General features: G+C 40.5%; 50 protein-coding genes and 3 pseudogenes (2 of these 53 cut by a window edge). 34 read left to right on the forward strand and 19 right to left on the reverse strand.

Annotated elements, in window-relative coordinates; all coding sequences use genetic code 11:
- The 6 genes and pseudogenes from CRT24_RS17160 to CRT24_RS17185 form a co-directional block, all read left to right on the forward strand.
- Positions 1–283, forward strand: partial view of a TolC family protein gene (locus tag CRT24_RS17160; protein WP_002993217.1) — the final stretch only. It extends 1184 nt beyond the left edge of the window; 283 of the gene's 1467 nt are visible here — the last part of the coding sequence; its start codon lies off the left edge, out of view; its stop codon occupies positions 281–283.
- A 25-nt stretch (positions 284–308) separates the two neighbouring features.
- On the forward strand, positions 309–1892 hold the full coding sequence (locus CRT24_RS17165; protein ID WP_002993218.1) for an efflux RND transporter periplasmic adaptor subunit: 1584 nt from the start codon (positions 309–311) through the stop codon (positions 1890–1892).
- A gap of 23 nt (positions 1893–1915) precedes the next feature.
- Complete coding sequence (locus tag CRT24_RS17170) at positions 1916–2389, forward strand: heme-binding domain-containing protein (RefSeq protein WP_002993219.1); 474 nt, start codon at positions 1916–1918, stop codon at positions 2387–2389.
- A 72-nt stretch (positions 2390–2461) separates the two neighbouring features.
- On the forward strand, positions 2462–3403 hold the full coding sequence (locus CRT24_RS17175; protein WP_099372369.1) for a thymidine phosphorylase: 942 nt from the start codon (positions 2462–2464) through the stop codon (positions 3401–3403).
- 151 nt (positions 3404–3554) lie between these two features.
- Positions 3555–4382 carry an RteC domain-containing protein gene (locus CRT24_RS17180; RefSeq protein ID WP_099372370.1) on the forward strand — a complete coding sequence of 276 codons (828 nt, stop codon included), beginning with the start codon at positions 3555–3557 and terminating at the stop codon, positions 4380–4382.
- An 88-nt stretch (positions 4383–4470) separates the two neighbouring features.
- Positions 4471–5587 (forward strand): annotated as a pseudogene (locus CRT24_RS17185) (IS256 family transposase).
- A gap of 204 nt (positions 5588–5791) precedes the next feature.
- On the opposite strand, the gene CRT24_RS21335 reads toward CRT24_RS17185, so the two are convergent.
- From CRT24_RS21335 to CRT24_RS17215, 5 genes are all read right to left on the reverse strand, one after another.
- Positions 5792–6127, reverse strand: a complete 336-nt coding sequence (locus CRT24_RS21335; RefSeq protein WP_002993225.1) for a four-helix bundle copper-binding protein — start codon at positions 6125–6127, stop codon at positions 5792–5794.
- Positions 6128–6155: 28 nt separating this feature from the next.
- On the reverse strand, positions 6156–6776 hold the full coding sequence (locus CRT24_RS17200; RefSeq protein ID WP_099372371.1) for a DUF305 domain-containing protein: 621 nt from the start codon (positions 6774–6776) through the stop codon (positions 6156–6158).
- A gap of 284 nt (positions 6777–7060) precedes the next feature.
- Entirely contained in the window at positions 7061–12493 is a 5433-nt protein-coding gene (locus CRT24_RS17205) for an N-6 DNA methylase (RefSeq protein ID WP_099372372.1), read from the reverse strand.
- On the reverse strand, positions 12480–12917 hold the full coding sequence (locus CRT24_RS17210) for a DUF1896 domain-containing protein (RefSeq protein ID WP_002993229.1): 438 nt from the start codon (positions 12915–12917) through the stop codon (positions 12480–12482). Before CRT24_RS17210 ends, CRT24_RS17205 begins: the two co-directional genes overlap by 14 nt.
- Positions 12918–13030: 113 nt before the next feature.
- Positions 13031–13360 (reverse strand): hypothetical protein, encoded by a 330-nt coding sequence (locus CRT24_RS17215; protein ID WP_002993231.1) that lies wholly within the window; start codon positions 13358–13360, stop codon positions 13031–13033.
- Positions 13361–13529: 169 nt separating this feature from the next.
- Here CRT24_RS17215 and CRT24_RS17220 point away from each other — a divergent pair, with 169 nt between their 5' ends.
- From CRT24_RS17220 to arsB, 4 genes are all read left to right on the forward strand, one after another.
- A complete protein-coding gene (locus CRT24_RS17220; RefSeq protein ID WP_099372373.1) occupies positions 13530–13859 on the forward strand; it encodes a helix-turn-helix transcriptional regulator in 330 nt (109 codons plus the stop codon).
- A gap of 75 nt (positions 13860–13934) precedes the next feature.
- The gene (locus CRT24_RS17225) at positions 13935–14399 is read left to right on the forward strand and encodes a DUF6428 family protein (RefSeq protein WP_002993236.1); all 465 of its coding nucleotides are present in this window, start codon (positions 13935–13937) and stop codon (positions 14397–14399) included.
- 19 nt (positions 14400–14418) lie between these two features.
- Positions 14419–15033 (forward strand): hypothetical protein, encoded by a 615-nt coding sequence (locus tag CRT24_RS17230; RefSeq protein WP_002993237.1) that lies wholly within the window; start codon positions 14419–14421, stop codon positions 15031–15033.
- Positions 15034–15036: 3 nt separating this feature from the next.
- Positions 15037–16065: an ACR3 family arsenite efflux transporter gene (gene arsB, locus CRT24_RS17235; RefSeq protein WP_002993239.1), complete on the forward strand. Its 1029-nt coding sequence runs from the start codon at positions 15037–15039 to the stop codon at positions 16063–16065.
- Positions 16066–16138: 73 nt separating this feature from the next.
- On the opposite strand, the pseudogene CRT24_RS17240 reads toward arsB, so the two are convergent.
- Positions 16139–16423, reverse strand: a pseudogene (locus CRT24_RS17240) (ORF6N domain-containing protein); the annotation flags it as partial.
- A 19-nt stretch (positions 16424–16442) separates the two neighbouring features.
- On the opposite strand from CRT24_RS17240, the gene CRT24_RS17245 reads away from it, so the two are divergent.
- The 17 genes from CRT24_RS17245 to CRT24_RS17330 all read left to right on the forward strand — a co-directional run bounded on the left by CRT24_RS17245 (position 16443) and on the right by CRT24_RS17330 (position 33644).
- Positions 16443–17021, forward strand: a complete 579-nt coding sequence (locus tag CRT24_RS17245) for an efflux RND transporter permease subunit (RefSeq protein WP_002993243.1) — start codon at positions 16443–16445, stop codon at positions 17019–17021.
- On the forward strand, positions 17018–18202 hold the full coding sequence (locus tag CRT24_RS17250; RefSeq protein ID WP_002993245.1) for a TolC family protein: 1185 nt from the start codon (positions 17018–17020) through the stop codon (positions 18200–18202). The genes CRT24_RS17245 and CRT24_RS17250 overlap by 4 nt, the downstream gene beginning before the upstream one ends.
- A 262-nt stretch (positions 18203–18464) precedes the next feature.
- Entirely contained in the window at positions 18465–19028 is a 564-nt protein-coding gene (locus CRT24_RS17255) for an AraC family transcriptional regulator (RefSeq protein ID WP_002993247.1), read from the forward strand.
- Between the two features lie 375 nt (positions 19029–19403).
- Positions 19404–20501, forward strand: a complete 1098-nt coding sequence (locus tag CRT24_RS17265) for a TonB-dependent receptor (RefSeq protein WP_094258254.1) — start codon at positions 19404–19406, stop codon at positions 20499–20501.
- A gap of 35 nt (positions 20502–20536) precedes the next feature.
- Positions 20537–21100 carry a hypothetical protein gene (locus CRT24_RS17270; RefSeq protein ID WP_002993254.1) on the forward strand — a complete coding sequence of 188 codons (564 nt, stop codon included), beginning with the start codon at positions 20537–20539 and terminating at the stop codon, positions 21098–21100.
- A 264-nt stretch (positions 21101–21364) separates the two neighbouring features.
- Positions 21365–23776 carry a heavy metal translocating P-type ATPase gene (locus CRT24_RS17275; RefSeq protein WP_002993255.1) on the forward strand — a complete coding sequence of 804 codons (2412 nt, stop codon included), beginning with the start codon at positions 21365–21367 and terminating at the stop codon, positions 23774–23776.
- Between the two features lie 99 nt (positions 23777–23875).
- The gene (locus tag CRT24_RS17280; RefSeq protein WP_002993257.1) at positions 23876–24097 is read left to right on the forward strand and encodes a heavy-metal-associated domain-containing protein; all 222 of its coding nucleotides are present in this window, start codon (positions 23876–23878) and stop codon (positions 24095–24097) included.
- A gap of 261 nt (positions 24098–24358) precedes the next feature.
- Positions 24359–24538 carry a hypothetical protein gene (locus CRT24_RS17285; protein WP_002993259.1) on the forward strand — a complete coding sequence of 60 codons (180 nt, stop codon included), beginning with the start codon at positions 24359–24361 and terminating at the stop codon, positions 24536–24538.
- A gap of 384 nt (positions 24539–24922) precedes the next feature.
- Positions 24923–25687, forward strand: a complete 765-nt coding sequence (locus CRT24_RS17290) for a DUF3347 domain-containing protein (RefSeq protein WP_245153195.1) — start codon at positions 24923–24925, stop codon at positions 25685–25687.
- 14 nt (positions 25688–25701) lie between these two features.
- Positions 25702–26007, forward strand: coding sequence for a hypothetical protein (locus CRT24_RS17295; protein ID WP_002993263.1), 306 nt, complete (start codon positions 25702–25704; stop codon positions 26005–26007).
- Between the two features lie 18 nt (positions 26008–26025).
- Entirely contained in the window at positions 26026–28146 is a 2121-nt protein-coding gene (locus tag CRT24_RS17300; RefSeq protein ID WP_002993264.1) for a heavy metal translocating P-type ATPase, read from the forward strand.
- 6 nt (positions 28147–28152) lie between these two features.
- On the forward strand, positions 28153–28818 hold the full coding sequence (locus tag CRT24_RS17305; RefSeq protein ID WP_002993266.1) for a DUF3347 domain-containing protein: 666 nt from the start codon (positions 28153–28155) through the stop codon (positions 28816–28818).
- Positions 28819–28829: 11 nt separating this feature from the next.
- Positions 28830–29354, forward strand: a complete 525-nt coding sequence (locus tag CRT24_RS17310; RefSeq protein WP_002993268.1) for a DUF305 domain-containing protein — start codon at positions 28830–28832, stop codon at positions 29352–29354.
- A gap of 26 nt (positions 29355–29380) precedes the next feature.
- Positions 29381–29800, forward strand: coding sequence for a hypothetical protein (locus tag CRT24_RS17315; protein ID WP_002993270.1), 420 nt, complete (start codon positions 29381–29383; stop codon positions 29798–29800).
- 122 nt (positions 29801–29922) lie between these two features.
- Positions 29923–30288, forward strand: a complete 366-nt coding sequence (locus tag CRT24_RS17320) for a heme-binding domain-containing protein (protein ID WP_232046378.1) — start codon at positions 29923–29925, stop codon at positions 30286–30288.
- A 13-nt stretch (positions 30289–30301) separates the two neighbouring features.
- The gene (locus CRT24_RS17325; protein ID WP_037459500.1) at positions 30302–32575 is read left to right on the forward strand and encodes a multicopper oxidase family protein; all 2274 of its coding nucleotides are present in this window, start codon (positions 30302–30304) and stop codon (positions 32573–32575) included.
- A 235-nt stretch (positions 32576–32810) separates the two neighbouring features.
- The gene (locus CRT24_RS17330; protein WP_037459503.1) at positions 32811–33644 is read left to right on the forward strand and encodes an RteC domain-containing protein; all 834 of its coding nucleotides are present in this window, start codon (positions 32811–32813) and stop codon (positions 33642–33644) included.
- Between the two features lie 118 nt (positions 33645–33762).
- Here CRT24_RS17330 and CRT24_RS17335 read toward each other — a convergent pair whose 3' ends face one another.
- Positions 33763–34179, reverse strand: a complete 417-nt coding sequence (locus tag CRT24_RS17335) for a helix-turn-helix domain-containing protein (RefSeq protein WP_002993276.1) — start codon at positions 34177–34179, stop codon at positions 33763–33765.
- A 7-nt stretch (positions 34180–34186) separates the two neighbouring features.
- Positions 34187–34597 (reverse strand): helix-turn-helix domain-containing protein, encoded by a 411-nt coding sequence (locus CRT24_RS17340; RefSeq protein WP_002993277.1) that lies wholly within the window; start codon positions 34595–34597, stop codon positions 34187–34189.
- Between the two features lie 308 nt (positions 34598–34905).
- Here CRT24_RS17340 and CRT24_RS17345 point away from each other — a divergent pair, with 308 nt between their 5' ends.
- From CRT24_RS17345 to CRT24_RS17355, 3 genes are read left to right on the forward strand one after another with little or no spacing between them, the layout of a single operon-like run.
- The gene (locus tag CRT24_RS17345) at positions 34906–36234 is read left to right on the forward strand and encodes a TlpA disulfide reductase family protein (protein ID WP_099372374.1); all 1329 of its coding nucleotides are present in this window, start codon (positions 34906–34908) and stop codon (positions 36232–36234) included.
- Between the two features lie 13 nt (positions 36235–36247).
- The gene (locus tag CRT24_RS17350; RefSeq protein ID WP_257214077.1) at positions 36248–39442 is read left to right on the forward strand and encodes a SusC/RagA family TonB-linked outer membrane protein; all 3195 of its coding nucleotides are present in this window, start codon (positions 36248–36250) and stop codon (positions 39440–39442) included.
- A 12-nt stretch (positions 39443–39454) separates the two neighbouring features.
- Positions 39455–40804 (forward strand): RagB/SusD family nutrient uptake outer membrane protein, encoded by a 1350-nt coding sequence (locus tag CRT24_RS17355; RefSeq protein WP_094280395.1) that lies wholly within the window; start codon positions 39455–39457, stop codon positions 40802–40804.
- A 30-nt stretch (positions 40805–40834) separates the two neighbouring features.
- Here the strand turns inward: CRT24_RS17355 and CRT24_RS17360 are convergent, their stop codons facing one another.
- The 10 genes and pseudogenes from CRT24_RS17360 to CRT24_RS17405 form a co-directional block, all read right to left on the reverse strand.
- The gene (locus tag CRT24_RS17360) at positions 40835–41149 is read right to left on the reverse strand and encodes a hypothetical protein (protein ID WP_002993282.1); all 315 of its coding nucleotides are present in this window, start codon (positions 41147–41149) and stop codon (positions 40835–40837) included.
- Positions 41150–41283: 134 nt separating this feature from the next.
- Entirely contained in the window at positions 41284–41583 is a 300-nt protein-coding gene (locus CRT24_RS17365; protein ID WP_232279797.1) for a peptide ABC transporter substrate-binding protein, read from the reverse strand.
- Between the two features lie 19 nt (positions 41584–41602).
- On the reverse strand, positions 41603–42130 hold the full coding sequence (locus CRT24_RS17370) for a MauE/DoxX family redox-associated membrane protein (protein ID WP_002993285.1): 528 nt from the start codon (positions 42128–42130) through the stop codon (positions 41603–41605).
- Positions 42131–42274: 144 nt separating this feature from the next.
- Positions 42275–42964 carry a helix-turn-helix domain-containing protein gene (locus CRT24_RS17375; RefSeq protein ID WP_257214078.1) on the reverse strand — a complete coding sequence of 230 codons (690 nt, stop codon included), beginning with the start codon at positions 42962–42964 and terminating at the stop codon, positions 42275–42277.
- A 590-nt stretch (positions 42965–43554) separates the two neighbouring features.
- Positions 43555–44448, reverse strand: coding sequence for an ORF6N domain-containing protein (locus CRT24_RS17380; RefSeq protein WP_002993291.1), 894 nt, complete (start codon positions 44446–44448; stop codon positions 43555–43557).
- A pseudogene (locus CRT24_RS17385) lies at positions 44445–46528 on the reverse strand (DNA topoisomerase 3). The gene CRT24_RS17380 and the pseudogene CRT24_RS17385 overlap by 4 nt, the downstream one beginning before the upstream one ends.
- Positions 46529–46530: 2 nt before the next feature.
- Entirely contained in the window at positions 46531–47997 is a 1467-nt protein-coding gene (locus CRT24_RS17390) for a DUF3945 domain-containing protein (RefSeq protein WP_099372377.1), read from the reverse strand.
- A 100-nt stretch (positions 47998–48097) separates the two neighbouring features.
- Positions 48098–48379, reverse strand: coding sequence for a helix-turn-helix domain-containing protein (locus CRT24_RS17395; RefSeq protein ID WP_002993296.1), 282 nt, complete (start codon positions 48377–48379; stop codon positions 48098–48100).
- Positions 48380–48641: 262 nt separating this feature from the next.
- The gene (locus CRT24_RS17400; protein WP_002993297.1) at positions 48642–49487 is read right to left on the reverse strand and encodes an RteC domain-containing protein; all 846 of its coding nucleotides are present in this window, start codon (positions 49485–49487) and stop codon (positions 48642–48644) included.
- A 785-nt stretch (positions 49488–50272) separates the two neighbouring features.
- The gene (locus tag CRT24_RS17405) at positions 50273–50656 is read right to left on the reverse strand and encodes a hypothetical protein (RefSeq protein ID WP_099372378.1); all 384 of its coding nucleotides are present in this window, start codon (positions 50654–50656) and stop codon (positions 50273–50275) included.
- A 389-nt stretch (positions 50657–51045) separates the two neighbouring features.
- Here CRT24_RS17405 and CRT24_RS17410 point away from each other — a divergent pair, with 389 nt between their 5' ends.
- On the forward strand, positions 51046–51495 hold the full coding sequence (locus CRT24_RS17410; RefSeq protein WP_099372379.1) for a hypothetical protein: 450 nt from the start codon (positions 51046–51048) through the stop codon (positions 51493–51495).
- A 7-nt stretch (positions 51496–51502) separates the two neighbouring features.
- On the opposite strand, the gene CRT24_RS17415 is transcribed toward CRT24_RS17410, so the two are convergent.
- A complete protein-coding gene (locus tag CRT24_RS17415) occupies positions 51503–53878 on the reverse strand; it encodes an outer membrane beta-barrel family protein (protein WP_257214081.1) in 2376 nt (791 codons plus the stop codon).
- Between the two features lie 107 nt (positions 53879–53985).
- On the opposite strand from CRT24_RS17415, the gene CRT24_RS17420 reads away from it, so the two are divergent.
- The 3 genes from CRT24_RS17420 to CRT24_RS17430 form a co-directional block, all read left to right on the forward strand.
- Entirely contained in the window at positions 53986–55332 is a 1347-nt protein-coding gene (locus tag CRT24_RS17420) for a HAMP domain-containing sensor histidine kinase (protein WP_180269165.1), read from the forward strand.
- A complete protein-coding gene (locus CRT24_RS17425; RefSeq protein ID WP_099372382.1) occupies positions 55322–56005 on the forward strand; it encodes a response regulator transcription factor in 684 nt (227 codons plus the stop codon). The genes CRT24_RS17420 and CRT24_RS17425 overlap by 11 nt, the downstream gene beginning before the upstream one ends.
- Positions 56006–56174: 169 nt before the next feature.
- Positions 56175–57671, forward strand: the 5' portion of a protein-coding gene (locus CRT24_RS17430) for a DUF4838 domain-containing protein (RefSeq protein WP_218962659.1). It continues 591 nt past the right edge of the window; the window shows 1497 of its 2088 coding nt (coding positions 1–1497); the start codon lies at positions 56175–56177; the stop codon falls past the right edge of the window.

Below are 57671 nucleotides of genomic sequence, written 5' to 3' on the forward strand. Positions count from 1 at the left end.
CTTTAAAAACACCTTCAACACTTTGAAAAGCGAGTTTTACAGTCTCAAAAGCCAACTGGATGATGCTCAGCGTGCCATCGAGCTGTACGAAAAACAAACTACGCTCGCCCAAACGACATATAACCTGATCGTAAAAGAGTTCGTTACAGGCAAAAGTGACTTGACCAACGTTATTCAGGTGCAGCGGCAATTATTGGATTATCAGCTTAGGAAAGCTGAGGCCCTTGCCAACTATAATACGATGGTTGTGTCAATAAAAAAATTATTAGCAGACCATAAATAATGCAATTATTTTGAAATTCTTAGCAATGAATAAACTGAAAAATATTTTTAGAAATAAGGCGGTAACTTACGGGGTTATATTATTGTCCGGACTACTGCTTGGCTGGGCGATATTTGGCGGGAATTCGTCCCATGATCACAGCCATGACCTTGAAATGGAAGTGACCGAGGACGGGGAAACAGTATGGACTTGCTCCATGCACCCCCAGATCAGAATGGATAAACCGGGGAAATGCCCGATATGTGCAATGGATCTCATTCCCTTGAAATCATCCGGGGGAGGTGATGATGTAATTGACGATGACGCCATCCAGATGTCAGAAGAAGCCATAGCATTGGCGAATATCCAGACTTCGATTGTCGGCCACCAAGACGCTGTTAAAGATGTCCAACTGTATGGGACTATTCAGGTGGACGAACGTTTACAACAATCCCAAACATCGCATGTCAATGGCCGTATTGAAAATCTTTACGTAACCTTTACTGGCGAGTCGGTAAGAGAAGGACAACTGATAGCCAAAATCTATTCGCCTGATTTATTGACGGCGCAGCAAGAATTGCTCGAAGCTGCAAAATTGCAGGATATGCAGCCCCTCCTATTGGATGCCGCGAAAGAGAAGCTGAGTTTATGGAAGGTGTCAGAGGATCAGATAAGCAAAATATTGACATCCAACGAAGTTTCACCCTACGTCAATATATATGCGAATACAAGTGGTGTTGTCATAGCAAAAAATGTAAACCCGGGCGATTATATCGGCCAAGGGAGCGTCTTGTACACCATTTCAAACCTTTCCAAGTTATGGGCGGTTTTTGATGCGTATGAAACAGATCTGCCATTTCTAAAGGTGGGAGATCAGCTGGAATATACATTACGGAGTTTGCCCGGAAAAGTCTATAATGGGCGGATTGCCTTTATTAACCCTATCCTTGATGCCAATTCAAGAACGGCAAAAATCAGGGTCGAAGCCGATAACCGGGATCGCAATCTCAAACCTGAAATGTATGCAACAGCAAGGATCACTGCTCCTTTAAAGGGCTACAACGATGAGTTGGTCATTCCCAAGTCGGCGGTTTTATGGACAGGGAAGCGCTCCATAGTTTACGTAAAACAGCCAAATACATCCACGCCTGCTTTTAAACTTCGGGAGATCGTCTTGGGCCCCTCATTGGGCGACCAATATGTTGTTATGTCGGGGCTGGAAAATGGCGAGGAAATCGTGACCAAGGGAGCTTTCACCGTTGATGCAAGTGCCCAGCTGGAAGGTAAAATCAGTATGATGAATAACGATGGCGCAGCATCGGCTGCCGGACATCAGCATGGCGATGCTCAAACCAATGTCAATAAGACCCATGATATGTTGAAAGTATCAGGAAATTGTGAAATGTGCAAAAGCCGGATTGAGAAAGCGGCCAAAAGTGTCAAGGGGGTGATTTCCGCAAACTGGGATGTTAATGCCAAAGTTATCCATTTGGATTTCGATTCAAAAGTAACCTCAAAAAGTGCCATAAGCAAAGCTATTGCTAATGTTGGTCACGATACAGAGCTGGACAAGGCTCCCAAGGCGGTTTATGACGACTTACCGAGTTGCTGTCTCTATGACCGGGGATAATGTTACTTGATTAATATTAGATCATGAAAAAAAACGGAAAACGAACGAAAGCATACAAAGTAATTTTAACAGTTCTGTTAAGTGTGTTTGTGTTAATGCAATTTATAACCCCCCAAAGGAACCTATCCCCGGTTCCTGCGGGCCAGGTTTTTGTTGATTCATTTAAGGTCGATGCAAAAGTTAATGCAATCCTGTCGGTATCATGCTATGACTGCCATAGCAATAATACCCAATACCCTTGGTACACTAATGTTCAGCCTTTGGGTTGGTTCATGGCAGATCATATAACCGAAGGAAAAGAGAAATTGAACTTTGATGATTTGCCAAATTACAGCCCGAGAAGGATAAACTCAAAGTTTAGCCAGATTATTGAGCAAATCGAGAAAGGTAAAATGCCGTTGAGTTCATATACGTGGATGCATGGGGGTGCTCGTCTAAGCATGGAAGATAAGAAGCTGTTAGTTGAATACTTTAACTCGTTGATGGATAATGAATAAGTTTAGAGTGTTAATAGTACAGACGGTTCCTTCGGAAATAGACTCAAAACGTAAATTTTAATAACAGGAAAAGTGGAAAACCAATCTAATATCTTAAAATACAAACATCTCGGAATCTACACTCAAAACGAGAATGTAGTATATATGCATGAAAACTGCCACGTTTGTGCTTCAGAAGGCTTTGAGGCACTTACCCGAATTAGAATATCCACTGCAACGGACTCAATCGTAGCAAGTCTTAATGTAATTTCATCCAATCTTCTATTGACTGATGAAATTGGGTTATCGGACGCCGCAGCAAAAAAACTGAATGTTTCCCCAAATGAAACTTTGTATGTTTCACATTTGGAACCTATTAAATCTTTAAGCCACGTACGGGCAAAAATCTACAATCAGAAACTGGATTACTTGGCGTACAATGAAATCATTACGGATATAGTTCAGGGCAATTATTCCAATATCGACCTCACAGCATTTATCACCGCCTGTGCCGGAAATAGAATGGATCTTGATGAAATCACCTATCTTACAAAAGCCATGATTGCTTCTGGTATGCAATTGCACTGGAACAAGGAGATTGTTGTTGATAAGCATTGCATCGGAGGGTTACCAGGCAATAGAACAACACCGTTGGTAGTTGCCATTGTTACTGCCTTTGGCCTTACAATGCCCAAAACGTCTTCCCGTGCCATTACCTCGCCTGCCAGTACTGCAGATACCATGGAAGTATTTACCAATGTAACGCTTTCCCCTGAAAAAATAAAAGAAGTGGTTCATAAGGAAGGGGGGTGTATCGTTTGGGGTGGAACAGCCCAGTTAAGCCCGGCAGATGATCTGCTGATAAAAATCGAAAAAGCCCTCGATATAGATAGCGAGGGACAGCTAATTGCTTCGGTACTCTCAAAAAAAGCAGCGGCGGGTTCCACGCACGTTGTTATAGATATTCCTGTAGGTGAAACTGCAAAAATGAGAAGTACAAAAATGGCACAGACAAAGAGTATATGGGTGGTCTAAAATACATTTTGACCAGAAACATTGCCGCTACTACCCATTATGACAGCGATATGGGCTGGGGGTTCGGATTGAATTTGTCCTATTAAGTTTGACTTTCTATGAGGTCGGATTTAGAATCCGACCTCTTTTGATGAATTAAAAATGTTACTTAATGAGCAATTATTACGAGGAAATAATAAAGAAACTAGAAGATGAAATAAAAGAGGTGTCTCTTGAACTGGATGGTTCCATAGCTTTGTATGAAGTTATTATCGAGTTGATATTATCGAGACTTTCCGAAATAAAGGAATATACACTAAAAAATGGCTTTGATAGTATAAATGAAGAGATCCACTTTTTCAAATATCAAAAACCAGTCATTGTTTCAAAACTCATTTACTATAACGCTATCTATAAAATAGAGACAAAAAAACCTAATGATATAAAAGCTATTAGGAAATACATTAATGGTGAGCTAAGGAAACTCAAACGGTATTTTGAGAGTAACCTTGAATTCTATAAATATTACCGAACAGGCAGTTCATTTGTAGATGAAAAGTTATTTGTTCGGGGCAAACACGATATAAAGTTAAGTTTGGACACGGTTTATTTTGAAACCGACCACCGGTTTTCTACATCCCACGATTATAAGGCGGCAAAAATAATTGCCAATGACCTGATTCAAGTTTATCTTGAAGACCAACTTCACAACATAATCTATAAAGATAAATCAATAGACCTACCAACATTAAGTTGGACGGGAATCAAAGCGGCTTTAACGGAATTGATTTACGGACTGCATTCTCAAGCCGTCTTCAATAATGGGAATACAGATATTATAACCATAGTCAGATTTTTTGAAAACAGTTTTAATGTTGATTTGGGCGATTTTTACCATACATTTTTGGAACTCAAAGCAAGAAAGCTGAACCGAACGAAATTCCTTGACAGCTTACGTGATGCTTTGATTAAAAAAATGGAAGAACAGGACGAAATATAAAATCAAAAGACGATTTTGTCGATCAGAGACTGTAAAATAAACTGTGTCAAGGATAATAAACAGAAGTATTATTTTTGACATAGTAATTATGAGTATTAAGGAAAGCGATTTTGATTTTGAGTCCATGAAGGACCTGGCCCTAGAACAGTTACGTAGTGGTGAATCACTTTATGGCAAGAACGGAGCTTTTGCTCCTTTAATGAAAAAGTTTTTAGAAGCAGCGCTAGAAGCTGAGATTGAGAGCCATCTGGATGAAGCTGAACGCTCTTGTGGTAATCGTCGTAACGGCAAGTCCAGCAAGCAGATTCGCACCTCAGATGGCACTATCGAGATCGATACTCCGCGTGACCGTCGGTCTAACTTCGAACCCCAGCTTATTAAGAAACGTGAGACGATTTTAGCTTTCTTCGATTACCGATAAGATCATTCCCCAGGTCAAGGAGTGGCAATCAAGAAGTCTAGACTCGCTTTATACGATTGTTTGGATGGACGCCATGCACTACAAAGTAAAAGAAGACCATCGGTTTGTTTCGCGGGCAGTATACAATATTCTTGGCATTGATCGAAATGGACATAAGCATCTGATAGGGATGTATGTTTCGGAGAATGAGGGAGCTAACTTTTGGTTGAGCGTATTGACTGATTTACAAAATCGAGGCGTAGAGGATATCTTAATTGCTTGTATCGATAATTTAAAAGGGTTTTCCGAAGCGATACAGAGTGTTTTTCCCGACACCGAAGTACAGACCTGTGTAGTACATCAAATCCGAAACAGCCTAAAGTATGTAGCCAGTAAGGATCAAAAGGAGTTCATGAACGATCTAAAACCCGTATATAGGGCCGATACGTTGGATCTAGCCGAGCTTCGGATGGATGAACTTCAGGATAAATGGGGTGAAAAGTATCCTGTGGTCATTGAATCCTGGCGACGCAACTGGGATCGTCTGACCACCTATTTCCGATACGATAAATCCATCCGAAAGTTGATATACACGACTAACACGATCGAAGGATTTCATCGCCAAGTGCGTAAGGTCACCAAAACTAAAGGTGCATTCACCTCCGATATAGCGTTATTGAAATTGATTTATTTAGCACATAACAACATTAAGAAGAAATGGACGATGCCACTAGCCAATTGGGGAACAACAGCACAGAAATTAGCAATTTGGTTTCCGGGAAGAATGGTGTTAGATTTGCAATAAGAAAAATGGTTGAATTACCGCCCCGCGGGGCGGTAATTCAACCATTGACACAGTTTATTTTACACTCCCGTCGATCATTATTCGGCGAAGGAGCCAGTCCATTTTCCTCTTTCCCTAACTATCGTTTACAAATGGAAACGGTCCTGAAATTCTTTACCCAGTTTGAATTCATTGGAGGTTTTTAGACTTCTACCAATAATGAGATTATACCGCCGTTGCCATTTGCTCACAAGCTTCTGCGCATTTGTAGCAAGCATCCGCACACTCTTTGCAATGTTGCATATCATGCTTAGCACATTCATCTCCACACGCTCTACAAATCTCCGCACATAGCTTGCAAAGGTGACGGCTATATTGGCTTCCCAAACTCATGAGTTCGGCTGCGGCTCTACATATGGCTGCACATTCCAGATCAAGCTGGATACATCGAGCCATCATTTTTACATTGTCCTCTTGCAAGCAAGAAGCTGCACAATGGTTACAAGCTACAGCACAGGCGTAGCATTCGTCAATACATTTTTGAAATTGTTGATGTGACATAATTTTATTGTTTAAAGTGAGAAATTATTTATCTATTCTTATTAGCTAATAACCAGGTTTGAATCTCCGAGATTTCCTGATCCTGTTTTTCAATAATATTTTTTGCCATTGTCTGCATAGCACTTTCGTGTCCGTAAATAAGTTCCAATTTTGCGTTTCCAATTGCATTTTGATGATGCTGAATCATCAACATGGCAAAATCGTGATCCGTGTCTCCATTAATGATTTGGAGATCTGTCACTCTGCCTGAGCGTTCCATATTTTTCATCTGCTCTGTAACAAATTCGGGAACATTTAGATGCGGTACGTGACCATTGAGAAATGTGGTTAATTCTTGAATCTCAGCATTCTGGTCTTTAATTATTTTCTGGGCCATCTCCCTCATTTGCGCATCATCGCCGGATTGCAGTTCCTTATTTGCCATGTCGATCGCTCCCTGATGATGCATTCGCATCATCAGAGCAAAAGCATTATCAGGGTCGGGGGGCATTTGCATGGCCATCATCTCATCCATCATGTTGTGCATGATAGTCATCATTTCATTGTCATCGTGATTCTGGATTTTGATTTTGTTGATATCGTCCTTATCGCACGCTTGGATAAATAACAGTATTCCTGCTATTGCCATTATTTTTATCGCTAATTTCATAGATGTATATTATTATTATCAATTTCCTTTTCTCTTTTAATAATGAAATGTTAAAGACTTTTTTTGATAGAACACATAGACAGAACAACATACAATTCAATTTGTTTGATTTTTTGGATTCAAAACGAGCTACAGATAAGATATGTGGGTGTAAGATTATTTCTGTAATGTAGTGGTTTATGCTACTATTTATTCATCAATTTTGAAATGAATCACAGTCCAGAAATAAATTGAACGAACCTGAGATGTTGTGATTAGGAAAATGTATGAATGGGTAAATGTTTTTACAATACTCCCCGTGACATATAAATACTTTTTGTCGGTACTACGCTTTCCATAGCCTTTGGATTTTCTTGCTGCTTTTCGACTTGTTCTGTAGAATTTTCTATTGGTTCCGGAGTGTTAGATAACTGTATTTTCCGCTCAATTGCCGCCAACTCCGTTTTGAGTTCGCTAAGTCGGTTTTCTTTTGTCCACGTACCATTGATTACTTCCTTAAGTATTGGAATGTTTTTTTGGAAATCTGCCATATTCTCCTGTTCTTTTCTGATATAGGTGGGCAGCTTTTCCAATGCTTTAATAAAATTTAGTGAAGCTGTTTCGGGATCTTTTGCCATTACACCATTGTTGAATGTATATTTGATAGTACCCTCACCTTGAATAAAAAAACGGTTTACACGAATATCCACCCCCTCTTTTTGTGACATTTCCGTTTTTACCAAAAGTTGAAAGCCATACAGATTACCGATTTCTTCATAATCCCCACCCGTTCGGGATTTGTCGGCAAGCTGATTGAGCTTTGCACCGATTTGTTTTATATCCGCATTGGGCGACAAAACGTCTAATTTAATAAGGTTGGCAACGGAACCGTCAGTGTTTTTTTGGATACGTCCCTGCAAATTATTCCAATCAAGGCTCATACGGTCATAGCGGGATTGGGCTTTTCCAAGTTCTGCCTCATAATCTTCCAGTTTGTACTTGGCACTTGATTTTGAACGATTGAACGATTGCCTTTCGCTTTCCAATCCGGCAATCTGTTTCTCTATTTTAGCTTTGTCCAAAAGGTCGGTATTGCCCATAAGGATAGCTACATATTCCGAGAAATTCATACCCGACTTTTCATCCATACCACCTTCGTCAATCGTCCGTTTACCAAGATTGTTGGATTTTAATTGGTCAATAAATAGCTGTTTGTTGTGCAGCAGGTTGAACTTATAACTATCCAGCGATTTTTCAACGGCATAGATGATTACATCCACTTTATTGTCGTTAAAATGCTTGGCAATCTCATTGCCTTTGCGGATAGCCCTACCGTCCCTTTGCGCAAGGTCGGACGGTCGCCACGGCGTATCTAAATGGTGTACGGCAACGGCTCTTTTCTGTGCGTTCACACCTGTACCGAGCATACTCGTAGAACCGAAAAGGACACGGATTTTGCCCTCGTTCATTCCTTTGATTAGCTCTTTTCGTTGCTTGTCATTCTTCGCTTCCTGTATAAAGCGGATTTCGTGTGCAGGTATGTCGTGGTCTTCCACGAGCTTACGTTTGATTTCGGAGTAGATATTCCACTGATTTGGCTTGTATGTTCCCAAATCCGAGAAGATGAACTGCGTGCCTTTCTGTGCATTGAATTTATTGTAATATTTAGCAATATTATCTGCACAATGGGAAGCTTTGTTATCGGCGTGGTCTTGGTAATGGGGGCTTACCATTCGCATATCCAAAGACATCTTTCGAGCGTAGTCCGTAGCGATAAGCATTTTTGCTTTTTCTTCTTTTTTAGATAGCGGTTTTCTGCCAAGTAATTCCCCTTTGCCTGATTTGGCAAACTCCATCAGCTTTTCAATAAACTTCTCCTGGTCTGGAGTTGGAGGTATGTTGTAAAATATCTCGTTCTTTTCGGGACGGTCTATTCCAATCATTTCGGCGGTACGGTAATCCGTGATTTCGGAGTAGAATTGAGCGAGTTCCGGCACTTTGATAAAGTAGCGGAAACGCTCTTTTGCCACGATATTATTGGCGACCGAAAACTCATAATCGGTTGTTTTCTTTGCGTAGATTGCCGCCCACGCATCAAACGAGTTAATGCCCTGTTTTGCCAAAGCCCTTGGTCGCAGGTATTTGAACAACAGGTACAATTCGGTCAGTGAATTGCTGATAGTCGTACCCGAAAGGAAAGTTGCCCCCATATCCGCATCGGTACGTTCCTGTATAGTCCGTATAGCAAACAAAAGATTCAGTGCCTTTAGGCTTCCCTGTTGATTGCCCAATCCTGCAACCCTTGAATGCCTTGTGTTGAAAATCAGGTTTTTGAATTGGTGGCTTTCGTCTACAAATAAATGGTCGATACCCATCATCTTGAAGTCCACAATATCATCTTTGCGGTTTTCAATGTCGTGTTGCAGGGTTTTCAGCTTGACTTCGAGGTTTTCTTTCTGTTTCTCTGCTCCGGCGAGCATACCCCGGGTTACTTCATCGCCCTGACTTCGCAAAACGTCAAGATTTTCCTCCACACTGTCCAGTTCGGATTGCAGGATTTCCTTTTGTATTTCGGGCGATTGGGGTATCATTCCGAACTGGTCGTGGGTCAATATCACACAATCCCACTCGTTGTTCTTAATATCTCCGAAAATCCGCAGTCGTTTTTGGGGCGTAAAATCATCAATGCCCGGATAGAGTATTTTAGCGTGCGGATAGGCGGTGCGGTAGGCTTCGGCAATTTCAGGTATATTCGCTTTCAACCCGATAATCATCGGTTTGTGAGCCAGTCCCAAACGCTTCATTTCCTGTGCACCCGTGCACATTATCAACGTCTTTCCGGCACCTACTTCATGGTCGCAGATAGCACCGTTATTGAGCTTTATTATCCAGACAGCATCCTTTTGGCTTGAATACAGGTCTTCAATACCCAATGCTTTTCGGTCCAATTCCGGAAACACCTGATGGGAACCGTCGTAGTGCGGTCGGACAAAACAGTTAAAGGTGTCGTTGTATTGGTCAGTCATCCTTATCTTGAACTCATCGTTTTGGGCGTGGAGCCAATCGTTAAAGGAGGTTCGGATTTCGTCAATCTTGGTATTCGCCATTTGTATGGCTTCCATATCCCGTACCTTGACATTCTTTCCGTCAACCTGTACCGTTTTGGAAATATCGGGTGTGGTATTGACAAGGGCGTGCTTGAGCAGGGCAATCCCGTCATACGTCCGGCTTTGGGCTTTGACCGCATATTTATCCCATATATGGACATTTTTCTGTTTGCAGGTGACGGAAAAATCATCGGCACTGTCCGAATAGTGGATTTTCACATCTGCGTCGAACAGATGCGATGCAAATCGGGCGTAGATGCCAGTGGGTATCCAGCGTTCGCCCAGATTAAAATCGAGTTCCTCAAATTCGATACGTCTTGGTCGGGCTTCTTCCAAAACGGTAAGGCTTTCTTTAGCTTGGGTATCATCGGGATTGCTTTCGAGGTAATCTCTTATTTCGTTGGCTTTCTCCACTACATTGCCCGCAACCCAGCGTTCGAATATTTCATATTCCTTTTGCAATGGATTGTAGTAGATGAGACCGTGTAAGGCTTCTTTCAAAGCATCAGCAGGCATACCGCTGATTTCGGACATAAAGTCCAAATCCACGCTTCCGTATTTGTTCAGCGAAGCCGATAACGCTTCTTCGGGATTGTCCGTTGCAATGGTTGCGGTAGAAAAACTTACAGGACGGCTGAATATATCTGCCTTATGGATTACACCACCAACGACACGCTCCAGATAGGGCATTTCTTTGCCTACACTGTCTGTTTTGATGAGCTTGATATTGTCCGCACTGTTGAGATTTCCGTACCTTTTGACAAAAGCATCGTATAAGCGGTTAAGGTTTTCCCTTTCTTCCTTGTGTTCTGAATGTTTCTCGGCTTCTCTTTGGTAGAGGTCGATATAGGTATCACGAACTTGGATATATGCTTCGGCTCTTGCTTTTTGCAAAGACGGTAACTGCAACGGGTGGAATATTGCCCTTGCATCACTTTTATCCACTTCCTGCAAATAGCCGACCCAACCGTTATCTACGACAAGGCAATCGTTACGGTGAAACTGTTGGAGTTCGTCACTGTACGGAGCAGGTTCGGGAACAGTAGCAGGTACGGTACCGGCTGACTTATCGGCTTGGCCATTACTGTTTGCCTGTGAAAATAAATCGCCGATTGTTTTCTGTTTTGTGCCATTGGTTTGTAAGGTTTTATTGACCGTGCCGTTTGATGCTGGAGATGTATAGGACTGTTGCATCGCTCCGCTAAAGAGGTCGGTTTGCCGACCTCTTGGGGTACGTTTTCTTTTTGTCGTTTGTCTTTTGGCTTGGGTGGTTTTCTTTGGCGGGGTAATAACCGCTACGGTTTCATTTACATTTTCAAACAGGTCGAAAATGCTTAGCTGTTTTAATTCCTGCTGGCTTTCCTGTACAATGGCTGGTGCAGTAAAACGCGGTCGTTCGGGTTGTATGATTTCGGGTTCAGTAGCCGGAGGTGCCGGCGTTGGCGTAATCGGAATTTGTACGATAGGTTCATCGTTGCTTTCGCCTTTGTACAAATCAAAATTCAGGTGCTTTCCAAAATCTTCGGAAAGCATTTGCTTCAAATCTTTGGCAATCCCCGCAACACCGTCTTTATGCGTATAGATAATTGCAGGTTTTCCGTATGGGTCGGTATCTATCTTACGGTCGGTATGTATGACCCTCGTACCGTCACGGAAAAAAGCATTGCTTGAAGTATCGTATTTGGTCTGCCTGCTTTGGCAAAACAGCTCTTCCAATTCGCTCAGAGGTTGTTTTGCCGTATTCTTTTGCAGGATAATCAGGTCGCTTCCGACTTCTGTACCTGCATATTCCGTGAACAGGTTGTTTGGCAATCGGACAACCGACACCAGATGGTTGCTTTTCATTAACGCCCTACGTATCGGCTCATTGTTGGGGCTGTTTAAAATTCCTTGCGAAGTAATAAATACCTGCAAACCACCCTCACGGAGCATATCGTTTCCTTTCAAAAAGAAATAATTGTGTATGCTACGGGCAGCCTGTATTTTTGCGGGGTCTTTGCTTCGGGAAAACGTAAGATCGAACACGGAAGTATCGCCAAACGGAATGTTGCTTGCAACAACATCATAGCTATTTTGTTCCTTTTCGGGGATTTCCTCAAAACCGCTCACACGGATATTGCTTTCGGGATAGAGGTGTTTTAGGATTTTGCCTGTCAGCAAATCTTTTTCATAGGCAGTTACTTTGGTTTGTTGGTTTTCGGAAAAGGATTGTATAAACGAGCCGATACCTGCGGAGGGTTCAAGGAATTTCTGAATATTTACATCGCTTTCCCGCAGGGTTTCGGAAATTGCATCAATTACCTGTGGAGGTGTATAAAAAGCCGTCAGCACGGAGCTTTTCATACTGTCCACGTATCGGCGGTATTGCTTATCGTCTTCGGACTTTTCTTTGAGCAGTTTGTGGAGTTCCAGCGTAATGGGGAATAAATCGTGTTCGGTTTTCCTCCAATGGTTGATATCTATTTCATTTGCTATGGGGTTCAATACGAATTTAAGACCGCCAAATCCGCTGTATTGTTTCATTGACAGTCTTTCACCCACGGTAGCGTTTCGTTGCTCTTTTTCCAATGTAAAGGCAATCCGCAGGGCTTCGATATTGTCCAAGAGATGCTGCCGTTTACTGAAGCCCATTTTCCTCAATCCATATTGCGATGGTTCCGGTTATCTCGGTATAGAGCAGGTCAAACTCATAACCGTAGGCAAAATCATCGGCTAGTTCATATTGGGCGAAAACATTCTCGCAAACAGGGAACATTTTCAGAGCGAACCGCCGCAGTTCCTCGTCTGCCATTAGGGTATCGAACTCATTGCATACTACCTGAAAAACCATATCAAACTTGGAGAAGTGCAAACCCTCAAAGAGTATGTAATTCGCTATCTCATTACATTGCTCAATGGCATTGCCGGAACGGAACGCATCCTCATAGGCATTGGCAGCCCACGAGGAACGCTGGTCAATAAATTTTTGGTTGCTGGCTTTTTCAGGGAAACTACTGTTCAGGAGTTCCTGTAGTCGTAAACGGAAATACGACAGGTCTTTTTGCTGTGTACTCATAATTAAATTTTGTTTAGAATTTTGCGTAAAACCTAAAATTAGAGCAGGGAGCAAGAGCCTTTGAAGAAGTGGCAGGGTTTGGCTTCGGGAGGCAGGATTTGGCAGAACAGTGTTTATTCAGATATCGTTATAGAGTTGTCCACTTCATTGACATATACGTCCGACCCATCAAAATCATCATCATCGTTTTGGGAACTTTGTCTTGTAAAAAGCTCCAGTCTGTCAACTTGCCCAAAAAGCCGAACAATACGCTTTCTGATTTTGTCAGGTTTTTCGGATTGTCTTCCACGGGGAGATATAAGCACCTGTGGAACATCTCTTGCATGTCTTTCAAGAGGTTTTCCCTTTGTGAACAGTAGGACGATTTCTGCATTTGCCCGTGTAATATATCCCATTCCAATAAAAACCCAATCATTGTTCCTGTTCGTTTTTTTTTCTTGCAACGGCTAAGGTATCAGCGAGAAGAAAAGGTCGACTGAAAGTGGCAGAGTTTGGCTTTGAGAGGTAGGGTTTTACCACACATAAGATTATTAAAAGAATTGATTGTTTTTTTACAAACCATATTATATCTAAATTTATTATCGTAATATTGCGATATATAAAAAACAAAGCATGGGACTTACTAAATCAGAAATATTCACGGACGAGCAAAACAGATTAGCTTCTCTATTTAAGGTTCTGGCACACCCTGCAAGGGTTGCCATACTTCAATATATCATTAACCAGAAAGCCTGTATCTGTAATGATCTGGTCGAGGAATTGGGATTGGCACAGGCTACGATTTCTCAGCATTTAAAGGAGTTAAAGAGTATCGGCATCATTCAAGGCACAATCGAGGTTAAATCTGTTTGTTATTGCATCGATAAAAATGTTTGGAAAAAAATCCAAGCAGATTTTAATTCATTCTTTGATCAGGAAGTAAAGGTAATCAAGTGCTGTTAGCCGTGTTTTTTTAATATTTAACATCGCTATATTACGATACAATATTTTAATAAATCATTTCAAAATTCAAAAACAATGAAACTATCAAACATCAAAGAAATCTTACCAACATTGGACAATGTTGAATTTCAATTAGCGGACGGAACATTTGTCCCCAAACATTTCCACGTTACGGAGGTAGGTATTGTTACAAAACATTTTATTGATTGTGGCGGAACGATCAGAAATGAAAAGGTCGTCAACTTCCAGTTGTGGAACGCCAACGATTTTGAACACAGGCTAAAGCCGACCAAACTATTGAACATCATCAAACTGTCCGAAGAAAAATTGGATATTCAAGATGCCGAAATAGAAGTGGAATACCAAAGCGAAACCATTGGCAAATACAATCTGGATTTTAACGGAAACCATTTTGTACTGAAAAACAAACAAACCGCTTGTTTGGCAAGTGATGCCTGCGGTATTCCTGCCGAAAAACAAAAAGTAGAATTATCAGAGCTGAACAGTGCTTGCTGTTCGCCTAATTCGGACTGTTGTTAAACCCTATAAACCAATCGTAATGTACAAGAATTTAGCTGAAACCATAAAGGGAATATCTGATGTTCAGACCGTAAGCGAAGAACGTAAAACCATATTGCAACCCTTGATAGACTTCGTACAACAAAAAGTAAGCAACGGACAGGTAATAAATCTCAATTTCATCTGTACACACAATTCACGAAGAAGCCATTTATCGCAGGTTTGGGCACAGGTGGCAAGTGTATATTACCATATCCCGAATGTATATTGCTATTCGGGCGGTACGGAAGAAACGGCATTATTTCCGAAAGTAGTGGAAACATTGAATGAACAGGGTTTTTCTGCTTTCAAAATTTCGGAAGCGGACAATCCTGTTTATGCTATTAAGTACAGTGAAAATGCTTTGCCGATTATCGGTTTTTCAAAAAAGTACGATAGCCCTTTCAATCCTGTATCGGCATTCACTGCCATTATGACCTGTTCACAGGCAGACGATGGCTGTCCTTTTATTGCAGGTGCAGAAAAGAGAATACCTATCACATTTGAAGACCCGAAGATTTCAGACGGCACAACAGAGCAGACAAAGATATATGCGGAAAGGAGTTTGGAGATAGCAACTGAAATGTTCTATGTTTTTTCAATGATTAAAAAATAACCAATGCAACCAAAACTAAAATTTCTTGACCGTTACCTTACCCTATGGATATTCCTTGCTATGGCATTTGGCGTAGGATTAGGATATTTCTTTCCCAACATTTCTAACGTAACAGACAGCTTGTCCGTAGGAACCATTAATATCCCGCTGGCAATAGGTTTGATACTGATGATGTACCCGCCATTGGCAAAGGTGGATTATACAGTATTGCCCAAAGCGTTTAAGGATAAAAAAGTAATTGGAATATCTTTATTCCTCAATTGGGTAATCGGTACGGTAATGATGTTCGGGTTAGCCGTTCTGTTTTTAAGGAATGAACCCGATTATATGACGGGATTGATTTTGATAGGATTGGCAAGATGTATCGCAATGGTAATTGTATGGAGCGACCTGGCAAAAGCCAACAGGGAATATACGGCACTATTGGTAGCGTTGAACAGTGTCTTTCAGATATTGAGTTACAGTTTTTTGGTTTGGCTTTTTATCAACGTATTGCCGAGTAAATTAGGATTAGCCAATTTCAATGTAAATGTATCAATGAAAGACGTTACCGAAAGCGTGTTGATATACTTGGGTATTCCTTTTTTTACAGGTTTCGTGAGCCGATATGTTCTTATAAAATCAAAAGGCATTGAATGGTACAATAGAAAATACATACCGGCAGTATCACCTATTACACTTTACGCATTATTGTTTACCATTGTACTGATGTTCAGTTTGAAAGGCGACAAGATATTGGAGTTGCCAGTGGACGTGATTAAGATAGCCATACCGCTAATCATCTATTTTGTATTGATGTTTTTCGTGAGCTTTTTTATAAGCAAATCCCTGAATGTTCCTTATGACAGGAACGCGTCCATAGCATTTACAGCCACCGGGAACAATTTTGAATTGGCCATAGCCGTAGCCATTGCGGTTTTTGGTATTCATTCTCCACAGGCATTTGTTGGCGTTATCGGACCATTGGTCGAAGTGCCTGTACTGATACTATTGGTAAGGGCAAGTTTATGGTTGAAGAAGAAACTATACTAAGTTGATGTAAATAACTTAGCGGGATTTTAGAATTGTCAAGAAACTAAAATTAAACCCTCTGAATCCGGAGCGTTTATTGTTTGTTCAAGATGTGAAGCATCCTGCCCACCTCAATATCCATTCGGGAAAATGCAAACCATTTTTTGCCCAGGTCTTTGAGCGAAGCCCCTATATGGTAAAGCTCCGCTTGGTCTATTATCAAAAATCGGTCGTGGGTATCGGAGAAAACCTTAATTTCAATCGGGAGGTATTGGCTGTTGTACCGTTTTATGTCCAATTGTAGCTGATTGCTGATTGCTTTGGTGTAGATTGTTGCGGTTACATTTTGTTTTCGCTTAACCAATATCGTTAGTGCCGTTGAGGAAATCCAACAGATAGTGGGCGAAAAAATAAAGCTGCCCGAAGATTACCACATTGAATACGGTGGGCAATTTGAAGCGGAGGCAGAAGCATCGCAGACCTTGATTGCGACCTCCCTGCTTTCCATTCTGATTATTTTCCTGATACTGTTCCGGGAGTTCAAAACGGTAAAGTTAGCCGCCATCATTTTAATCAACCTGTCTTTGGCATTGATTGGCGGTGTGTTCAGCATCTATTTTACCAGTGGCATTTTGAGCATTCCTGCCATTATCGGTTTTATCACCTTGTTTGGTGTGGCTACCCGTAACGGCATCCTGCTCGTATCGCATTACAATACATTGTGTGATGAGGGGTTGGATTTGTACGATACGGTTATACAAGGCTCAAAGAACAGGTTAAGCCCCATCCTGATGACGGCACTTACCGCAGGGCTGGCATTGATACCGCTTGCTATTGCGGGCGATTTGCCCGGCAACGAGATACAAAGTCCTATGGCAAAAGTGATATTGGGCGGCTTGCTTACTTCTACATTGCTCAACATTTTTATTGTTCCGGCGGTGTACTATTTATCTAACAAAAAAGCAGCTAAAGCATGAACATAAAATTTTTAACGGCAATCTGTATGTGCGTTTTTACCATACAATTGCAGGCACAGTCAGGATTGGAAACCGTCTTGTCTGATGTTGCCAAGAACAATAAAACGCTGCAAACCCAAAGCAAATATTGGGATGCGCAGAAGTTATTGTACCATACGGGCAATACGCTGTACGACCCTGTGGTCAGCTACGATTTTATGCGTGGCTCACCCTATGCCATTGCGGGCAACCAAACGGACATTAACGTCTTGCAGCGTTTCGACTTTCCCACGGTTTACAGTAAAAAGAAAGCATTGGCTGGCGAGCAGAGTAAGCAGGCAGATTTTTCGCTAACAGCCAACAGGCAGGAAATATTATTGGGAGCGAAAAAGATTTGCATTGAACTGATATACCGCAATAAACTTCAGGAAAGAATTATAGAACGGAAAACAAAAACCGAAAAGTTCCTGACCGACTTTCAGACCAAACTGGATAAGGGCGAAGGTAATGTGCTGGACGTGAATAAGGCTAAACTTCAATTGATTGAGATTAATAAAGATTATCAGTTGAACATTTCCGCTATCAACCAACTTCATCAAAAACTGACGGAACTTAACGGCGGTATAGAGATAGTCTTTAACGATACCATATACCCTGAATATAAGCCCGTTCCTGCATTTGAAGAATTGGAAGAAACAATTGAATACAAAGACCCGGTAAGAAAATATTTGACACAACAGACCGTAGTAGCCCAAAAGGATATTGAAGTTACTAAGGCATTGACCCTGCCAAAATTTGAAGTGGGTTTTCATTATCAGGGTATTTTAGGGCAGCAGTTTTACGGTGCAAAAGTAGGCGTGAGCATTCCTTTGTGTGAAAACAAAAATCGGGTGAAGCAAAAGCAGGCTGAATTATCGGTGGCAGAAGTACAGGTAGCACGGCACAAGAACGAACATTATTATCATTTGAAGCAACTGTATGAAAAGTATATCAACCTGCAAAAGACGGTAGCAGAATATGAGAAAGTATTAAGCAGTATCAACAGTATTAAACTATTGGATAAAGCGTTATCATTCGGAGAGATAACCACTATCCAATATTTTTTGGAGGCAAGTTACTTTTATACCGCTACCAATAATTATTTGCAGGCGGAGAAAGAGTACAACGATGCAATAGCCGAACTGTACCAGTATTTGCTATAATTTAATATTGTAGGGTGAATGCAGACCATTAGCAAAGGCAGATGTATCACTGTTTTAAAACCTTGCGGAATACAACTTTCGCAAGGTTTCAATTAACTAAATTAGAAGCCTGGGCCGAGGCTTCAGGTTAACAAAAACCCAAATTAAAAGCGCCTATGCAGACAATGCAATCAGATAACTTGATTTAGACAGGAAGCAACGAGCGTAGTTCGACTTAAATCGTAAATTTGTTTATTGTGCTTAATATAGCAGTTAGTAAGATATGAATACACTCTTTATTAAAAATATGGTATGCGACCGCTGTATTATGGTGGTGCAAAACGAATTGGATAAACTTGGTTTAGATGCTAAAAATGTAAAGCTGGGCGAAGTTACCCTTACCAAAGAAATTACACCTACGGAGAAAGAGGCTTTGGTCAAGACTTTAGAGCCATTGGGGTTTGAAGTAATTGATGATAAAAAAGGCAGGATAATAGAAAAGATAAAGAACATTATCATTGACCTGGTACATCATCAGGATAGTGATGTAAAAACCAACCTTTCCGATGTATTGAGCGATAAACTGCACCACGATTACAATTACTTGTCCAATCTGTTTTCAGAAGTAGAGGGTACAACTATTGAAAAATACTTTATCGCCCAAAAGGTGGAAAAGGTAAAAGAACTGCTGGTGTATGATGAACTGTCGTTAAGTGAGATTGCCATGCGCCTCAACTATTCAAGCGTAGCCTATTTGAGCAACCAGTTCAAGAAAGTAACGGGGCTTACCCCGAGCTATTTCAAACAAGTCCGGGAAGATAAGAGAAAGCCGTTGGATAAAGTATAGGAACGGCTACGCTATTCAGGAACACTGCGGGCAAAGCCCTGACACCGTAAAATTGACTTCACTTATTTTATATCCTTTAGGCAACTTAAATAACGGTTGCACATCCTCTATACAAGTTACCGATTTACATTTTTGACAACTGAAATGCAAGTGGTTATGATTGTGGACTACTTCACAGTTATGGCAACTTGCATATCCTACACCCCCGTCAACGTTTACCACTTTGTGGACTAAATCTTCTTCCATTAACCTATCCAGTACCCGGAGATATTTGCCGGAGAGAAAGCCGGGTAACTGAACATACAGATTGCCGCACAATTCAACAACAGGGAAGAATTTGATATAGTCAGGAACAGCGAAATTACAACGCCTCAAATGACTTTGAATGTCAGCACGATTTCCGAAGAAATTTCTTGGGAGCATCCCACATTCAAAAACTTTAACGGAAGTATCGGCATATCCGCTATGCAGCAGGACAATACCTACAAAGGTCGGTATCTCATCCCTGCCTACAATTCCCAAACATACGGTGCATACTGGATTGAAAAATGGAAGAAGAACAAATGGGAGCTTCAGGGCGGTATCAGGTATGATTTTAAGCAAATCAGTACGGTACGATACCCTTACAATAACCAGCCTGTGGAGCATGACTTTGATTTTTCAACAATCGGGGCATCATTCAATACCATCTACCATCTTTCAGACCATATCAGGATAAACGGAATGGTCAGCCTTGCCAATAGGGCTCCCCACGTTAACGAACTGCTCATTGACGGCATACATCAAGGTACTGCCACCTATGAACTTGGGGACGTAAACCTGAAAATAGAGCAGGCTGTAAACACGGTCTTGGGGCTTTCATATAGCAATGAAGAAAAATCAGTAAATATAGACTGGTCTGTATTCTACAATTCCATCAACAACTTTATCTATTTACAGCCCCGCCCGGGAGAGCCTGTATTGACCATTGCAGGTGCATTTCCCAAATTCGTCTATCAACAGGCTGATGCCTATCTCACGGGAACGGATTTATTAATCAATTACAAGCCTGTACAGAAACTGGACATCATAGGAAAGGCATCTTTGCTAAGGGCGTACAATAAAACGATAAACGACTGGCTGATTTCCATGCCATCGGACAGGTTTTCATTGGGGTTCAATTACGAACTGCCCGATATAAGGTCTTTCCAAAAATCCTATATCGGGATGGAAATTCCGCTGGTCTTAAAACAGACAAGAGTACCTGATGAAAACATACACGGCCAGCAGGATTATAAGCTGCCCCCTGATGGTTATCTCCTGACAAATATATCCGCTGGTACAGTGGTCAGTGTCTTGGGCAGGTCACTGAACATCAATCTTGCAGTGAGCAACCTGTTCAATACCCGGTACAGAAACTACCTGAACAGCTTCAGGTATTTTACGGACGAAATGGGCAGAAACATCTCCGTTAGATTAAAGTACGTTTTCTGACAAACACGTTTTTCAACAATTAAATTTATATAACAATGACACAGAAATTCAAACATTTTTCTTCGATTGCCGTAGCGGCAATCGTACTATTCGCAACCTCATGCAGCAAAGACGATGACCCTATCCCCGAAGAAAACGACAACGAGGTAATCACTACGGTACAGCTACGTTTTAAGGAACAGGGAACCACGAACGAACTTCTTTATGCTTGGAAAGGTGCTGACGGAGCCGGAGGAAACGCCCCGGTCATAGACCAGATTGCACTGCAACCGGGTAAGTCCTATGATGTCAGCGTATCCTTTCTTGACGAGGTAAATGGTGAAGACATTACCGAAGAAGTAAGTGAGGAAAATATAGACCACCGTATTTATTACGTGCCATCTTCCACATCAAATATACAAATCACAAATTTGGATAAGGATGACAACAACGTTACGTTAGGGCTGGAAAGCGTTTGGACAACCACGACCGCTTCCACTGGTACGGTCAGGGTTGTGCTGCGCCATTATCCACAGGGAGGAAAGATTGAAACGGACTTGATTAATGACCCTAAGTCATCAACTGACGTAGATATTCAATTTAATTCTAAAGTTGAATAAACCCCGCACCAAGAAGAAGACCGGGCATCCGTCAGTATTTTAAGACCACAGCTTTTTAAGCAAACAATAAAGCATTGCGATTATCTTTCGCAATGCTTTGTGGTTTTAAAGACCATCTAAAACTGGCTTTATGGCGATAACCATCTGATGAAGTGGCTCACCTATACAGGATTTCAATAAATCTTACAAATCAAATCCAAAATTTCACAACAGTACCCATAATTATAATAGCCAATTTTGCATTGTAAATTAAAGCAGGCAAATATGGCGACAAACAGAGAAAATATATACATACCGTTGGAGGATGTAGAAAGCGAACACTGTGCATTAATCGTTGAAAAGGGATTGGCACAGGTAAAAGGCGTAGAAACCCATAAAGTAGAGCTGAACAACCGCAGGGCAGCGATTACAGTAGATAGCAATGAAACCGTAGGCGAAGCTGTTAAGGCAATTAAAGATTTAGGTTACGGAGTTCCTACGGTTAAAAGTGCTTTTCCGGTATTGGGCATGACCTGTGCATCCTGTGCGGGCAGTGCCGAAAGCATTGTTAAATACCAACCGGGAGTAGTTAATGCTTCCGTGAACTTTGCAACGGGCAATCTTACCGTGGAATATCTGCCCAATATGACCGATGCCTCCACCCTGCAAAAAGCGGTTCAGGGAGTAGGTTACGACCTATTGATTGAAGACAAAACCAAGCAGCAGGAAACGCTCGAAGCCATCCACGAAAAGAAATTCCGAACCTTGAAAAACAAGACCATTTGGGCAATTATCCTTTCCCTGCCCGTGGTAATCATAGGAATGTTCTTTATGGATATGCCCTATGCAGACCCGATAATGTGGCTCTTTTCCACGCCCGTTGTAATATGGTTGGGCAGGGATTTTTTTGTAAACGCTTGGAAGCAGGCAAAGCACCGTTCCGCCAATATGGATACGCTGGTGGCATTGAGTACAGGTATTGCCTACCTGTTCAGTGTTTTCAATATGCTGTTTGCCGACTTTTGGCATCAACGGGGACTGCATGCTCACGTATATTTTGAAGCGGCTGCCGTTATTATCGCATTCATCCTCTTGGGAAAACTGCTGGAAGAAAGAGCCAAAGGCAACACCTCTTCAGCCATTAAGAAGCTGATGGGCTTGCAGCCAAAAACGGTCATCGTGGTACATGCGGACGGAACGGAAAAGCAGACCGCTATCGAAGACGTAAGCGCAGGCGATGTGATACTCGTAAAGCCCGGTGAAAAGATTGCGGTAGACGGCATGGTCATATCGGGCAATTCGTATGTGGACGAAAGCATGTTAAGCGGTGAGCCTGTACCTGTATTGAAAAAAGAAAAAGAAAAAGTATTTGCAGGAACGATTAACCAAAAAGGCAGCTTCCGGTTCAGGGCGGTAAAAGTGGGCAAAGAAACCATGCTTGCCCACATCATCAAAATGGTGCAGGATGCACAGGGAAGCAAAGCACCCGTACAGAAACTGGTCGATAGGATTGCGGGCATCTTTGTTCCCACAGTGATAGGTATTGCCATCCTGACATTTACGCTATGGTTGATTTTGGGAGGCGAAAACGGGGTTGTTCAAGGTCTGTTGGCAGCCGTTACGGTATTGGTCATTGCCTGCCCCTGTGCTTTAGGCTTAGCGACACCCACCGCTATTATGGTAGGCGTTGGTAAAGGTGCTGAAAATGGCATTTTGATAAAGGATGCCGAAAGTTTGGAACTGGCCAAAAAAGTAAATGCCATCGTTTTGGACAAAACCGGAACCATCACCGAGGGAAGACCACAGGTAACGGGCATTAAATGGCTGAACAATGAGGACACTGCAAAAGAAATCCTTTTGAGCATCGAAAAGCAATCCGAGCATCCATTGGCAGAAGCCGTAGTGAAGCATCTTGGCGATGTAGCGACCACCTCTTTATCCATGTTCGACAGCATTACGGGCAAAGGCGCAAAAGCAGACCATGACAACGAAACCTATTATGTAGGCAACAAAAAGCTATTGGCAGAAAACAACATTGCCATTGCCGGCGAATTACAAGACCAGGCCGAAGAATGGGGCAAACAGTCTAAAACCGTTATCTGGTTTGCAAACAGCAAAAAGGCTCTTGCTGTAATCGCTATCGCCGATAAGATTAAGGAAACATCGGTGCGGGCTATCCGGGAAATGCAGGAAATGGGCATTGACCTGTATATGCTGACCGGAGATAATGAAGCTACTGCAAAAGCCATTGCGGAGCAGACAGGCATCAAGCATTACAAAGCCGAAGTTTTGCCACAGCACAAAGCCGACTTTGTGAAAGAACTGCAAAGTAAAGGAAAGGTAGTGGCAATGGTGGGCGATGGTATCAACGACAGCACCGCATTGGCAACAGCCGATGTAAGTATCGCAATGGGCAAAGGCAGCGACATCGCAATGGACGTAGCCAAGATGACCATCATTTCGTCCGACCTGACCAAGATACCGCAGGCAATACGCTTGTCCAAACAGACCGTAGCCACCATCAAGCAAAACCTGTTCTGGGCGTTTATCTACAACGTAATCGGCATTCCGGTAGCGGCAGGCATCCTTTACCCTGTTAACGGCTTCCTGCTCAACCCGATGATTGCGGGTGCGGCAATGGCATTGAGCAGCGTGAGCGTGGTCAGTAACAGCCTGCGGTTGAAGTGGAAGAAATAAAACAGTAAATCTCACAAATCAAACAAGAAATTACACAACAATAACTAACTGAATAGTACGGAAATTTGCATTATCAGATAACTCTAAAATTTGTAAACAATGGAAAATAAACAATTTCAATTCAAGACGAACATCAATTGCGGCGGCTGTATCGCATCTGTAAAGCCGCACTTGGACAAGGCAGAGGGCATCTGCCATTGGGAAGTGGACACGGCCAACAAGGACAAAGTACTTACCGTGAAGTCCGAGGGCATTACCGAGCATGAAGTAATATCGACCGTGCAAAAGGCAGGCTTCAAAATAGAACCTTTGGATGCCTAAGCCAGCAACTTTTTGAAATGCCCTTTTTCCGACCGAATTTCCATGAGGTTGGGTTGATGAAAAAGGGCATTTTATCAATTCTGAAAAAAGGCGATAGGTTATTGCGTATATGGCATTATTTTTCCATATAGCAAAAAAAACGTAAAACGATATAAAAAACCAATCTAATTTGTAACTTTGTTGCGTTGAAAAATTATAGAATACATATAGGCATTTTGACATTGTTCTGTTTGGTTTTCTTTATGGTACCAAGTCAGAGCTATGCCTGTTCCAAAAATTCAACAAAGACCGAGCAGTCTTCCTGCTCAAAGGAGAAATCCAAAAAATCAGAACATACAAAAGGTTGCAAGAGCAAATCCTGTAAAAAATGCAAAAGTGACAAATGCGGGGGCGGTTGTTCCCACAGCTCTTGCAGGTGCGGTGCTTCAACCACTTCCCTAAATGTCCCAACCGTAATCGAATTAAAGGCAAAAGATCACTTAGCAGCAGCTAAAAAGCAAAAATTCGCTTTCAAAGAAGCCTATTATTCTTCGGGCTTTTTTTCCATTTGGCTACCGCCTAAAATAAGCTAAATTTATGGCCTGCCAGCCATAGGTATGTCCTGTCAGAAGCCGCTTCGGCTTTTTGCAAATCCCTTATTTGTATCATTTATTTAAAGTTTAAAACAGAAATGGGCTTTCAATACTTCATTTCTAAAAAGTAATTATTATGAAATCATTATCAAAAATAGTGATGGTAATCGCCGTATTACTATCCTCAATGAATGGTTTCGCACAAATCAAAAATGCGAAAACAGAAACCGTAAAGATTTACGGCAATTGTGGTATGTGTAAAACCACCATCGAAAAAGCAGGTAACATAAAAAAGGTAGCCAACGTGGACTGGAACAAAGATACCAAGATGGCTACGCTCACGTATGACAGCGAGAAAACAAATCAGGATGAAATCCTGAAACGTATCGCTTTGGCGGGTTATGATAGTGAGAAGTTCCGTGCGCCGGATGACGTATATGCGAAACTGGCTGAATGCTGCCAGTACGATAGACCTTTGAAGACAATTGCCCAAAACAAAGGGGCGGCAATGGACATGAAAGTCGGACATGGCAATCACAACCACGGTGAAATGGCAGCACCCGCTAACAAGGATGCAGCTCAAAATCAATCACAGCTAAAAGCTGTGTTTGACAACTACTTTTCAGTGAAAGATGCTTTGATAAAAACCGATGAGGCAACTGCATCTGCCAAAGCCGCTGAATTGGCTGCATCCCTTAAAGCAGTCGATATGAACAAGCTTTCGGCAGAGGAACATACGGCTTGGATGAAAGTAATGCAGGACTTGACAGCTAATGCGGAAAGCATTTCAAAATCAAAAGACGTTGCAAAACAAAGAAGTGCTTTTGCGGCACTTTCGGGAAGCATCTACATACTGGCTAAAGTGTCTAAACAGGATACACCAGTTTATTACCAGCACTGTCCTATGTACAATGGAGGTAAGGGGGCCAATTGGCTAAGTAAAGAGAATGCCATTAAAAACCCATATTACGGCTCACAGATGCTTACCTGCGGCAGTACGGTCGAAACCATTAAATAACAGGTCGGAAAGCTATGGAACAGTATAGTGATATGGTGCAGGCTCTTAAAGACCTAAGACAACGTGGGTACAGTATTGATTTTAGTCTGTTGCCGGACTGCCTTTACTGTGCGTCAAAGAGCCTGAAACTAAAACCGGAGGATTTTACGGTTACGGAAACTCATAGGTTTGAAAGCCTCGACAGCAGTCCTGATAACAATGCCGTGATTTATGCCATATCGTCCAATGACGGTAAGAGCAAAGGGGTACTTGTTGATGCCTATGGTACTTATGCTGAAGAAATGACCCATGAGATGGTAAAAAAATTAAATGCAACATAACTTTTAAAATCCCTTGTTATGAAAAAATACACGTGTCCCATGCACCCGCAGGTGCTAAAAGACGAACCGGGCAAATGCCCTCTTTGTGGCATGGCATTGGTTCCCGGTGGCGGTACGTCAGCTTCTCATGAACACACGCCAGAACATGAGCATTCCGGGCATTCTCAACATGGCCATGATGACGAAAACTTTGATAAACATGAGGGGCATAATACAGGCGATTTCCTCACACGTTTTTGGATAAGCCTTGTCATTACAATCCCTATCCTGCTCCTGTCGCACATGATACAGCAATGGTTGGGTTTCTCCCTTGCTTTCAATGGCGATAAATATGTGCTGTTGGCATTGGGTACGGTGATTTATTGCTATGGAGGCTTACCGTTCCTAAAGGGAATGATTGGCGAGGTGAAAGCCAAAGCCATAGGGATGATGACACTTGTTGCCATTGCCATATCCGTAGCCTATGTTTATTCCGTAGCCGTTGTATTTGGCTTGCAGGGTATGGACTTCTTTTGGGAACTGGCAACCCTAATTGACATCATGCTGTTAGGGCATTGGCTGGAAATGCGTTCCCAAATGGCTGCTTCACGGGCATTACAGTCATTGGTGGCTTTGCTGCCCAACGATGTTACCGTGGAACGTGGCGGAGAAGCTGTAAAGATAAAGCTCGAAGACCTGCAAAGCGGTGAAACGGCTATCATAAAACCGGGAGAAAAAATTCCAGCCGATGGATTGGTACTGGAGGGGCTTTCGTATATCAACGAGAGTATGCTTACCGGGGAAAGTGTTCCCGTAAAAAAGGAAAAGGACGGAAAGGTCATCGCAGGCTCTATCAATGGCGATGGTGCGCTGAAAGTTAAGGTAACAGCCGTGGGAAAAGACAGCTACCTGAACAGGGTTATCAATCTTGTGCAGGAAGCGCAGGCTACTAAGTCTAATACACAGAACCTTGCGGACAAAGTTGCCAAATGGCTCACCTTTATTGCCATTGCCGTGGGCATAGGCACATTTGCCTATTGGTATGCAAGCAGTGGAGATATTGCCTTTGCGCTTGAAAGAATGGTGACGGTAATGGTAACGGCCTGCCCGCACGCATTGGGCGTGGCTATCCCGTTGGTGGTCGCCATTTCCACAACGCTTTCGGCGACCAATGGCCTGCTCATCCGCAACCGTACGGCATTTGAAACCACCCGAAAACTTTCCACCGTCATTTTTGATAAGACCGGAACGCTCACCAAAGGTTCCCATGCCGTAGAAAAGGTTATACCGTTAACAGACGAATATAATGCCGATGAGGTTATCCAGTATGCTGCCGCAGTACAGCAAAATTCGGAACACCATATCGCCAAAGGCATTATGGCTACATTGAAAGAAAAGAGCCTTGCCTTATGGAAGTCTGAAAACTTCAGCTATATGCAGGGCATAGGTGTTAAAGGTGTTGTGAACGGGAAAAATGTCGTAGCTGGCGGCCCGAATTATTTCACCGAAAACCACCTTTCCCTGCCGGAAATACCAAGCGAAATCAATCAGGAAGCCGAAACGGTCAACTTTGTCCTCATTGATGACCGGGTAATCGGCATCATTACTTTGGCAGACAGCATCCGTGAGGGGTCGGCACAGGCGATTGAGGAACTCAAAAAAATGGGCATCAAGTCCTTTCTGCTCACCGGGGACAACGACAGGATTGCTGCTGCCGTAGCCGGAAAATTGGGTATGGACGGGTATTTGGCTAATGTGCTTCCGCACAACAAGCAGGAGAAAGTAAAGGAGTTTCAGGCAAAAGGCGAAATCGTAGCAATGACTGGTGATGGTGTAAATGATGCACCTGCACTGGCACAGGCAGATGTGGGCATTGCCGTGGGTTCCGGTACGGACGTGGCTGCCGAAACAGCGGATATCATATTGGTAGACAGCGACCCGAGGGATGTGGTCAAACTGATTGACTTCGGCAAACTTACCTACAAAAAGATGGTACAGAACCTGATATGGGCGGTTGGCTACAACGTGGTGGCAATACCCCTTGCGGCAGGCGTACTCTATCCGAATTTTGTTTTAAGTCCCGCTATGGGTGCTGTGCTGATGAGTGTAAGCACCATTGTAGTGGCTATTAACGCAAGTTTTTTAAAAATCAAAAAATAAATAAAAATGAAAAATCTAACATTATCAATCATTGCTGTTATCATGGCATTTGTAACAGTATCATGCAATCAGGCATCCAACAAAAACGAGCAGTCTTCAAGTGATACTGCTGTTGTATCACAAGAACAGTCAGCTTCCCAACCAAAAGAGGATGATACGGTAGCTGCGCCCGTTGTGAGTGAAACTCCGAGCGGTCAGGAAGCAAAAGCAACAGGAAAAGAAGAAGCAAAAAACTTTTCTATTGCGCCCATAGTTACCGATTATCTGTCCTTAAAGAACGCCCTTGTTTCGGACGATGACAAAGCTGCCGCCAGTTCAGGGAAAAAGCTGTTAGCTACCCTGAATAAAGTGGACATGAAAGCCGTTCCTGCCGATAAGCACAAAAAGTACATGGACATAGCGGACGATGCTAAAGAACACGCAGAACATATCGGGGAAAATGTCGGCAACATCCACCACCAGCGGGAACATTTGGCCTCGCTTGGCGAAGATTTGAAAGACCTGATTGATTTGTTCGGTACATCGCAAACATTGTATCAGGACCATTGCCCGATGTTCAATGACGGTAAGGGTGCTGTTTGGTTCAGCGAAAACAAGGAAATCAAAAACCCTTACTACGGTTCTAAAATGCTGACCTGCGGTAAGGTGGAAAAAACAATTAACAGCAAATAAAATTCAGGGTTATGGAAAATATGCAAAACAGTCACCATGCGGGTCATTCCTCGGAGCATGGCACGCACAATACAAAACATGCTTCGGCCATGTACAAACGCTTTGCGGTGATGGCTGTAGCCATGTTCGCAGTGATGTATTTTATCATGTACGCTATGATTGACGGGTGGCAGAACCTGATACCCAATATCAACAATTTGTACATGACCCTGCTGATGACCTCGGCAATGCTGCTTATCGAATTAGCGATAATGAAAGTAATGTACCCCAACAGGAAGATGAATTGGGCGATAGCCATCATCTCGGTTGCTGTTGGCATCTTTTCATGGTTTGGTATCAGGGAACAAATCAATGTCGGGGACAAGCAGTTTGCAAAGGGTATGATACCCCATCACGCAGCAGCCATATTGATGTCCGAAAAGGCACACCTGACCGACCCGGAACTGATAGAGCTGCAAAAAAATATACTTAAAACCCAAGCGGAAGAAATTGAACTAATGAAGCGCAAGCTAAAAGAGTTTGAAGAAAGTAAATAATAAAATTTAAAAAAACAAGTTTGGACATGAACAAAATAATAATTGGCTTTATTTCCTTATTAACCCTGCTATTCACCGCTTGCGGTCAGGCGGGGTCAAATAAGGATGAAGCGGAACAGCAGCATTCGCAGGCAACTCCGGAAAGCAACGGACATACTACCCAAATAGGTGAATTGGTTCCATCGGATGAAGTCTGCATGGTCAACGATGCCTATATGGGCAAAAGGCAGTTTGACGTAAAATTTGATGGTAAAACCTATTACGGATGTTGCGAAATGTGTAAGGAACGTATTCCAAAAGATGCGACCGTGCGGATGGCGATAGACCCCTATTCCCATAAGCAGGTAGACAAAGCTAATGCGGTGATTGCTGTGACAGGAAATAACGGTGAAGTTTCTTATTTTGAAAACAAGGAGAATTATGCCAAGTATGTGAAAAAACAGTAGACACAAAAAGATGAAGCCACAATAAAATAATTATGACCATAAAGAAGAAAATCATATTGGGGCTGGCTGTCGTCCTGATTGCCATACAGTTCTTTCAGCCCTTACGGAACCAGGCGGTTGAAGTGCCAGCCACCCATATCGAAAGGGTGTACACCGTACCCCAAAATGTAAAGGCTATCCTTGTTCAGTCCTGTTATGACTGCCATAGCAACAATACCCATTATCCGTGGTACAGCCGTATCCAGCCCGGCGCATGGTACATGGCAGAGCATATAAAAAAGGGGAAAGAGGAACTCAACTTTAGCGAATTTGGCGACTATTCTGTCCGCAGGCAGCGAAACAAGTTCAGGGCTATGGCCGGGCAGGTTAAGGACGGGGAAATGCCATTGTCGTCATATACGCTAATTCATCGTAATGCAGTATTGTCACCGGAGGATAAGCAGGTTTTGATAGCGTGGTTTGGCACAATGGAAGACAGCATTAAATAAAATTTTTCAACGAATGAACAGATATAAAAAAATACCCATAAGAATATTGCAAACAGTGCTGATGCTGCTTTGCACGCAAACGCTGTTTGCACAGAGAGTAGTGCATTACGAGCTGTATGTAAAAGATACACTTGTCAACTATGCAGGTAAGCAAAAAAGGGCGATTGCCGTAAACGGGCAAATCCCCATGCCCACCCTTACCTTTACCGAGGGCGACACTGCCGAAATAGTGGTGCACAACCAATTGAAAGAAAGCACATCACTGCACTGGCATGGTGTGTTCCTGCCCAATAAAGAAGACGGTGTGCCCTGGCTTACGCAAAAGCCCATCGCACCGGGTACAACCTACACCTACCGTTTTCCGATTATCCAGCATGGCACGCACTGGTATCATTCGCACTCAGGCTTGCAGGAGCAGATAGGCATGTACGGTAGTTTTATCATGAAAAAAAGAGGCGACGATAAAACCTTTAGAAAAGGAATTGACGATTTGCCGACCGTCCCGATTATATTAAGTGAGTGGACAAATCTTAACCCGGATAACATCAACCGTATGCTACACAATGCAAATGATTGGGCGGCCATTAAGAAAGGTGCTACGCAATCGTACGTTGAAGCTATTAAGGAGGGAAAATTAGGCGTAAAGGTAAAAAATGAGTGGAAACGGATGCTAGCGATGGATGTCAGTGATGTTTACTATGATAAAATCCTAATAAATGGTAGCCATAGCACCGATTTGAAAACAATTGGTGGTAAAAAGCTAAAAGCAGGTGACAAAGTCAGATTACGCGTTTCCAATGGCGGGGCGTCTTCGTATTTCTGGCTAAGATATGCTGGAGGGAAAATTACAGTAGTAGCGAATGATGGAAATGATGTTGAGCCTGTAGAAGTGGATAGATTAATCATTGCAGTTTCTGAAACTTACGATATTGTAGTGACTATCCCTCAAGATGGGTTAGCATATGAGTTTTTAGCAACAACCGAGGACAGAACACAATCAGCAAGCTACTTTATAGGTGATGGGGTCAAACAGCTTATTTCCCCGCTCCCACGATTGAAGTATTTCGAGGGGATGAAGATGATGAACGATATGATGAAAATGAATGGCGATTTGGACGATATGGGCATGAAGATGAGCCTGAACCAAATGGACATGAATGTAGTGATGTATCCCGAAATTACCGGAGATGCAGCAAAGAAATCAGACCACAGCAAGCATGAAGGTATGAACATGGATGACGACCCTAACCGTTACAACGCTAATGCCTTGGGAGACATCAAAACATTAAATTATGCTATGTTGCAATCGCCTTACAACACCTCCCTTCCAAAAGATGCGCCTGTAAAAGAGTTGAAGTTCACACTTACTGGCAACATGAACCGCTATGTATGGAGCATGGATAATAAAATACTTTCGGAAACGGACAAAATACCTGTAAAAAAAGGAGAAATCCTACGGATTACCATTTATAATAATTCGATGATGCGGCATCCTATGCATCTTCACGGATTTGATTTTAGGGTGATAAACGGAAAAGGCGAAAAATCGCCGCTTAAAAATGTGTTGGATATCATGCCTATGGAAACGGATACCATTGAGTTTTTAGCAAATGAGGAAGGTGATTGGTTCTTTCATTGCCATATATTATATCACATGATGGCGGGAATGAACAGGGTGTTTGAAGTTGGAGACTACAATAACCCCTATTTACCTGACAAGGCAAAAGCCTATAAAGAATTGCAAAGAGAAAGTAATATGCCCCATTTTATGGCACAAAACGATTTTGCAACCAATGGTAATGATGGAGAAGCTATGCTAATGAATGCACGCTATCAATTAGGAACAGAATGGCGCTTAGGCTATAATAGTATGCACGGGTATGAAGTAGAAACTCACTTAGGTAGATACATTGGAAAGATGCAATGGTTCATGCCCTTTGTAGGTTTTGATTTTCGTTACCGGAAAATGGGAGAAGATGAGCACGAAAAGAACATATTTGGACAAACCAACAAGAAAGACACCCGCAAGGCGTTCAGTTTAGGGTTTATGTATACGTTACCTATGCTGGTCAATTTCCAGGCAGAAGTATATCACGATGGAATTGTAAGATTGCAGTTAATGCGCGAAGATATTCCAATTTCAAAAAGATTAAGAGGTGGCTTCATGGTAAATACCGACTTAGAATATATGGGGGAGCTTAGGTATATCATCAATAAAAATATAGGTATACGTACCCACTATGATAGTGATATGGGATTTGGTGTAGGGCTTGCATTGACATATTAAAATAAAATACCGGATGGTTGTAAACTGCAAACCGTAAAATTACGGCAAAATACAGTGGGTGATGCGGGGTATAATTCGTTTGGATTAACCTGCATCATACTACAACCCATCAGACAATACAACAGTTCCACCACCAGCATCATACTGGTTGTTCTTTCATGTAGTTGCATGGGCTAATACGAGCAGTATTAGCATTTCTATATTAATCAGTATCATATTTATCAAAATGAAACGAATGGATAAATTTTACAATGAAACATATCTTAAATTGGAAACAGAAATCCAAGAACTGGAGATTGAAAACGATAACCCGGTACAACGGACAGAAGCCATTATATACCGGATTGTGGAATGTCTGTCCGAAATTAAAGATTATGTTTTGAAACGAGGATTTACAAATGTTGATGAAGAAATCCGATTTTTTAAATATCAAAAGCCAGTCATTGTTTCAAAATTGATTTATTATAATGCCATTTACAAAATCGAGACGAGGAAGCCCTACGGGGCTAAGCGCATTAGAAAATATCTTAAAAAAGAATTGAAGAAGCTAAAAAGGTTTTTCGACAATAACATTGATTTTTATAAATATTACCGAAGCAACAACTCGTTTCTTGACGAGAAAATGTTTGTTCGGGGCAAGCACGATATAAAACTGTGGCTGGATACCTATTATTTTCAGTCCGACCAATCTTTTTCTACTTCCCACGATTATAAGGTAGCCAAGATAATGGCGAATGATTTGATACAGGTGTATCTCGAAGACCAGCTTTACTGCACCTACAAGCGTTTGTTTATAAAACGAACTGCTATTTCGGGGCTGAACTGGACAGGTAGTAAAGCTGCTTTGACAGAACTCATTTACTCCCTATACTACCAAAGCGTTCTCGATAATGGCAATACGGATATTAGGTTGATAGCGGAATATTTTGAAAATGCCTTTAATATTGATTTGGGAAACTTTTACCATACCTATCTCGAAATACGCAACCGGAAACGAAACCGTACCAAATTCCTTGATGCACTGCGGGATAACCTTATTAAGAAAATGGATGAGCAGGAGGAAAAATAATGACAGCGATAGAAAGAGAAACGGCGGACTTGCAGATCCGCCGTTTCTTTTAAAATTCTTCGCTTCTTGGTTACGAGGGAAGCCTGAATCTATCGTTATGCTTTAAAAGATACTTTAGTTATTTCTTATCTTTTGCTTTCTGAAAATGTTCCCGTTCCATTCTCAATAATTCTTCAAACAGCTTGGTTGCCTGCTCAATTGAAAACTGATGATTATTTTCAATTCTTACTGTACCAACCATAGCACCATTTGTCGGTTCAACCTTTTCGTAAAAATTATTAGTATGGTAAAGAACCTGCCCCACATCAAATTTCTTCAAACCCTCTACGCTTACGCCAAGCGCAATAGCTACTTTTTCCAATCGTTCGTCATCCACGTTCTCGGTTTGTTCCAATTTAGATACAGCTTGCTTGGTCACACCCATACGCTCTGCCAAATCCTTTTGCGTAATACCTACCAATCGCCTTGCACTGCCAATTTTTATACCCATGTGGTTTTTCCCCTCCAAATACACGGTTTCTTTTTCTTTTTCCATTGTTATTTTACGAATGATTTTTTTGGTTTATAAATAATTCCAGTTTCTCCCGCTCACTTTGCAACAACCGTTCGTATAACTCGACTACTTTATCTAACGGATTAATATTCTGCGTACTATTCTCACCATGTTGAACAGTACTATCTTTATAACTGTTGATATTATAAATAGCTCGTTCCACATCAAATTTCTTAATGAGGTCAGGGGTTACGCCTAATGCAAAAGCAAATCGTTCCAACATTTCCGGCTCTAAAACAGCTTCCCGTTCTATGGCAGAAATTTGTGGCTGGCTCATACCCAATTCATTAGCAAGCACTTCTTGCTTAATGCCCAAGTAAATACGGATACGCTGCGCATTTCTGCCCTGATGGTTTTCTTCCAGCGTTTCCAAAACGTGTACTTTGTCTTCCTCTTGCATATTTCATTGTCATTTGATAGCGTAAATATAATAAAAGACAACCAAAAAAGCATAATAGACAACCAAAATTACTTCAAAAAAATCTCCATTTCAACGTTATTTGGAACAAATAACTAATAGTGAGAAGATTGACAAACAATTATAAACAATATTACTTCCTTTCCCCAACGGGAGGGATAAAAAGCGATGTTTTGTTCTTCTCAAAGAAATTCAGCCTCCGCTGCATCATCAAAAGCCCGGATTAGCACGTCCTGCAACCATACTCGGAGCAATTAATCATTTCCCAATAACCATAATTTATAAACCCAATGGCGAATAAACTTATTCGTAATAGGATAACGATTTTTATAGCCTGCCATAACCCGGAACTGGTAACGGGCGGCAGGCACTTCCTAATTCTAATTTGTTTCATGTTGTTTGGTGTCGGCATAGCCCGTCCGCAGTCCCGAGAAGTCGGGACTGCAAACAACCAAAACATCACCGCTTTAAACATCGGCGACCAAATCCCTGATGCTCTTTGGAACACACCTTTGCAGGTGGTGAACCACCCGCAGGACAAAAAAAACATCACCCTTGCCGATTACAAAGGCAAGCTGATAATATTGGATTTTTGGAGTACGTGGTGCGGTACTTGTGTAGCTGCATTGCCAAGACTTCACGAACTGGAAAAGGAGTTTAAAGACGATGTTATCATTTTACCGATGACAGACCAGAAAGCCAACGAAATAAAAGCATTCTTAAAGAAGAATCGAGTACTTTCCCGATTAAACTTGTTTTCAGTTACCGATGACAATACATATAAATTCCATTTCCCTTACACCATGTTGCCGCATGAGGTATGGATTAGCAAATCCGGCGAAGTACAAGCTATTACACACTCATCTGATGTAACAAAGGAAAATATTACTTCGGCATTGAAAGGCAATGCAAATAGCATTGCACAGAAAAAGGACAACCTTACCTATGATGACACACGTCCATTACTGCTTAATAATAATGGTGCTGACGGGGATTTTTTTGTTAGCAGAAGTATTATTACGTTAGCCATAGAAGGCATTCCTCGTTCAAATGCTCTACCAAAAGTGAACGAAAAAGAGAGCACCTTTCGGGTACTATCTACCAATGCTGACATCCGCCGTATGTACGAACTTGCATTTAGAGAATTGCTAACAATGCCACCTAACCGGACAAAGCTGGAGTTGAAGGAACCATTTTCTGTTTCGGAGAAAAGGTTTTTACAGGATAAGTATTGCTACGAATGGATTGCCCCATTGTCAGTATTGAAGCACTTTCCCCAAAAAGTACAGGCTGACCTCAATTATCACTTTGGCATAAATGGGCGTATGGAAAAACGTAATACAAAATGCTATACCATTAAGATTATAGGGAAAACGACAATAATCCCCAATAAACCCGAAGACGGCTTACAATACCTTTCGGCTTGGGTAAACAAGACCAATAAAGATATACAGCATATTCCTGTTGTAAATGATTTTACTGACCAAAAAATAGCCATCCCAAAAATAGCACATGTTATTGAGGATGTGGAAGCTGTTAACAGGCAACTTAAACCATTCGGTATTGCCATCGTGGAAGATGAAAGAGTGCTGGATTTTTTTGTCATTTCTGAACTATAAACCAAACTACTCAATGAAACGAACAATTACTTTTTTACTCATACTTTTTTCAGTTACCAATACCATTGCCCAAAACATATCCAACATTCGGGGTAAGGTAGTCAATAATGAAAATGGTCAGCCCGTAGCAGGTGCTACGGTCAAATTGTTGAACCGCAGTCAGAATAACACCGTACAAACTGATGAAGACGGAAATTTTGAATTTACAAATAAAGCATTCCCTTTAGCAGTTAGTGTTAGTTACATTGGATTAGCAGATACGACATTTGTCCTTTCTGCTGCTCCACAAAACCCATTGACGGTGCACCTAAATCCGGCAAGCAATACTTTAAGCGAAGTAGTGGTATCCACGGGTATTCAAAAAATACCCAAAGAAAGAGCCACAGGGTCATTTGACCATATCGACAACGAATTGTTTAATCGTCAAATCTCTACCGATGTATTGAGCAGGTTGGACGGTATTGCCAGTTCAGCAATGTTTGATAACAGACCCGGTGTAGGCAGTAACAATTTGAGCATACGAGGTCTAAGCACTATTTTTTCCAATACGAAACCATTAATCATACTGAATAATTTTCCCTACGAGGGCAATATAAATGATATTAACCCGAACGATGTGGAAGATATTACCATTCTAAAGGATGCAACCGCAGCCTCTATATGGGGCGTAAGAGCCGGAAACGGTGTAATCGTTATAACGACCAAGAAAGCCAAACGGAACCAGCCGCCTGCCATATCGTTTAACAGCAATATGACTCTTATTCAAAAGCCGGATATGATGCAACTGCCTTATATGTCTTCTGCGGATTATATAGGTGTCGAAAAAATGCTTTTTGACAATAACTTTTACGATGCCAATGAGCAGTTAGGCTACGTGCCATTATCCCCCGCAGTGGAATTAATGTATAAAAATAAACACGGGTTACTAACCGATGCCGCATTGCAACAAGGGCTGAACGAATTAGCGCAATACGATATACGTCGGGAATTGAATAAATACGTTTACAGGAAAGGGCTAAACCAGCAATATTCCCTAAACGTGAGTGGGCAGAGCGAAAATGTAAGCTATTATCTTTCTGGTGGCTATGATGACAATACCAGCACCACCGATGGAGGTTATAAACGGTATAATCTACGTTCTGACAATACGTTTCGACTTTCCAAAAAATTGAGTTGGGATGCCGCCTTGTTTTTTACCCATACCTTCACAAACGCAGGAAGACCTACCAATTCTTCTTCGTTACCTTATGCCCGTATTGCGGACGAAAATGGAAACGCTTTACCAATAGACCGATATTATCGGTCAAACTATATTCAGGAAACAAAACAAAATGGATTATTAGATTGGACGTATCGTCCATTGGACGAAATAAACCTCATCAACAATAAGCAGAAAACAAACAGCCTGATATTGAATACAGGGCTGAATTATGACATTGGCAAAGGGCTGATTGTAGAAATCAAATACCAATATGAAAACGCACAGGGAGCAGGAAAAGATATACGGAGCATGGCATCCTATTATACCCGTGATAGGATAAATACCTATACACAGGTTGGTACGGATGGAGCGTTATTCCGCCCAATACCTTTGGGCGATATCTTAAATGAATCAACAAACAGCTTCACGTCGCAATCTCTCCGTTTACAACTGAATTACTCCAAAACTTGGGATAAACACCAGCTAACAGGTCTTGCTGGAGCAGAGGCTCGTCAGGCAAACACCACTCTAACACAGTCTACACAATATGGTTATAATCCCCATATTTTGACGACTATCGCAGTTAATTACGATACTGATTATACTTTGTACAGTCCCACAGGTGGAATTGCAAAAATTCCAAATCCATATTTTACATCCGAAACTAACGATAGGTTTATATCCTTTTTTACCAATTGGGCTTATACGTTTGATAACCGCTATAATCTTAACATTAGTGCAAGACAAGATGGCTCAAATCTGTTTGGAGTAAGGAGCAATCAACGGTTTACCCCACTTTGGTCGGTTGGTGGTAGCTGGCATCTGACGAATGAACGGTTTATCAATATTACATGGCTTGACCTGTTGAAGCTAAGGACGACTTTCGGTTATAGCGGTAACCTCAATCGCAATGTTTCGGCTCTGCCCACAATGCGTTATTACAATGGTGGAAATTTAATAAATACGCCTTATGGTGTATTAGTTAATCCACCGAACGAAAATCTTCGTTGGGAAAAGAACGGGCAGTTCAATGTAGGGTTTGACTTTGCTGTTTTAAAACAACGTTTAAGCGGTACATTTGAATACTATCACAAGAAAAATACCGACCTTATTGGTTATATGCCTATCGACCAAACCACAGGTGCAATAGGTTCCTTAAGTAGCCGAGGGTTCACTTATCTTGGAAATTCGGCTTCCATGACCGGAAACGGAATAGATATACAATTGCATAGTGTCAATATCCGTAAAGCATTTGAATGGCGGACAGACTTGCTGTACAGTACCGTAAAAACTAAAATAACGGAATATCTTGCCGAGACAAGAGACCTCAATAATTATCTTAATAGCGGATTGGTTATTTCGCCCATCATTGGAAAACCCGCCTATTCTATTTTTGCATTTCGATGGGCTGGTCTTGACCCCGAAACAGGCGACCCTATGGGCTACCTTCATGGCGAAGTAAGCAAAGATTATGCAGCCATCCGCAACGAAACCACACCAGAAGAACTGATTTATTATGGCTCCGCCACTCCTACACATTTCGGTGCTTTAAGAAATACGTTCTCATGGAAAGGGTTAAGTCTTTCATTCAATATCAGCTATAAATTAGGGTTCTATTTCAGGAGAAACAGCGTGTACTATAACGCAATATTCAATGGCACAGGTTCGCATTCGGATTTTAGTCTAAGATGGCAAAAGCCGGGTGATGAAGTCACCACACAGATTCCGTCAATGGTCTATCCGAATAATAACAATCGGGATGGCTATTTTTATCCACGTGCCGAAGTGCTGATTTCAAAGGGAGACAATATACGCTTACAGGACATCAACCTTAGTTACCAAATTAAATCATTGGAAAACAAATGGAAACTGAAAAGATTGGAGGTATTGATGTACGCTACCAATTTAGGGACGATATGGAAAGCGGATAAACATAACGTCGACCCGGAATTTGGAGATTTATCACCACTAAGAACTTTTTCATTTGGTTTAAGAGCAGGCTTTTAAAATTTAGAAACTATGACACGATATATAATAATATTACTGATTACAATAATCACATTTTCAGGATGTGAAAAATATTTGGACGTTAAACCGGATAAATCGCTTGTCGTACCGACCACGGTTGCAGACCTTAGAGCATTATTGTATAACACATCGAGAATGAATAGCTGGTATCCCTCAATTCAGGATGGTGCTACGGATAATCAATTTGTACAAACAGAAAATTTGAATAGATTCACTTCATTAACAGCAAAAAACATCTATACATGGAATGATGATGTATTTAACGATGATGAAACCAACGAATGGTCGATGATGTATGCAGCAATCTACTCATGCAATTTGATTTTGGAGCAGTTGGAGAAAATTGAACCTGTTCCGGTAGAAAAAAACCAAATTGAGGGAGAGGCTTTGTTTTTCCGCTCCTTTGCATTTTACAATGTTGCCCAGCTTTGGGCAAAACCTTATGAGAAAAATACGGCACAAACAGACTTAGGTATTCCACTAAGGTTAAAATCTGATATTGGTGAGAAATCTATAAGGTCATCGGTTGAAGAAACTTATACTAAAATTACCAATGACTTGAACAGGGCTGTTATACTTTTATCCGTCAATAGCCCATATAAAACAACACCAACGAAGCAGGCTGTCTATGGACTGTTAGCCCGCATATACTTATCAATGGAAGACTATGATAAAGCACTATCTTACGCAGACACTTGTTTAAGCTATTCAGATGCTTTACTTGATTACAATACATTAACAATGGGGTCGGCAACCTCATTCCCGATACCTCGCTATAATGAAGAAATAATTTTTCATGCTAACGATTTTGGGCGTATGGTGATGAGCATTACCTATGGAAGAATTGATAGCAACCTATATAAGTCTTATGAATCGAACGATATTAGAAAAACAGCTTTCTTTAGAAACAGAGCGGGCTATTATTCCTTTAGGGGAAATTACGATGGCAATTCAGGAATGTGGTTTGCCGGAATTTCTACCAACGAAATCTATCTGATAAAAGCTGAATGTGAAGCAAGAGCAGGAAATATTACCACGGCTTTACAGACCGTAAACGAACTTTTAAAAAATCGCTATAACAGCACATTTATTCCATTCAGTTCGGACAATGATGAAACTGTATTAAGGTTTATCTTGGATGAGCGAAGAAAGGAATTAATATGGCGGGGATTACGGTGGTCGGATTTAAGACGATTGAACAAGGACAGCCGTTTTTCAAAAACGATAACAAGAAATATTGATGGAAAGATTTATACATTAGAGCCAAACAGTCCAAAGTATGTCTTTCCCATACCCAATAGTGTGATACTTAACAACGGTATGCAACAAAACGAGCGGTAACAAGGTTCAGCATAATACCGCTAATAATTATTATTCTATCCTTGTATATATAGACGAAATAACTGTATTCATATCAGGGTGTTCAGTATCTCCAATGAGTGGTTTTGCCTTAATAGCACACAATATATCATTTCCCGTTATACACGGAGGTGCTGTACTACCATTTTCATTAACAAGTGCGAAATTTTCTGGGTTGGAGATGTTACCATCTCCCGTTTCATCTGTATAGGCAAACCATTTTTCTCCAGCAAGACTGGCGTTTTTCATTACCGAAAAGGACATTGTTACAGATGCAATGGTTACCGCTGCCAGTGCAAATAGGTTATTTTTTATTTTTTTCATCATTTTAAAATTTTGAGGTTGAAGAAATGGTCTTTTCCTTTGGATGATTAAATCTAATTAACGAAAGTATTCTCTAAATAGAGTGTGAACATGGGATAATCCTTGTTCACACTCTTTCAAATTATTTACTGAAAAAGCTATTGCAGCTTTCTTTCTCTGTCGTCAATAACAGTACCTAAATTGGGATGTTCTTCACCACCAATCATCACAGGTTGAGCCTTAACCGCACAGATTTCGTCACTTCCTTCAGGACACGTAGGCGGATTAGCGCCATCACTTGGCGTGAGTATATAATTTTCAGGATTGTTGGGATTTCCATCTCCGGTTTCATCAGTGTACTCAAACCATTTTTCTCCTGCAAAACTGGCGTTTTTCATCACGGTAAACGACATGGTTACAGCTGCAATGGCTATTGCTACTACAGCAAATAGGTTCATTTTTAATTTTTTCATCGCTTTAAAATTTTGATGTTAAAAAATACTTTTTTATATGTCTTTTGGCAGACGCGCCCTCGGTAGCTTCGCCTCCGGCGTTGCTACCTCGTAATTTATGCCATAAGTAAAGCCCCAAAATGCTTAGGGAAAGGAAAAAGAGATTAAAGAAAAAATGCTGTGTCCAGTTCATACCACTTATCACCGAACCACACCCGCATGGTAATTTTTCCCATGCACCCATAAGAGCCACAGCGATATATGCTGTAAAAGCGGTCATTAATACGGTAGATAGTATTAGACCTGCTTTGCGATACTTTTCCATTACCAATGCCAGCACTGTTATTAACTCCAATGCCGGGAGCGAGTATATTAGGATATATCCTATGCTATCTGAAAAAGGTTGGCGGAGAATGCCTCCTTTAAACGCTGTAAAGTCTGTTATTTTATCGATGCCTACGGGTATCCAAAGAAGCAGCAAAAGAATAATAACGACATTGAGTGTTATCCGTTTTCTTTTGATTTGGTTTTGATATGTAGCTGCTGTTTCCATTGTCTTTGTATCTTAATGATGGTTATCACCATCCTTTGATACAAAGTTCATCAAAGCCGTAAGCGTGTGAAAGACAAAATCGGTAAATATTGAGCAACTTTGTGTAAGAAATTTTCCGATTTTATCAATTTCGGGGAAATTCCGTTACCTGCGTTTCAGGTATTGCTCTAAAGCAGTACGAAATGGACGTTCATTGGTGTAGCCAACTTCCATATATACGTCTTTTATAGCTTTCCCTTGTTTTTCGATGAGGAACAAGGCGTGAGAAATGCGCAATTCGGTAATAAAATCCTGTACGCTTATGTGGTACTGGCGTTTGAAGATATTGAGCAAAGTACGTTCCGTAACGAAAAAGTATTCTGAAAGGAATTTTATGGTAAGCGCATTATCACAATAATGTTCCTGGATATAGGCTTTGATTTTATAAGCAAGGTCGGCTTTTTGGTCTTCTAACATTGTGTCGTAATGCTCCAGAAGGTAGCTGATATACTTGCGGAGATTGCCATCCAATGCCCCGATATTGGTCTGTGAATAACTGTATATTTTATACAGCCATCGGTGTATCTTCCTGTCCATCCTGCATTGGTACATGGTGTCGTAGGTGCGGTTATCGTGATTAAAACGATGCAGGACGTTTTGGATATTAGGGTAGTTATGGTACATGCTTTCTATCCATTCAGGCAAAATACTTACCACGAGACAGATATGCATGCCTTTTTGGGCATAGGCGAAATACCTGCCCGAATCGTAATAGGACATGAGGAAGCTGTTAGGCTGCGTTTTTATAATCGGCTTACGGCTTTCAGTCATATACAACAATGTGCCTTTGAGCATAAAATAAAGGTACAGTTGCCGCTCTTGAATGTCGAAAGGAATATAAACAGGGTTGCTTACATTAAGCTGCACTAAATCTATAAAAAAAGGACTGTTTTTAATTTGCTGGCTCAATAGTTCATAATACGGCAGCGTAAAGCCCTGCCTTTGGACAGCGAAAGGTAATGGGTATTTGCTCCACTCCGGGAGGTCGTTGGGATTGGCTATCCACCTTTTAAATTCGCTTTCTATTTTTAGGATATAAGGTATTTCCATAGGCGGTAATTTATTCTCCTATCGGATGCCTTAATAAATTCCGCCCTCTTACTTCAATTCCACTTTTACGGTAAGGGGTTCCTGTAATCAAACGGATGGAATTTGATATAGGCTATACAAATCTGAACCATTCAAATGAATAAAAAACCCAAGTTGGGTAGAACTTGGGTAAAATTTTTTTTCAAACAATTGAAGCAAGTGGGAAAGAAAGTGTACCGGGGCGTGCCACCGTCTGCATTTAACCACCGCACAGAGGACGACCCAAAAATGCAACCGGGTCGGGCTATCCGCTATATCTTTTGCGGATCTTAAAGGACCACAAAAGGATGTCGCTGCTATCCCTCACGCAATATGCCATTTAGTAAACTAATCATCTTACTTGCCTCTGCGCTCATTTTGGAAAAGGCAAACCATTTCCTACCCAAATCCTTTAGTGATGCGCCGATGTGGTATAGTTCCGTACCGTCAATAATGAGGAAACGGTCATGGGCATGGGCAAATGCGTGTACATTGATAGCCGGATATTGACTGTTGTAGCGTTGTAAATCGAGTTGTAATTGATTACTGATATTTTTGGTGTAAATAGTGGCAGATACGGATTGCCCACGCTTTCCGAGTAGCGTTAGCACCGTATCATCCACATAGTTGTCTATAAGGATAATTGACCTTTGTGCGCTCCGTATAATATCGGCGACAAAGGTATAGGCATCAAATATCTGCCCGTCATAGAAAATACCTTTATCACTGTGCAGCTTCCCGCTTTCCAAAGCCTTAAAGATTTCCTCAAATTTGCCGTCCGCTTCAATCTGTTTGAGTTCGATTTTATCCATCCGGGAGAACAATGCGGCATTTCCGATTAACAATCTGCGCATTTCCACAAAGGCATTCATAATCTCGATGCTGACCTTTACAGCTATCTCGCTGCGCAAAACGGCGGACAGCATGGCGACCCCTTGCTCGCCAAAAACATAGGGCAGGTAACGCCTGCCGCCGTAATTTAAACTTGAGGTTCCAATTTGGAACCTCAAGTTTTCAGCTTCTTCTTCTGTTAATTGAAAGCAGAATGATTGGGGAAACCGCTCTATGTTTCTTTTTACGGCTTTGTTAAGGTTTTTTGTTTCGACCTGGTACAACTTGGCAAGGTCGCTGTCCAACATAACCTGTTTGCCCCGTATTGTGTAGATAAGGTTTTCTATTTCCTTTCGGCTTATGATTGCGTTGCTGTTCATCTCTTTTTATATGTGCTGTTGTCAAATTCAAACGATGTTTCATAGGTATCTTTCAGTACGATACGGGCATCAAACTTTTTGCCTGCTTTGCTTTTCATCCCTTTGATAAGGCTGGTCGTTCCTTTGTTTACGAGGTTCTCCACTTCGTTAAGGCTCAACCGTACCCCGCAGATATTGCGGAACAAAAGTCAGTTGCACGCTTCATCGGGACATTTGACCACCTTATCCCTGATGAGCAGTTTATGGGCTTTGCACTTTTGGCAGGTCAGTTCGTGCTGCTTTTCGCCCGCAATGCTGATGCTCAACAGTTCCTGCGTAACGGCCGAGGCGTAGGCTTCCATGGATTGGTGAAAATCCATAGCATCTGCCTCGTTGTTTTCAATCTTCTGCAAAGCCATTTCCCATTCGGCGGTCATAGCTACATCGGCAATTCTTTTGTCCTTTACAGCATCATAAACCTGCAATCCTTTTTCGGTAGGAACAAGGGATTTCTTTTCACGCTTGATATAATCCCGCTTAAAAAGCGTTTCGATTATTGCCGCTCTTGTAGCGGGTGTTCCAATGCCAATGCCTTGCAAGGCTTTACGCTCATCTTCATTCGCTATTTCCTTTCCGGCATTTTCCATTGCCGACAATAGTCCGGCTTCGGTAAACAGCACAGGTGGTTTTGTTTTCTTTTCCAAACAGGAGGCTTCTTTGATTTTCAATTCACCGCCTTTTTTCAGTTCGGGCAAATCCTGTATCGGTTCGGTATCTTCGTCCGAAAATGTTCCTTTGATCGAACGCCAGCCCGCTTCCAAAACTTTACAGCCTTTTAGCATAAAATCGTAGTGTGATACTTCCAATGCTATATCCGTTATTTCTTTAATGCAAGGCTGAGAGATAGCTTCGAGCAGTCGAAAGGCAATCATATCATAAACCTTTGTTTCGTCGGCATTGAGTGCAGACGGCACTTTGTCCGTGATGAGTATTCCGTGGTGGTCTGTTACACGCAGGTCATTCACGACACGTTTATTGAAGCGACCCCATTTTAATTTAGAAATAGCTTGCTTAAAGTTATCATTGTCCTGTAACGCTCTTACAAGATTAGGTATCTCACTCCACATATCTTCGGGTATATATTTGCTTCCGGTACGTGGATAGGTAATAAATTTCTTTTCATAAAGGTTCTGGGCAATATTGAGTGTTTGCTCTGCCGACAGGTTCAGCTTTTTATTGGCTTCTTTTTGCAAGCCTGTGAGATCAAAAAGCAAGGGGGGTTGCTCCGTGGTGTTTTTGTTTTCCACAGATATGACCGTTGCGGTTCCGTGTCTTTGGACCAGTCGTAATGTATCTTCCGCAAGCTTTTGTTCGTTCCATTTGGTTTTTGAGATACTCTTAAAATCAATATCCTCTTTGCGGTGCAATAGCTGAATTTGCCAATACTTTTTAATAGCGAAATTTTTATTTTCCAGATAGCGTTTACAAATCAAAGCCAATGTAGGTGTTTGCACCCTGCCCAGCGAATAAATGCCGTTGCCAGCGGCTATACTCAATGCCTGTGTCGCATTGATGCCGATCAGCCAATCGGCACGGCTTCTGCCTTGTGCAGCCTGAAATAAGCCGTCAAATTCTTTACCGTCTTTCAGGCTGTCAAACCCTTGCTTGATTGCTTTTTCAGTAAGCGAGCTTATCCAAAGCCGCTGAAAGGGCTTACGGCATTTCAGATATTCATAAATGTACCGAAAGATAAGTTCACCCTCACGACCTGCATCGGTAGCTACGATAATACTGTTGCTTTTATGGAATAGCTCCTTGATGACTTTCAGTTGCTTTAATGCTCCAGTATCGACTGTATAACCTTTGTCTTTTTTGACCTTACGAACAGTCAAAATAAACGGATTCGGGAGTATCGGCAAGGAAGCCTTGTCAAATCCCGAAATCCCATAATCTTCGGGCATTCCCAAACCGATAAGGTGTCCGAATGCCCACGTAACGAAATAGCCATTGCCCGTTAGATAACCGTCCTTTTTTCGGAAACACCCAACAAGCTGGCTATTTCCCTTGCTACGCTTGGTTTTTCTGCGATAATTGTTTTCATACCTAACTCACTTTCCTACCCTTTGATTTTGCAGGTGCTTTGGGTTTGTTCTGTTGCTCCTGTTGCTTTTCGTTTTTCGGTCTTTGCTGCCCTTTCTGTAGAGGCTCTTTGATATTCTTGGTCGCTTCGTTGGTCTTGCCCTCGGAATTGACGGCAATCTGCGTTTTATGGGCTTCTGTAGGTTTTATCCGTTCCTTGTATTGGTTGGGAAACTCAAAGTTGGTTTTTCCTGTTTCCTTGTTGAATGTGATATAGCCGTTATAAGTTTGCCCTTTCTTATCGACCAAATTCGGAATGTAAACTGTTTGACCGTCTTTGAACTTGTTGTATTGGTCATCCTCCAGTTCCTTTCCCCTAAAGGTTTTCGGGGCTTCCTGCGACCTGCTTTGCTGATTGTCCTGTTGGCTGTTTTGGGTTTGCCTGTTATTGTTGCTTCGGTCAAACAGAAATTCCACATACCGTTTATCCGCATTGAACTGTACGTTTGCATCAAAGGGAGTACCTTTTGTAGAAATCATTCCCTCAATGAACAGGGGTTTGCCCTCCACTAAGGTTTGTTTTTGTTCGTCATTTAGTTTTATACCTTTAACCTCATCGGGGATTTTGATGAAATCTGTTTTCAAAGCAATCAGCTCATTGGTAAGCCGGTCCACACTAATGATGGACGGCATCAATTCGCCTGTTTTGGAGTTTATCAGATCGACCACACGCCCCATATTGCCTGTTTGACGTAAGTTCTGTTTGTCCTCGTCTGAGAACTTGTGTCCGAAAAACTCAAAGTTTAAGTTGGGTTCACGCCTGATACCGTGTACCGCTGCCACAACGTCCCCCTCCGGGGTGGACTGTAAAGACAAGCGGGCATCTGTACGGACGACCGCACCGCCAAGATTAACGCTTATAGGTACAAGCTCATTGGTCTTGTAACCCCTCAATAGTGGGTCAAGGAGGTTCTTTTTCTCAAGGTATTCCTTGCTTAATCCGAGATTGTTCATTGTTTCCCAATCAATCTGTTCCGGCTGGAAGCGGTACTCGCTTGTTTCCGGGGTTGTCTCTGTTTTTGTCATATCATTTTTATTTTCTTGTTTTTGCTCTTGTTCGGGTTCATTTTTCACTTCATGCTTTTCCATTTTCTTTTTGCCTTCGGCAGTTGGATTGTTTATCTGATTCTGAAATTCTTTTGCTTTCTCTACGGCTTCGTCAGCCGAAACTTTGAAAAGAGCAAATTTGGTAGGGTCTTTTAACTGCCTCCAAAAATTGGAAAGGAAATTGGTCACGAAATCACCGTGTTTATCCACCCGCATGAACTCGCTTTGGTTCTTCTTCGTAGGGTCAACCGTTTCCATTTTTCCGCTTTTGTCAATACTTTTTACAGCTTGGATTTTCATTTTTTCTTTATCCAGCACTAAAAGTATATCCGATAACTGTTCGGAAGCAACCTGTTGGTTTTCTGTTTCTTTTTCTTCACTCATAATCTGAAAAGTTTAAAGTTTTATTGCCGAAAGTAAATGAAGCAGTTACTGCATCGCCCGAAGTGGCAGTCAAAGGCAGTATTTGGCACGCATTGGCGTTTTACTTGTTAAAACTCTCCCTGATAAACTGGTGCACATCGGATAGCTTGTAATACAGTTTTCCGCTAATGGTATAGTAAGGTAGTTTACCTATGGAGCGGTAGCGTTGCAGGGAACGGTTACTGATTTTCAACATTTGCAGCAGGTCCTGGTTATCGAGCAGTTCTTCTCCGTCTATGCTATTGCGTTTCTTTTTTAAATCGTCAATATTGTCGCCCAACATATCAAACCTGTCCATGATGCGTTCCATCCACGCTATAAATTCCATTCTGTCAATATTCATAGTCGATAAGTTTTAATGTTCACCATGCAAAATTGGGAAGCGTGGCAGTGTTTATCAGCCAAGCCCTGCCAATTGGTTTGGCTGTTTTTTGAAAATTTTTGCAATTGGGAGAAACCCTTGTTTGGTAGGGCTTAAAAAGAATTTCGAGTATTTAGGAGATGGTTTATACCATCATTTGCCAATTGACATACATTGGCTTATGGTATAAACAAAAAAGCAGTACACAACAATGCACTGCCCTGAACAAAAGACCTGCATTGGGTTAAAGGTCTTTATCCATATATTCTTCCAATGAAGTTTTAAGCTGGTCCAAGAATGCCGTTCGGGAACCGCTTCGGGTTTTCATTCTGTGGAATGCGTGGTGCAGGTCACCGAGCGTAATGCCAAAAAGTATCTGGAACATCAAACTGATTTTTCGGACACCGGTTTTACCGTGCGAAACTGCTGCCGAAGCATACAGGGCATATATCAATTCGACAAGTGCGTTTTTGCTTTCTGTCCAAAAAATATCTTTGGCGTTTTCCGGCTTTTGTAAAATAGCATCGGGATTTTCATCTGGATTGATTTTCGTCAGCAGATAGGTATAAAGCAATTCGTTGGCGATAATCCTTGCGGTCTTGTAATCGTAGAAAGTAGAAAATTCGGGATCAATTTCAAAGACGATACTGTTCAGACCGTCGTGGTAATTTATGTTGCCTCTTTTGAAATAGGTGTCGTCACGGTCCGTACGCCCCGAACGATAGTACCTATAAAAATCTGAATTGCAGATATGCTCAATGTACTCTCTTTTAAGATTGGCTAATTGAGTCGAAAAGTAACTGTAATACATTTTGCCGTTGCTGACCGGACAGGTCGTTTCAATCCGGTAAATTTTATTGTAGTAGATGAGTTTTCCAAGTATTTGGGGTTTGATGGTTCGGAAGAATTTTATTTCTTCCCCATCATTTTGAAAGCCCTTTTTAGCAATATATTTCTTGACCTCAAATAACAGGTCTTGTAGATACAAGGTCATTTCATAAGCCTCATCAATCAACCTTTTGCTCTGTGATAAAATCTTATCTTCCTTATTATGTATCTCTAAAATAATGGTGTGTAAAGAATGCTGCATAGCCCATAATTTTTGTGATCAATAGCGAATTTCAAAATTCAGTTTATCCCTAATTAATACACAAACATCATTATATTAAGTGATACCTTTACCCAAGTTCACCCCACCTGTGGGAAGATTTTTGTCATAAATCTCACCCAACTGTGGAGATTATTTTATAAATATTCAGTATGAAATGACTTTGAAAAGCCCCTTTAGTAAACGCAAATTTAACGGATATAAAGAGACTTTAAGTCTGATTGCTTTATTATATAACTTTGAACCTTGTTAATCTTTTTATTTGAAAAAATGAGCCAGAAAAATCGCTTTAGTGATTTTGAGGTTTAAATCAAAAATCACCAAATTGTATTGCTCAATCAAATTAAATGATTAAATTTGCAACATCGAATCACAAATTATATGTGAGTTAAACGGTGAGTAGTTCTTTTTAAAGAAAGTCAACATATTGACATATAGATATTTGAGTGTGCGCAGATTCGTCCTGCCACCCCGACAAACAAAATCGAAGCCTTCCGCATAGCGGGAGGCTTTTTTCGTTCCTGGGTCGAGCCAAATTTATTTGAGCTCGTCCCAGGAACGAAAAAAAGCTCACTTTAGTGAAAAGCTTCGATTTTGTTTAAGTCCACCCAGCACCAGGATGGCTGCGGCCAAGAGTGCGGGGATTAGAGCGACGCAGCCAATCCTGACACCCATTTGAAAGTATTTAGTATTTAGACTTCCCCTCAAATCCCCCTTTATCAAAAATTATTATAGCTAAAGCAATTAAGTTATATTCTCAAATCAAATTAAAAATCCTGCCACATATTCTCTTGGTTATATGGTACTCGGTTCTTTTCTATTTCATTCCATGATTTATACTTATAGTTCCTACTAATAGAAATATAGTAAGACCATCTCCAAAAACACAGGGGATTGATTTTATAAAGACGATATACTTGTTTATCTTCATTGGAAGGGTGAGTCTCTTCAATGAAACGATTTATTGACCAGTTTGTCAAGTAAGAATCTTTAAATGCAAATGACTCTTGTTGTGTAAATGATGCGTTCAAATTAGAATATTTAAATGGATTGTTTCCATCCATCATCAATAAAACGTTCTTATTAACAATTGGTAAGTTTACAATGATGACAATGATGACTATGGTTACTAAAATGAATTTCCATTTCATACTTTTTTCTAATTACATTTTGTACTAACACACTGGTATTTCCACTTTTCATTGTTCATCTCAGGAATTTTATAGACTCGCTGGTATTGTAAATCCTATATTGCAATTTAGTTCATTTAACCTGTTGGTGTATCATTTGGAGAATTAAATAATTCAATAGCAAATTCCATACAATTAAAATCATTCAGACCATAATATTTAAAGCTATTGGTCTTGGATAAATTTTAGACAAATACAGGATAAATGCTTGAATTAACATTTTTTCTCATAATTGATTATAATCTGTGTCAAAGAAATTTATTATTCCCATAAAAAATTAACTTACTCAACTATTTATATTTATGATATTATTTTTACTTTTACGAATAAAATAGTAACACATATTCCAAATGACCATTTCAAAGTTTAAGTTAACAACCATTTCAATAATTACATCAGTTTTATTCTTATCATATCCTAGCAATGCTCAAACTACAAACACCGACCATTTCAATCATCATTTGGAAATTTCAAAGATAAAATCAAAACAAGCAAAAAGGCTACTCATCATTGGTGGTTCAGGGATTGTAGTAGGTACTTCCGCAGTAGTCTTACACTCAACAGGGGCTTTGTCGCCAAAACGTGAGAATGCTACTGGTGAGGTTTATTCCACACTAGGTGCTATGACGGCTTCATTTATAGGAATAGGTGGAGGTGCCATTGTTTCTCTGATCAGCATTCCAAAGTTTATTAGCGCAAATCGTCACAAGAAAAAAGCAGCTCAATTTGCTCCAACTGTTCAATCTGTAAATATCTCAGGTAACTATGTGAACACTTACGGAATTCAACTAACATTTTAACTCATCTTTAAAATCTTTCTCTTTCTTCGGCTTGTTTCACAGACTTCCCATTTTTCAATGTTTGGTTCCCAAAGGAATATTTAAGGGTACCAACAATTCTTCGTGCATCAGCATAATCTAAAAAGTAATTGTTTTGATCAGCATAATTCGATCTGATGGTAGTCCCTTCATCTTTGAAAATATCTAGAAAGGATAGACTGAACTCTAGCCGGTCCTTGAAGAATTTTCGTGATGTTGTTAAATACGTACTGGAAAAAGATGAGATCGTGAATGGGCCTTGGATTGAAGGAGAGTAGAAGTTATATCCTACTTCTAAGTTCCACTTAGATTTCGGGTCAATAACCAAACTCGTATTAATTCGACTGTTAAAAGAAAATACATTATTTAAGTATAATTGTTGATCCATTCCCATGAACTGGTTTTCATGAAAATAACCAGTTAGATCTGTCTGAAGTTGCCAAGATTTGTAGAGCACAAAATTCTTGTTTATACTCAGTCCCCCCAATTCTCTTTTTCGGATATTGGTATATTTATAGACCAATTCATTTGTCTCGTTGTTTTGAAATGAAATTTCCATATTTGGCCATTTTTCATATTGATAGAAAAGGTCGATATTCCAATTCTTTATGGTGTAATTCAAGTTGAGATTATGGCTAATCGTTGCTCGAAGTCTGGGGTCTCCTTGAAAATAGGAGAAAAGGTTGTAAAATGACTTTGCAGGATTCAACCAAGTGTATGAAGGTCTGCTAATCCGCTTTCCATATGAAAATCCTATCTGCCCGGCTTTTTCAAGATCATATTGCGTGTAGAAAGTAGGGAAAAATTCTAGATAATTTTGTTTGTTGATATCCAGGCTTGGTTCAACAGTTCCATTTAATAACGTTTGTTCAGCACGCAATCCTGCTTTCCATTGCCATCTTTTATAAGAATAGCTGCCCGATACATAAGCCGCTATATTATGTTCTTTATAATTAAAGAGATTACTTTTCTCAGGGGAATGTTGCATAGTTCCATTCACCATTTCTTGAAACAGTAAATCACTTTGGCTCTTAACGAAGCTGTATTTCGCACCATACTCCAAACCAACCCCTTTCCATGAATTTGATAGGTCCAATTGGCTGGCATACATTTGGATTTTATTTATATTATCAGTACTAAAATGAGATGTATCTTTAGGCTCATTTAAAAAGTTGAGACGAGTCTGTATATCTTGCCAATGAGTACTGTTGCTGAATGAAGCGTAGTTTGTCCAATCTAGTTTTTTGTTTTCTGACCATTCCTTGCTCAATTGGGTATAAAAGTTATTGTTGTTATTTGTTCGGATATGGTCATTGAGCGTTTGATATCTTGAAATTATGTTTCCACTTTTGTTTGAAATACTAGTTGGTACATTATAATATCCATAAGTCTTAGGGTCATAATATCCATCGAGTCCAATAGAAAGGGTTAATGTACTATCGATTGAGTAGTCGGCTCCAATTGAATAGCTGTTTTGTTTCTTGGCGTGATCCACCCTGTTCAATTCTGTTTTCCATTCCGTTTCGTCCTTTGGATAATAAATAAAATCGGTCCCGTATCGGGCATATGTTCCACTGATAAAATTATAGGTAGCCTTGATGTTCCATTTTTCAGACCTAAAGAAATTACTGATCCCAAGAAGTTCTTTTGCAAAGTCGCTTTGCGTGTGTCTTGCTGTGAGAACTCCTTTATAGCCATATAAATTAGTCTTCTTCATTTTAATATTAATGACTGAAGAACCAGATGCTTCATATTTTGCGGGCGGATTTGTTATAACTTCAATGCTTTCGATATCAGTTCCGTTGTTACTTTCCAATAATGCCTTTAGCTCTTCTCCACTCAGCATCACTGGTTTTTCATTAATCAGAATTTTAATATTGGAATTTCCTCTTACACTTATTGTTGAACCTTGAACACTGACCAATGGAGTTTTCTTAAGGATTTCCCAGCTGTTAAGTGAAGTAATATTGCTATTCTCGACATTATAAACCAATCTATCAATCTTGCGGGTTATTAATGGTTTTTTGCCGATGACAGAAACCTCCTCTAACTGATTACCTTTAGCATACAGTTGAATCAGCAAACTATCGATAGAATTTGGGGATAGGACCTCAGTGTAATTTTCATAGCTTAAATGCGAAACTTCCAATATCAAACTGTCCTGAGCTTTGAAAGTTGCTTTAAAGGTTCCATCATTGTTAGAAACCGCAGATGTTAGGGGTTGCTTTGTCTGGATATCTTTAAAAGTGATAGTAGCTGAACTGATCGGCTTTTGTAGCTCAGAAAATACACGACCGTTGAGCGTTATCTCTTGAGCACCCAGCGACAGGGGAAATAATAGAAGCATTAAAACTAATCTCATCATTGTTTTTTTTTCAAAATTGATGAATGGGCTTTGAAAGGATGGTTAACAAACGGTTAATGAGAGGTTAATGTACATTAATGTTGAATTCCTTAATTTATATTTGTGCTATGAACAAAAGACCAATTACGTATATCTTGTCATTTTTGCTACTCTTTACTGTATTGGTCGGTATGCAAGTTTATTTTCTGGTCAATAGTTATGCATTAAGGCAAAAGGAGATTGTTGAAACTGTTCGTGTAAAATTAAAGGATCTAGAGGATGATGTAGATAAATTCGATGATTCTTATTACATGAAGAACAAAACCTATCTTGAATTATTTGTTGCATTAGATGAAAATAAAATCAATGAGGATAGTGTTCGAAGATTTTACAATGATCGGTCAGAAACTGTTTCTAAGAAATTAAAAAAATATGTAGATAGTTTATTCATGGACCTTGGCTATCAAGTTGCCGTGAAAAAAGAATTAACCTCAATATATTCTAATTCCAAAAACCGTGATCTTCTAAATAAGAACATCACTATCTATGAGTCTTCAAAGGATAAAGGACTGGAAAATTCCCTAACTAGTGGTACTTGGGAAATGTCTTATTCCAAATCAACTTCAGAAAAAGAAAGGATAAATGAACAGGTTAACGAAGATGAAAAAATTATAAGCTATGGATTTTTGGTTTCCAGAAAAACTACTTTTATCATAGCTAACTTGTATTGGATTTTATTTAATGAATTATTGTTGTTTGTTGTAGCCTCCTTCCTAATTCTAATAGCCATTCTTTATATATTCTATATAACTTATAAAAATCTTCTTAAACAGAAGAAACAGGTTTTGGTTCTCCATGATATGGTAGACAATGTATCGCATGAAATGAGAACACCTATATCTACGATGAAGTTAGCTTCAGTTAATTTGCAGAAAAAACATAATGATAGTAATTTCTCTGTTTTAGACCGTCAGATACTTCGACTGGAGAAATTATTACAGCCACTAACAGATCCTGATGTAACAACTGAAAAAAGTGATTATGGTTTAAATGACATCAACCATTTGTTGTCCGATTTGCAGACAGCTGAAATAAATGGGCAAGTAAATCTATTATCTTTTCCTGAACAGACAATTCAGGTCAATAAGGTTTTATTTGAAACCATCATTAGCAATCTGATTACAAACAGTTTCAAATATGGAGCGACTCAAGTAGGTCTTTCTGTTGAGTTGCTTGAAGATGTCCTGCAAGTCAAAGTCCAAGATAATGGACATGGAATTGATACCGATGAATTACCATATATTTTTGAGAAATTTTATCGTGTACAAAAGGACAATATCCATAATACTAAAGGTCTTGGATTAGGACTTTACATTGTGAAAAAGGTGGTAGATCAGTTTAATGGAGATATCAAAGTAAAGAGCCAAATTAATAAAGGGTCAGAATTCTTAATTGTTTTACCTTATGGAAAATAAAGTCTTATTAGTTGAGGACGATCCCGACTTTGGAGCAATGTTGCAGCAATACCTGGAATATTCCAATATGAGTGTGGAATGGATAGATGATCCCCGTAAAATGCTGGATAAGCTTGATTCCCTTTCTTTGTATGATATTGCAATTTTGGATGTCATGCTGCCTCATATGAATGGGTTTAAGCTAGCAGAATTGTTCTTTTCATCACATCCCAAACTGCCAATCCTTTTTCTAACCGCCAAAGACCAAAAAATCGATAAGTTAACAGGCTTAAAGATCGGAGCCGATGATTATATGACCAAGCCGTGCGACCCAGAAGAGCTGACCTTACGTCTCCACAATATTATAAAAAGAACAAAAATCCAACCGGCATTGCATCAGATCATTTCTCTAGGTACTTATACTTTTGACCAAGAAAAAATGCTATTAATACACCCTCAAAGCGGGACGGTCCAACTAACTGAAAGAGAAAACAAATTGCTTTCTTATCTTATTCAGCACAAAGACCAACTGATTGCAAGAGATGATATATTAAGGGAAGTATGGCAAAGCAATGACTTCTTTGCAGGTAGAAGCATGGATGTATTTATTTCTCGACTGAGGAAGTATTTGCAGAAAGATGATAAATTAAGTATTCAATCAATAAGAGGAATTGGCTTTAAAGTGAGGTTTTGAAAAGCCACTTTAATCTTTCTTGCTTACTCACTAAAAACATTCTTGTCCCTAAATAAAAGCTTTCCCTTTAAACGTATATTTGACACGCTTAATTATTCAATATACCAGCGGCTCAATGTCTCGTTTTAGATTCATATTTATTCTATTTATTATATTTTCAATTCCAGCTATGGCTATTTCCAAGGAAGAGCTTAATAACTTTGACTTTTCGGTCTTGAGGCTTTTTATTGCTTCAAATGATGATCAGGAAAGTCAAAAAATAACAAATGAATTCGTTGACCAAATAAATAGAAGAAAAACCGAGAGAAGTAAGTTAATTATTGCTAGGTCTACAACAAACTCACACCTTGATTCCGAAAACACAATCTATTTTGAGATATCTCCCGAAATGTCTTCGGATTATGAAATCAGAAATAAAAGAGGAAGCCTTTCTATCATTGCGAAAAATAAGGAAACCTTGAAATGGTTGGGATATAATTTAATCTCAATTCTTGGAGAGTTTCATTTTTTGGAGAATTCTGATTTACCTCCTTCTTACCTTAATTTCCATACAGGTCATTTTGATTTTCACATGAAATATCGAGAACCGCATCTCTTGCCCAATTCAGATGTCAAAATAACGGAAATACTGCATACTCATAGTGTGGACAAAGATTGGGGGATTTGGGGACATAATTTAGAAAAGGTATTTATTGATGATGTTCCTTTGAATGCTCGTGCCCTCACTCCGAATGGCAGAAACAATAATCAACTATGCTTTTCATCTGAAGAAACTTACAGTGCAGTCGAGAGCTTTATAAAAAATCATTATGGAGAAGTAGAAGAGAAATGGTTTATGATAGCACCTAATGACAACAAAGTAGTCTGTACATGTGCTAGTTGCAAAAAAAATGGGAACACAAACGAATCTGCTACTCCTGCGGTATCAAATTTATTGAACAGATTAGCGAAGACGTTTCCTAAGCATCATTTTTTTACCATTGCATATCATACAACTACTGAAGCTCCAAAAATAAAAATGGAACCTAATACAGGTGTTTTTATCAGTACGATCAATTTTCCAAAGACAGTGCATATTGACCGCAAAAATCAATCTGTACAAGATTTTTCAAGATTGGTTAAGCAATGGAATAACAAGGTAAATAATATTTATATCTGGGATTATATTTCAAATTTTGACGATTATTTATCCCCCTTTCCAGTTTTAGCAAGATTCAAAAATCAACAAAAGTATTTCCATTCCTTAGGGGTATCCGGATTTTTCTTAAATGGTAGTGGATATGATTATTCTCCATTTGATGATATTAAAACCTTTGTGTTAAGTGCTTTAATGATAAACCCGTCTTTATCAGTCCAAAAATTGATAAAATCTTATTGTAATAAATTCTACCCTGTTACAGGATCTTTAATTAGTGAATTTATCATTGGTCTCGAACAGCAGAATATTTCATCAAATAATAACATCAATGTGTATGCTTCCTTTAGGGAAGTTACTGCCAGTTACTTAGATCAAAATAGATTTCTATTGTTTTATGAAAAACTAAACCAACTGAGGGATAAAGCAAAAGACCAAGAACTGAAAAGCATCGATAAACTATTGACAGCATTAAGCTATACTCGATTGCAGATGTTCTATCATAATGGAAATCTGAGTAATGGTTTCTTT

It is taken from the genome of Sphingobacterium sp. 1.A.5 (assembly GCF_002734235.1).
Taxonomy (GTDB): Bacteria; Bacteroidota; Bacteroidia; order Sphingobacteriales; family Sphingobacteriaceae; genus Sphingobacterium; species Sphingobacterium daejeonense.

Excerpts from the sequence above, each read along its gene's own strand:
- CRT24_RS17310 (WP_002993268.1), top strand. The coding sequence starts at position 28,830 with ATGGAAAATATGCAAAACAGTCACCATGCGGGTCATTCCTCGGAGCAT.
- CRT24_RS17400 (WP_002993297.1), bottom strand. The coding sequence starts at position 49,487 with ATGCAGCATTCTTTACACACCATTATTTTAGAGATACATAATAAGGAA.
- CRT24_RS17275 (WP_002993255.1), top strand. The coding sequence starts at position 21,365 with ATGGCGACAAACAGAGAAAATATATACATACCGTTGGAGGATGTAGAA.
- CRT24_RS17390 (WP_099372377.1), bottom strand. The coding sequence starts at position 47,997 with ATGAGTGAAGAAAAAGAAACAGAAAACCAACAGGTTGCTTCCGAACAG.
- CRT24_RS17180 (WP_099372370.1), top strand. The coding sequence starts at position 3,555 with ATGAGCAATTATTACGAGGAAATAATAAAGAAACTAGAAGATGAAATA.
- CRT24_RS17315 (WP_002993270.1), top strand. The coding sequence starts at position 29,381 with ATGAACAAAATAATAATTGGCTTTATTTCCTTATTAACCCTGCTATTC.
- CRT24_RS17335 (WP_002993276.1), bottom strand. The coding sequence starts at position 34,179 with ATGGAAAAAGAAAAAGAAACCGTGTATTTGGAGGGGAAAAACCACATG.
- CRT24_RS17200 (WP_099372371.1), bottom strand. The coding sequence starts at position 6,776 with ATGAAATTAGCGATAAAAATAATGGCAATAGCAGGAATACTGTTATTT.
- CRT24_RS17330 (WP_037459503.1), top strand. The coding sequence starts at position 32,811 with ATGGATAAATTTTACAATGAAACATATCTTAAATTGGAAACAGAAATC.
- arsB (WP_002993239.1), top strand. The coding sequence starts at position 15,037 with ATGCAACCAAAACTAAAATTTCTTGACCGTTACCTTACCCTATGGATA.
- CRT24_RS17205 (WP_099372372.1), bottom strand. The coding sequence starts at position 12,493 with ATGGGCTTCAGTAAACGGCAGCATCTCTTGGACAATATCGAAGCCCTG.
- CRT24_RS17265 (WP_094258254.1), top strand. The coding sequence starts at position 19,404 with ATGACTTTGAATGTCAGCACGATTTCCGAAGAAATTTCTTGGGAGCAT.
- CRT24_RS17280 (WP_002993257.1), top strand. The coding sequence starts at position 23,876 with ATGGAAAATAAACAATTTCAATTCAAGACGAACATCAATTGCGGCGGC.
- CRT24_RS17210 (WP_002993229.1), bottom strand. The coding sequence starts at position 12,917 with ATGAGTACACAGCAAAAAGACCTGTCGTATTTCCGTTTACGACTACAG.
- CRT24_RS17295 (WP_002993263.1), top strand. The coding sequence starts at position 25,702 with ATGGAACAGTATAGTGATATGGTGCAGGCTCTTAAAGACCTAAGACAA.
- CRT24_RS17220 (WP_099372373.1), top strand. The coding sequence starts at position 13,530 with ATGGGACTTACTAAATCAGAAATATTCACGGACGAGCAAAACAGATTA.
- CRT24_RS17165 (WP_002993218.1), top strand. The coding sequence starts at position 309 with ATGAATAAACTGAAAAATATTTTTAGAAATAAGGCGGTAACTTACGGG.
- CRT24_RS17340 (WP_002993277.1), bottom strand. The coding sequence starts at position 34,597 with ATGCAAGAGGAAGACAAAGTACACGTTTTGGAAACGCTGGAAGAAAAC.
- CRT24_RS17380 (WP_002993291.1), bottom strand. The coding sequence starts at position 44,448 with ATGAACAGCAACGCAATCATAAGCCGAAAGGAAATAGAAAACCTTATC.
- CRT24_RS17250 (WP_002993245.1), top strand. The coding sequence starts at position 17,018 with ATGAACATAAAATTTTTAACGGCAATCTGTATGTGCGTTTTTACCATA.
- CRT24_RS17285 (WP_002993259.1), top strand. The coding sequence starts at position 24,359 with ATGCCTGTTCCAAAAATTCAACAAAGACCGAGCAGTCTTCCTGCTCAA.
- CRT24_RS17360 (WP_002993282.1), bottom strand. The coding sequence starts at position 41,149 with ATGATGAAAAAAATAAAAAATAACCTATTTGCACTGGCAGCGGTAACC.
- CRT24_RS17415 (WP_257214081.1), bottom strand. The coding sequence starts at position 53,878 with ATGATGAGATTAGTTTTAATGCTTCTATTATTTCCCCTGTCGCTGGGT.
- CRT24_RS17225 (WP_002993236.1), top strand. The coding sequence starts at position 13,935 with ATGAAACTATCAAACATCAAAGAAATCTTACCAACATTGGACAATGTT.
- CRT24_RS17425 (WP_099372382.1), top strand. The coding sequence starts at position 55,322 with ATGGAAAATAAAGTCTTATTAGTTGAGGACGATCCCGACTTTGGAGCA.
- CRT24_RS17345 (WP_099372374.1), top strand. The coding sequence starts at position 34,906 with ATGGCGAATAAACTTATTCGTAATAGGATAACGATTTTTATAGCCTGC.
- CRT24_RS17270 (WP_002993254.1), top strand. The coding sequence starts at position 20,537 with ATGACACAGAAATTCAAACATTTTTCTTCGATTGCCGTAGCGGCAATC.
- CRT24_RS17410 (WP_099372379.1), top strand. The coding sequence starts at position 51,046 with ATGACCATTTCAAAGTTTAAGTTAACAACCATTTCAATAATTACATCA.
- CRT24_RS17290 (WP_245153195.1), top strand. The coding sequence starts at position 24,923 with ATGTGTAAAACCACCATCGAAAAAGCAGGTAACATAAAAAAGGTAGCC.
- CRT24_RS17325 (WP_037459500.1), top strand. The coding sequence starts at position 30,302 with ATGAACAGATATAAAAAAATACCCATAAGAATATTGCAAACAGTGCTG.
- CRT24_RS17420 (WP_180269165.1), top strand. The coding sequence starts at position 53,986 with ATGAACAAAAGACCAATTACGTATATCTTGTCATTTTTGCTACTCTTT.
- CRT24_RS17355 (WP_094280395.1), top strand. The coding sequence starts at position 39,455 with ATGACACGATATATAATAATATTACTGATTACAATAATCACATTTTCA.
- CRT24_RS17255 (WP_002993247.1), top strand. The coding sequence starts at position 18,465 with ATGAATACACTCTTTATTAAAAATATGGTATGCGACCGCTGTATTATG.
- CRT24_RS17350 (WP_257214077.1), top strand. The coding sequence starts at position 36,248 with ATGAAACGAACAATTACTTTTTTACTCATACTTTTTTCAGTTACCAAT.
- CRT24_RS17395 (WP_002993296.1), bottom strand. The coding sequence starts at position 48,379 with ATGAATATTGACAGAATGGAATTTATAGCGTGGATGGAACGCATCATG.
- CRT24_RS17300 (WP_002993264.1), top strand. The coding sequence starts at position 26,026 with ATGAAAAAATACACGTGTCCCATGCACCCGCAGGTGCTAAAAGACGAA.
- CRT24_RS17170 (WP_002993219.1), top strand. The coding sequence starts at position 1,916 with ATGAAAAAAAACGGAAAACGAACGAAAGCATACAAAGTAATTTTAACA.
- CRT24_RS17375 (WP_257214078.1), bottom strand. The coding sequence starts at position 42,964 with ATGCTCAAAGGCACATTGTTGTATATGACTGAAAGCCGTAAGCCGATT.
- CRT24_RS17230 (WP_002993237.1), top strand. The coding sequence starts at position 14,419 with ATGTACAAGAATTTAGCTGAAACCATAAAGGGAATATCTGATGTTCAG.
- CRT24_RS17305 (WP_002993266.1), top strand. The coding sequence starts at position 28,153 with ATGAAAAATCTAACATTATCAATCATTGCTGTTATCATGGCATTTGTA.
- CRT24_RS17405 (WP_099372378.1), bottom strand. The coding sequence starts at position 50,656 with ATGAAATGGAAATTCATTTTAGTAACCATAGTCATCATTGTCATCATT.
- CRT24_RS17370 (WP_002993285.1), bottom strand. The coding sequence starts at position 42,130 with ATGGAAACAGCAGCTACATATCAAAACCAAATCAAAAGAAAACGGATA.
- CRT24_RS17365 (WP_232279797.1), bottom strand. The coding sequence starts at position 41,583 with ATGAACCTATTTGCTGTAGTAGCAATAGCCATTGCAGCTGTAACCATG.
- CRT24_RS21335 (WP_002993225.1), bottom strand. The coding sequence starts at position 6,127 with ATGTCACATCAACAATTTCAAAAATGTATTGACGAATGCTACGCCTGT.